This window comes from Novosphingobium guangzhouense (assembly GCF_002896965.1).
Taxonomy (GTDB): domain Bacteria; phylum Pseudomonadota; class Alphaproteobacteria; order Sphingomonadales; family Sphingomonadaceae; genus Novosphingobium; species Novosphingobium guangzhouense.
The window spans coordinates 111,623-169,293 of sequence record NZ_LYMM01000040.1 but is presented as its reverse complement, the minus strand read 5'-3'; the positions used below and the strand labels follow the sequence as shown (position 1 = coordinate 169,293).

45 protein-coding genes and 9 pseudogenes (2 of these 54 running past the window's edge) are annotated in these 57,671 nt (G+C 63.0%); 33 read left to right on the top strand and 21 right to left on the bottom strand.

Translation table 11 applies throughout. The annotated features are described in order from the left end of the window. The 7 genes from A8V01_RS15180 to A8V01_RS15150 form a co-directional block, all read left to right on the top strand. Positions 1-673, top strand: the 3' portion of a protein-coding gene (locus A8V01_RS15180; protein WP_103096665.1) for a polysaccharide pyruvyl transferase family protein. It extends 578 nt beyond the left edge of the window; 673 of the gene's 1,251 nt are visible here — the last part of the coding sequence; its start codon lies beyond the left edge, outside the window; it ends in the stop codon at positions 671-673. After that, positions 663-1,997 carry an oligosaccharide flippase family protein gene (locus A8V01_RS15175; protein WP_103096664.1) on the top strand — a complete coding sequence of 445 codons (1,335 nt, stop codon included), beginning with the start codon at positions 663-665 and terminating at the stop codon, positions 1,995-1,997. Before A8V01_RS15180 ends, A8V01_RS15175 begins: the two co-directional genes overlap by 11 nt. After that, positions 1,987-3,168: a hypothetical protein gene (locus tag A8V01_RS15170; RefSeq protein WP_103096663.1), complete on the top strand. Its 1,182-nt coding sequence runs from the start codon at positions 1,987-1,989 to the stop codon at positions 3,166-3,168. The genes A8V01_RS15175 and A8V01_RS15170 overlap by 11 nt, the downstream gene beginning before the upstream one ends. A 142-nt stretch (positions 3,169-3,310) precedes the next feature. After that, positions 3,311-4,504: a glycosyltransferase family 4 protein gene (locus A8V01_RS15165; RefSeq protein WP_170065944.1), complete on the top strand. Its 1,194-nt coding sequence runs from the start codon at positions 3,311-3,313 to the stop codon at positions 4,502-4,504. 56 nt (positions 4,505-4,560) lie between these two features. Then, positions 4,561-5,823: a hypothetical protein gene (locus A8V01_RS15160; protein ID WP_103096661.1), complete on the top strand. Its 1,263-nt coding sequence runs from the start codon at positions 4,561-4,563 to the stop codon at positions 5,821-5,823. 85 nt (positions 5,824-5,908) lie between these two features. Continuing rightward, complete coding sequence (locus A8V01_RS15155) at positions 5,909-7,024, top strand: glycosyltransferase (RefSeq protein ID WP_103096660.1); 1,116 nt, start codon at positions 5,909-5,911, stop codon at positions 7,022-7,024. Between the two features lie 177 nt (positions 7,025-7,201). Beyond that, complete coding sequence (locus A8V01_RS15150) at positions 7,202-8,092, top strand: M48 family metalloprotease (protein WP_170065943.1); 891 nt, start codon at positions 7,202-7,204, stop codon at positions 8,090-8,092. A gap of 10 nt (positions 8,093-8,102) precedes the next feature. Here A8V01_RS15150 and otsA read toward each other — a convergent pair whose 3' ends face one another. The 3 genes from otsA to otsB all read right to left on the bottom strand — a co-directional run bounded on the left by otsA (position 8,103) and on the right by otsB (position 12,277). Continuing rightward, positions 8,103-9,521, bottom strand: coding sequence for an alpha,alpha-trehalose-phosphate synthase (UDP-forming) (gene otsA, locus A8V01_RS15145; protein ID WP_103096761.1), 1,419 nt, complete (start codon positions 9,519-9,521; stop codon positions 8,103-8,105). 120 nt (positions 9,522-9,641) lie between these two features. Next, positions 9,642-11,456 (bottom strand): glycoside hydrolase family 15 protein, encoded by a 1,815-nt coding sequence (locus A8V01_RS15140; protein ID WP_103096658.1) that lies wholly within the window; start codon positions 11,454-11,456, stop codon positions 9,642-9,644. Next, positions 11,453-12,277: a trehalose-phosphatase gene (otsB, locus tag A8V01_RS15135; RefSeq protein ID WP_103096657.1), complete on the bottom strand. Its 825-nt coding sequence runs from the start codon at positions 12,275-12,277 to the stop codon at positions 11,453-11,455. The genes A8V01_RS15140 and otsB overlap by 4 nt, the downstream gene beginning before the upstream one ends. 222 nt (positions 12,278-12,499) lie before the next feature. Here otsB and A8V01_RS15130 point away from each other — a divergent pair, with 222 nt between their 5' ends. The 7 genes from A8V01_RS15130 (at position 12,500) to A8V01_RS29785 (ending at position 17,232) form a co-directional block, all read left to right on the top strand. Further along, positions 12,500-13,546, top strand: a complete 1,047-nt coding sequence (locus A8V01_RS15130; protein ID WP_103096656.1) for a mannose-1-phosphate guanylyltransferase — start codon at positions 12,500-12,502, stop codon at positions 13,544-13,546. 162 nt (positions 13,547-13,708) lie between these two features. Next, complete coding sequence (locus A8V01_RS15125; protein WP_103096655.1) at positions 13,709-14,461, top strand: HAD-IIB family hydrolase; 753 nt, start codon at positions 13,709-13,711, stop codon at positions 14,459-14,461. Between the two features lie 72 nt (positions 14,462-14,533). Further along, positions 14,534-15,091, top strand: coding sequence for a hypothetical protein (locus tag A8V01_RS15120; RefSeq protein ID WP_103096654.1), 558 nt, complete (start codon positions 14,534-14,536; stop codon positions 15,089-15,091). A gap of 87 nt (positions 15,092-15,178) precedes the next feature. Beyond that, complete coding sequence (locus A8V01_RS15115; protein ID WP_103096653.1) at positions 15,179-15,637, top strand: Dps family protein; 459 nt, start codon at positions 15,179-15,181, stop codon at positions 15,635-15,637. A gap of 56 nt (positions 15,638-15,693) precedes the next feature. Beyond that, the gene (locus A8V01_RS15110) at positions 15,694-16,311 is read left to right on the top strand and encodes a 6-phosphogluconolactonase (protein ID WP_103096652.1); all 618 of its coding nucleotides are present in this window, start codon (positions 15,694-15,696) and stop codon (positions 16,309-16,311) included. A 50-nt stretch (positions 16,312-16,361) separates the two neighbouring features. After that, positions 16,362-16,772, top strand: a complete 411-nt coding sequence (locus tag A8V01_RS15105) for an NUDIX domain-containing protein (protein ID WP_245892570.1) — start codon at positions 16,362-16,364, stop codon at positions 16,770-16,772. Continuing rightward, on the top strand, positions 16,705-17,232 hold the full coding sequence (locus A8V01_RS29785; protein ID WP_425437337.1) for a transposase: 528 nt from the start codon (positions 16,705-16,707) through the stop codon (positions 17,230-17,232). Before A8V01_RS15105 ends, A8V01_RS29785 begins: the two co-directional genes overlap by 68 nt. A gap of 50 nt (positions 17,233-17,282) precedes the next feature. Here the strand turns inward: A8V01_RS29785 and A8V01_RS15095 are convergent. After that, positions 17,283-17,567 (bottom strand): annotated as a pseudogene (locus A8V01_RS15095) (integrase core domain-containing protein); the annotation flags it as partial. An 82-nt stretch (positions 17,568-17,649) separates the two neighbouring features. On the opposite strand from A8V01_RS15095, the pseudogene A8V01_RS15090 reads away from it, so the two are divergent. Beyond that, a pseudogene (locus A8V01_RS15090) lies at positions 17,650-18,943 on the top strand (IS110 family RNA-guided transposase). Positions 18,944-19,134: 191 nt separating this feature from the next. Here A8V01_RS15090 and A8V01_RS15085 read toward each other — a convergent pair. Beyond that, positions 19,135-20,165, bottom strand: a pseudogene (locus A8V01_RS15085) (DDE-type integrase/transposase/recombinase); the annotation flags it as partial. An 86-nt stretch (positions 20,166-20,251) separates the two neighbouring features. On the opposite strand from A8V01_RS15085, the pseudogene A8V01_RS15080 reads away from it, so the two are divergent. The 6 genes and pseudogenes from A8V01_RS15080 to A8V01_RS15060 form a co-directional block, all read left to right on the top strand. Beyond that, positions 20,252-20,590 (top strand): annotated as a pseudogene (locus A8V01_RS15080) (transposase); the annotation flags it as partial. A gap of 382 nt (positions 20,591-20,972) precedes the next feature. Next, a pseudogene (locus tag A8V01_RS29780) lies at positions 20,973-21,575 on the top strand (Rossmann-fold NAD(P)-binding domain-containing protein); the annotation flags it as partial. Positions 21,576-21,635: 60 nt separating this feature from the next. Next, positions 21,636-21,842: pseudogene (locus A8V01_RS29775) on the top strand (UDP-glucose 6-dehydrogenase); the annotation flags it as partial. An 87-nt stretch (positions 21,843-21,929) separates the two neighbouring features. After that, entirely contained in the window at positions 21,930-22,943 is a 1,014-nt protein-coding gene (locus A8V01_RS15070) for an SDR family NAD(P)-dependent oxidoreductase (protein WP_103096650.1), read from the top strand. Positions 22,944-23,023: 80 nt separating this feature from the next. Continuing rightward, positions 23,024-23,356, top strand: a complete 333-nt coding sequence (locus tag A8V01_RS15065; protein WP_425437334.1) for a recombinase family protein — start codon at positions 23,024-23,026, stop codon at positions 23,354-23,356. Positions 23,357-23,508: 152 nt separating this feature from the next. Further along, a complete protein-coding gene (locus A8V01_RS15060; protein WP_425437333.1) occupies positions 23,509-23,673 on the top strand; it encodes a hypothetical protein in 165 nt (54 codons plus the stop codon). 44 nt (positions 23,674-23,717) lie between these two features. Here the strand turns inward: A8V01_RS15060 and A8V01_RS15055 are convergent, their stop codons facing one another. After that, a complete protein-coding gene (locus A8V01_RS15055; RefSeq protein WP_103096649.1) occupies positions 23,718-24,941 on the bottom strand; it encodes an IS256 family transposase in 1,224 nt (407 codons plus the stop codon). Positions 24,942-25,005: 64 nt separating this feature from the next. Here A8V01_RS15055 and A8V01_RS15050 point away from each other — a divergent pair. Then, positions 25,006-25,392, top strand: a pseudogene (locus A8V01_RS15050) (IS110 family transposase); the annotation flags it as partial. Continuing rightward, positions 25,392-25,568: pseudogene (locus A8V01_RS15045) on the top strand (IS66 family transposase); the annotation flags it as partial. The pseudogenes A8V01_RS15050 and A8V01_RS15045, both read left to right, overlap by 1 nt. 7 nt (positions 25,569-25,575) lie before the next feature. Here the strand turns inward: A8V01_RS15045 and A8V01_RS15040 are convergent. After that, positions 25,576-26,615, bottom strand: a pseudogene (locus tag A8V01_RS15040) (IS1380 family transposase); the annotation flags it as partial. 515 nt (positions 26,616-27,130) lie between these two features. Between A8V01_RS15040 and A8V01_RS15035 the strand changes: the two are divergent. Further along, positions 27,131-27,394, top strand: a complete 264-nt coding sequence (locus tag A8V01_RS15035; protein ID WP_103096648.1) for a hypothetical protein — start codon at positions 27,131-27,133, stop codon at positions 27,392-27,394. 5 nt (positions 27,395-27,399) lie between these two features. Here the strand turns inward: A8V01_RS15035 and A8V01_RS15030 are convergent, their stop codons facing one another. After that, complete coding sequence (locus A8V01_RS15030; protein WP_146037273.1) at positions 27,400-27,846, bottom strand: hypothetical protein; 447 nt, start codon at positions 27,844-27,846, stop codon at positions 27,400-27,402. A gap of 152 nt (positions 27,847-27,998) precedes the next feature. Between A8V01_RS15030 and A8V01_RS28645 the strand changes: the two genes are divergently transcribed. Continuing rightward, entirely contained in the window at positions 27,999-28,151 is a 153-nt protein-coding gene (locus A8V01_RS28645) for a hypothetical protein (RefSeq protein WP_170065942.1), read from the top strand. A gap of 177 nt (positions 28,152-28,328) precedes the next feature. Here A8V01_RS28645 and acnA read toward each other — a convergent pair whose 3' ends face one another. Both acnA and A8V01_RS15020 read right to left on the bottom strand, forming a co-directional pair. After that, positions 28,329-31,001, bottom strand: a complete 2,673-nt coding sequence (gene acnA, locus A8V01_RS15025; RefSeq protein ID WP_103096646.1) for an aconitate hydratase AcnA — start codon at positions 30,999-31,001, stop codon at positions 28,329-28,331. A 142-nt stretch (positions 31,002-31,143) separates the two neighbouring features. Further along, complete coding sequence (locus A8V01_RS15020; protein ID WP_103096645.1) at positions 31,144-32,043, bottom strand: DMT family transporter; 900 nt, start codon at positions 32,041-32,043, stop codon at positions 31,144-31,146. A gap of 177 nt (positions 32,044-32,220) precedes the next feature. Here A8V01_RS15020 and A8V01_RS15015 point away from each other — a divergent pair, with 177 nt between their 5' ends. Both A8V01_RS15015 and A8V01_RS15010 read left to right on the top strand, forming a co-directional pair. Beyond that, positions 32,221-33,693, top strand: a complete 1,473-nt coding sequence (locus A8V01_RS15015; RefSeq protein WP_103096644.1) for a L,D-transpeptidase family protein — start codon at positions 32,221-32,223, stop codon at positions 33,691-33,693. A gap of 236 nt (positions 33,694-33,929) precedes the next feature. Beyond that, positions 33,930-34,220, top strand: coding sequence for a hypothetical protein (locus A8V01_RS15010; protein WP_103096643.1), 291 nt, complete (start codon positions 33,930-33,932; stop codon positions 34,218-34,220). A gap of 7 nt (positions 34,221-34,227) precedes the next feature. Here A8V01_RS15010 and recQ read toward each other — a convergent pair whose 3' ends face one another. Continuing rightward, complete coding sequence (recQ, locus tag A8V01_RS15005) at positions 34,228-36,111, bottom strand: DNA helicase RecQ (RefSeq protein WP_211295023.1); 1,884 nt, start codon at positions 36,109-36,111, stop codon at positions 34,228-34,230. A 194-nt stretch (positions 36,112-36,305) separates the two neighbouring features. Between recQ and A8V01_RS15000 the strand changes: the two genes are divergently transcribed. Continuing rightward, a complete protein-coding gene (locus tag A8V01_RS15000; protein WP_103096642.1) occupies positions 36,306-36,560 on the top strand; it encodes a hypothetical protein in 255 nt (84 codons plus the stop codon). A gap of 52 nt (positions 36,561-36,612) precedes the next feature. Here the strand turns inward: A8V01_RS15000 and metH are convergent, their stop codons facing one another. Genes metH through A8V01_RS14975 form a run of 5 tightly spaced genes read right to left on the bottom strand, consistent with a single transcriptional unit; the run spans position 36,613 to position 42,723 of the window. Then, the gene (gene metH / locus A8V01_RS14995; RefSeq protein ID WP_103096641.1) at positions 36,613-39,237 is read right to left on the bottom strand and encodes a methionine synthase; all 2,625 of its coding nucleotides are present in this window, start codon (positions 39,235-39,237) and stop codon (positions 36,613-36,615) included. Between the two features lie 21 nt (positions 39,238-39,258). Continuing rightward, a complete protein-coding gene (locus A8V01_RS14990) occupies positions 39,259-39,777 on the bottom strand; it encodes a GNAT family N-acetyltransferase (protein WP_103096640.1) in 519 nt (172 codons plus the stop codon). Then, on the bottom strand, positions 39,777-40,835 hold the full coding sequence (locus A8V01_RS14985) for a homocysteine S-methyltransferase family protein (RefSeq protein ID WP_103096639.1): 1,059 nt from the start codon (positions 40,833-40,835) through the stop codon (positions 39,777-39,779). Before A8V01_RS14985 ends, A8V01_RS14990 begins: the two co-directional genes overlap by 1 nt. Then, complete coding sequence (gene metF, locus A8V01_RS14980; RefSeq protein WP_103096638.1) at positions 40,832-41,740, bottom strand: methylenetetrahydrofolate reductase [NAD(P)H]; 909 nt, start codon at positions 41,738-41,740, stop codon at positions 40,832-40,834. Before metF ends, A8V01_RS14985 begins: the two co-directional genes overlap by 4 nt. Further along, positions 41,740-42,723: an ArsR/SmtB family transcription factor gene (locus A8V01_RS14975; protein ID WP_103096637.1), complete on the bottom strand. Its 984-nt coding sequence runs from the start codon at positions 42,721-42,723 to the stop codon at positions 41,740-41,742. Before A8V01_RS14975 ends, metF begins: the two co-directional genes overlap by 1 nt. Before the next feature lie 168 nt (positions 42,724-42,891). Here A8V01_RS14975 and A8V01_RS28640 point away from each other — a divergent pair, with 168 nt between their 5' ends. After that, on the top strand, positions 42,892-43,065 hold the full coding sequence (locus tag A8V01_RS28640) for a hypothetical protein (RefSeq protein ID WP_170065941.1): 174 nt from the start codon (positions 42,892-42,894) through the stop codon (positions 43,063-43,065). Positions 43,066-43,299: 234 nt separating this feature from the next. Beyond that, positions 43,300-44,955, top strand: coding sequence for an NAD+ synthase (locus A8V01_RS14970; RefSeq protein WP_103096636.1), 1,656 nt, complete (start codon positions 43,300-43,302; stop codon positions 44,953-44,955). Positions 44,956-44,971: 16 nt separating this feature from the next. Here the strand turns inward: A8V01_RS14970 and A8V01_RS14965 are convergent, their stop codons facing one another. Both A8V01_RS14965 and mqo read right to left on the bottom strand, forming a co-directional pair. Next, positions 44,972-47,125 carry a TonB-dependent siderophore receptor gene (locus A8V01_RS14965; protein WP_103096635.1) on the bottom strand — a complete coding sequence of 718 codons (2,154 nt, stop codon included), beginning with the start codon at positions 47,123-47,125 and terminating at the stop codon, positions 44,972-44,974. Between the two features lie 165 nt (positions 47,126-47,290). Next, complete coding sequence (gene mqo, locus A8V01_RS14960) at positions 47,291-48,979, bottom strand: malate dehydrogenase (quinone) (protein ID WP_103096634.1); 1,689 nt, start codon at positions 48,977-48,979, stop codon at positions 47,291-47,293. Positions 48,980-49,303: 324 nt separating this feature from the next. Between mqo and A8V01_RS14955 the strand changes: the two genes are divergently transcribed. From A8V01_RS14955 to A8V01_RS14945, 3 genes are all read left to right on the top strand, one after another. Further along, on the top strand, positions 49,304-50,488 hold the full coding sequence (locus tag A8V01_RS14955; protein ID WP_103096633.1) for a benzoate/H(+) symporter BenE family transporter: 1,185 nt from the start codon (positions 49,304-49,306) through the stop codon (positions 50,486-50,488). A gap of 46 nt (positions 50,489-50,534) precedes the next feature. Next, a complete protein-coding gene (gene gltX, locus A8V01_RS14950) occupies positions 50,535-51,866 on the top strand; it encodes a glutamate--tRNA ligase (RefSeq protein ID WP_103096632.1) in 1,332 nt (443 codons plus the stop codon). Positions 51,867-52,154: 288 nt separating this feature from the next. Next, complete coding sequence (locus tag A8V01_RS14945; RefSeq protein ID WP_103096631.1) at positions 52,155-53,195, top strand: aspartate-semialdehyde dehydrogenase; 1,041 nt, start codon at positions 52,155-52,157, stop codon at positions 53,193-53,195. A 70-nt stretch (positions 53,196-53,265) separates the two neighbouring features. On the opposite strand, the gene A8V01_RS14940 is transcribed toward A8V01_RS14945, so the two are convergent. The 3 genes from A8V01_RS14940 to A8V01_RS14930 form a co-directional block, all read right to left on the bottom strand. Beyond that, positions 53,266-54,045, bottom strand: coding sequence for a 3-hydroxybutyrate dehydrogenase (locus A8V01_RS14940; protein ID WP_103096630.1), 780 nt, complete (start codon positions 54,043-54,045; stop codon positions 53,266-53,268). Further along, a complete protein-coding gene (locus A8V01_RS14935; protein ID WP_245892568.1) occupies positions 54,042-55,211 on the bottom strand; it encodes a DUF3734 domain-containing protein in 1,170 nt (389 codons plus the stop codon). The genes A8V01_RS14940 and A8V01_RS14935 overlap by 4 nt, the downstream gene beginning before the upstream one ends. Positions 55,212-55,331: 120 nt before the next feature. Further along, positions 55,332-57,671, bottom strand: the 3' portion of a protein-coding gene (locus A8V01_RS14930; protein ID WP_103096628.1) for a [protein-PII] uridylyltransferase. Its footprint extends 411 nt past the window's final position; the window shows 2,340 of its 2,751 coding nt (coding positions 412-2,751); the start codon falls outside the window, past its right edge — the gene reads right to left on this strand; the stop codon is at positions 55,332-55,334.

Sequence of the window (57,671 nt, the reverse complement as noted above, 5' to 3'; positions counted from 1 at the left end):
GCCGCGGCAGGATCTTGGCGTAGCCGTCACGGCCGATCCGGCATTCTGGTCGGCGGATGCCTTTGGGGTCACTCGCCCGGCGGCGCGTGCGAACAGGATCGGCATCTGCATTACCCATCCGGGGGCGCTGCAGAAGCATTCTGCGGCTTCGGACAGGTTCGAAGATGCCGATGTGTTCGATTTCTTCGTGAACACGATCGAGCGACTGGCGGCCGATGGAAAGCATCTGGTATTATTCACGAACGGCGATCCGCCGGACGAACGTTTTCTGGACAGCGTTGTGTCGAGTCCGCGACTGGCGCAGTTCGGGGATTTTCTGAAGCGCGAACGGTGCGGCAGCCCTGATGCATTGGTGCGCCTGATCGCGGGCTTCGATGTGGTGATCGCGCATCGGCTTCATGCGAATATCATCGCGTTTTCGTTGGGTGTACCTAGCATCGGGTTGATCTGGGACGCCAAGGTCCGCGATTTCGCCAAGCTCAGCGGTCGTGCGAACATGTATATCGAGCCTGGCGACCAACGTTCCGTGGGGCCGGTTCTTGATCGGTTGAAGCATGCCCTGACGGAGGAAGTCGACCTTTCTGCGCTGGCGCGCCTCAAGGAATTGGCACTTCGCGATATCGAAGCTGCGGTATCGCCTTTCGCAAGCGTCCGGGACTCCCATGTCCAGTAAGCTGGATGCGCAAGTTCTCAAGAACATCGTGCGCACGCTCGTTCGAATGGCGCTTGCCACCCTTGTCGGGCTGGGGACTTCGGTTATCGTGGCGCGGCAACTCGGACCGGGGGGCAATGGCCTTTATGCTCTGGCGACCTTACTGCCGGTAACGCTGGGCACGTTGACCAACGGCGGTGTTATCTATTCAAACGTGTTTTTCCTGGCCAATGGAAAGACAGGACTGCGGCAGGCCCTGCCGATGAACTTTATTCTGTGGGCTATCCTTTCGGTCCTTGGGGTGGCGGGATTCTTTGGATATCAGGAGATATTCGGCGAGGAGATCAAGGATTCGGCGGTTGCTCTGGCGGGCATCTGTTCCTTTCCGCCATACTTGCTGCAGTTGTTCCTATCGAGCCTCATTCAGGGGCGTCAGGATTTTCGTTACCACAGCTACGCAACTCTGGCGCCTGTCGTGTTGTGCTTTGTCTTCCTGCTCATATCCTACTCGGCAGGGTACCGCAGCGCTGCCTATGCCGTCGCGTGCTATGGCGCATCGATGGCGGTTGCATCGGTTTTGACCTTTTATTTCCTGATCAAGCTTCTGCGCGCAGAACCGAGCGAAAAGCGGGAATTGGACGAATTCTTCACGAAGTATTTCCGGTACGGCGTATTCTCTTATATCGGGAATATCTTTGCACTCGTCCATCAAAGGATAAACTATTATTTTGTCACGATATTTCTTGGGCTGACCGGGGTTGGGGTATTTGCGATAGCGACGCAAATCGCGGAGCGTCTTCTGGTGCTGACAACTGCGGTTACTACCGTCGCCTTGCCGCGCCTTGCGAGCGACTACGGGGAGAGCAACGGAGCACAGTTGACCGCGCAGTTGTGCCGGCTCACCTTCCAGCTTTCCGTTGTCGCCGCATTCGTTCTGGCGGTGCTGGCGCAGATTTTCCTGCATGAGATTTTCGGCGCCAATTTCGCAGGTGCGCTGCTGCCGCTGCAGATACTGCTGGCGGGCAGCGCGTTCGTGGCGGTAACCCGAATATTGGCCAATGATTTCACCGCGCGCGGTCGTCCGCAGTTGAATGTGTCTACGGCATTCATTCCTGTCCTGGTGAACATTGCCGCATGCCTGCTGCTTATCCCGAAATTCGGACTGAACGGCGCCGCATGGGCGACATTCATTTCGTCGACGGCGAATCTTGCGGTTAAGATGCGGATATTCTCGAAGATTTCGGATGTACCGTACTGGAATACCCTGTGGCCCAAGCTTGAGGATTTTCGCATGTACATGGGGCTGCTTCGTCGCTTCTTTCCGAGAGGGATCAATGCTTATTAAGTGCCTTGGACCGGTTGCCCGGCTTTCGTTCGGTGCTGCCACTGCGGCGACCGCTCTGGTTTCGACGCAGGCTCGTGCGGAGTTCGGCGTGCAACTGCCAACCAAGCAGTTCGACGACCGCTCCCTAGATCTCGCATCGGATGCAGGGTTCTCGTTCATCCGACAGGGGTTCTATTGGAACACGACGGAGGTCAAACCCGGTGTCTACGACTGGAGCTTCTACGACACTGTTGTCGACAAGCTGAGATCGCGCGGGATGCATGCCTACTTCACCGTCTACGGCGGCAACAACCTGTATGACGGTGGTGGCTTGCCGACGGGCGGCGCATCGCAGAAGGCATTCCTGCGCTGGCTGGCCGCAGCTGCAGAACACTTTAAGGGGCGTGGCGTAGTCTGGGAGATCTGGAACGAACCCAACGTCCCTAGATTCTGGGGCGGTCGCCCGGATGCGGTCAAGTTTGCTGAATTCTCAGCACGGGCTTGCAAGTCCATTCGCGATGTCGATAGCGGCGCCGAGGTCATCGGCGGCGCCCTGGCTACGCGAAACCAGGCCACGTTTCTGCGTCCGCTGGCGGCTACCGGGTGCTTCTCGCGTATCGCCATTCACCCTTATCGCGGCAGCGCGCCGGGAACATTTCTTGGCGATCTGCCTAAGCTGCGCAAGGCATATCCGGGCGTGGATTTCGTGCTGGGCGAATGGGGCTATCCCTCAGGAGGTCCGCGAAGCGTGACCAGGGATGTTCAGAGTGTCTATGCCGCGCAGATGATGGCCGTCGGCCTTGTCAGCGGCAGCAAGGCAACGGTCTGGTACAGCCTGATGGACAGGGATGCGAATGCGCAGGACCGCGAAAGCAACTTTGGTCTGGTGGATCACGCGTACCGGCCCAAGGCGGGCTACGCGGAAATTTCGGATTTCCTGCATAGCGTGAAGGGCTGGTCGGTTGCTGGCACTTGTTCGGGTGTCGGCCCCGGGGCCCATGCCTACCTGCTGAGGAATGGCAACGCGAAGTTCGCGGTCCTGGCGTGGTCGGATGGACCACCCCGGCCACTTCGCCTGTCGCTTGCGTCGCCGAAGGGGGCTGCTGCAGTCTCGATCAATGCGACGGTCAAGCCTGTGATCAAGCCGGTGGAGGCAGGCGCCGTGACGGCGTGCGCGGCGTGGGGGAACTAGCTCACAGAAAAGGGGCTTGGCGGGCAGGTTCGACCCATGCCTGACGCTCTTGGGTGTGGCTGTCGTAGCGAGTTTATATCTACCGACATAATGCTCCGTGAGAGTCTTATGTCGGTAGGTTCACGTAATTATGGAGCGTATAATGAGGCTTTACGTAGTTCGGGATAGTGATTTCACGTTACAGGATTCAAAGCCCGCTTCGTACATTCTAGGGTATGATGCATACGCAGCCCGTTTTCTTAGCACGTTTGAAGACGTTACTTTGGTCGGACGTCTTTTTGACCGGGAAGATCCTACCGCGCAGCCCGCAGTTGGCCCTCGCGTCGACTTTCTCAGCATGCCCGGCTACCATGGACCGGTCGGTTTCGTTACGCGCTTCCCCAAGATTGTGGCCACGATCTGGAAAAGTCTGGATCGGAGGAATGCGTATGTTTTACGCATCCCTGCCACGATCCCTTCGCTTTACGCCTTCATGCTCTGGCTAAAGCGGATCCCGTTTGCAGTCGAAGTCGCTGCCGACCCCTATGATGGATACAGCAGCGAGGCTTTGGGCAAGAACAAGCTTTCCTTCCTCTTTCGCGCGCTCTTCGTATGGATGACCAAGTGGCAATGCCGGCATGCCGTTGCTTCGGCCTACGTGACCCGTGAGGCGCTGCAGAAGCGCTATCCGCCGCGTGACCGGGCATCGTCGTTTTCATTCACGTCGATCGACCTGAAGGATGAAGCGTTCGCAACCGCCCCACGCGCCGCTGGCTCATTCCCGGAAGGAACGCTGCATCTCGTGATGATCGGGAACATGCAGAAGAACCTCAAGGGGCATGACACCATGATCGACGCGATCGCGATGCTGAAGCGGCGCGGAATAACGGTGACGGCGGATTTCGTGGGCTTTGGCGAGAACCTTGCCAACTTCAAGGCGAAAGCTGATGCGGAGGGCGTCGGCGAGCTGATCAACTTCTGTGGCAAGCTGCCGAACGGCAAACCGGTGCGCGATGTCCTGGACCGCGGCGATCTGTTCATCCTCCCGTCGCGGCAGGAGGGACTTCCTCGTGCAATGCTGGAAGCGATGGCTCGTGCGCTTCCGGCTATCGCTACGCGGGTTGGCGGAACGCCTGAACTCGTGCAGGAAGATTGCCTGTTTGAACCTGGCGATGCAGATCGGCTTGCGGACATGATCGGCAACCTGGTCGATCGGCGGGACGAACTGGCCGCGATATCCGAACGTAACCTCACGGTAGCCAGAGAGTACCATGCCGATGCAATCAAGAAGAAGCGGGATGCCTTCTACGCATTCCTGAAAAGCAAGTCGGGCCTGAAAAGCAAAACAGGCCGCTGACAGGCTAATGCGGGCGTGGCTCCGCAATTGCATGATTTGGTGTTAAGGTTTTCGATATGAGATTTCTGCTTCTGCCCTCGGGCCCCTTGTGGGCAGCGCTGCTGATACTGGGTGCGGCAGCGGGAATCTCGTTGTCCGGCGCCACAGCCTATTCAGGGCTGTTTCTGCTGGCGCTGGTTGGCTGCGCCTTCTTTGCGGTGCAGCGCCTAGCGTTTGCCGCGATATGCGTTCCGATCGGCGCCATGGGTTGCATTCTGTTTTTCAATGCGGTTCCGCGACAGGTCGATTCAATTTATTATGAGCACCTGCTGCAGTACCCTTACATTGATATTTTCGAGCTTATTTACAGCTCTTATAAACAGAACCTGCTTGGCGATCAGGAAGCCAACTTCGCTAAGGGCTCGTTTCTTCTTTTGGCGCAGCCTTTCGTCAACAGAAATCTCAGCTATGACGAGATGGCCTATCTCGTTCCAAACTTTGCAGTGTCATTGGTTATCGCAAGTTTGATTAGCGAATTGTCGATGGAGTTCTGTAAGAATCATAAAATAAGTTCCCAGAAGATAGTGCGCACAATCCGTTCGCTTTCAGCCGGATTTTTCCTTATTTCTCCGTCTGTTATGTTCTTTTCATCCGATTTTATGAAAGATTTGTACGCAATTCTGTTTGGACTGCTGACTGCGATACTGTTTGTGAGGCGTCAATGGGCGTGGCTTGCTCTTGCGGTGATCATATCGTTCGTCATCAGGCGCTATAATCCGCTGATGTCGTTCTGCTTGGTCATGGCGGTGAAGGGCAAAGGGCGTTGGGATTATGCCATGTTCGCAGGGTATGCCGTCTTGATGCTTGGCATCATCAAGCTGAACATCGCAGCGATGGCCAATATGCTTTTGTCGATCGTCTACATTTACATGAACCCGCTTCCGTTCCGGCTTGAAAACTGGGAGTTCCCGACAGGCTTGTTGACGTTCCAGGGGCTTGTATTCGCCGCTCTCCCGGTTTTCGCGGTCTATCAGGTTCTTGATCGGCGCATGCGGGCGCAAGGTTTTGATCGAATTGCGATTTCGATCGCGTTGTTTGGCTTCCTTGTGATTGCGGTTGGCTACAACAACATGGTCAACCTCAGGGGTGAATCGATGGAAATCGGGCGAGGCGGCGATAACATGACCCGCAAGGCCTTCCCGGCGCTGCCGCTGATCGACATCCAGTTCGCGTTCGTGCTGGCATGGGTGGGCACGTTCCTCGCTTCGCGCAGGAAGGAGGTGACGGTGGAGATGCCTGATGCTTCACTTCGCAATGTTCCGCCCGTGCAGACGCTTTAGCGGGGCTCTGGCGGGCATCCGCCATTCTTGGCGCGAACTGCGCGTATCACATCAATCTGGGTAAACTGTGGCAGGAATTTGAACGATGACGAGTGGCCGGATCCTTCATGTCATTGCGAATTTGCGCCATGGAGGCGTTCAGACCTGGGTGATGAACCTGGCCCGGCAGGCCCGGCGCGATGGTGTTGCGATGGATATCCTGACATATTCCGATCAGGAATGGCCGTTGAGTGCGGAACTTGCGGAGATCGGCGTAAGGGTGCTGGCATGCTCCCGGCATCGCAACCCGATCAAGCTGTACGAAGCCTTGAAGTCCGCCAACCAGAAGTTCGGACCGTACGACGCAATTCATGCGCATGAGATGTACCAGAACGGCGCCATATTGCTGGCCGCGCAGATGGCCGGCTACAAGGTCCGTGTCAGCCACGCGCACAATTCCGCGCAAGCCGTGCGCAATACCTTCCTGCGCCGCGCCTACAACCGGGTGATGAAGACATTCATTTCGCGTTCGGCAACCCATATGCTGGCCGTGAGCGAGCTTGCGGGCAAGACGCTGTACGGAGGGGAATGGGGCGGCGATGCCCGCACCGGCATCGCGCATTGCGGGCTTGATTTCGCTCCCTACGCGCAGGACTTTGACCCTGCCGTCCGGGCGGAACTGGGCATACCGGCCAATGCCAGGGTGATCGGCCATGCCGGGCGCTTCGTGGGGCAGAAGAACCATGCCCTGCTGGTGGATGTCGCGGCTGCCGTCATGAAGTCGGACCCCGACGTCTGGCTGGTGCTTGTAGGCGACGGCGGGACAAGGGCGGAGATGGAGCGAAAGGCCGGGGAACTGGGCATAGCCGAGCGTACCGTGTTCACCGGTGCGCGATCTGATGTGCCCCGGCTGATCGTCAGCACGTTCGATATGCTGCTGCTGCCTTCGCTGTTCGAAGGGCTGGGGCTGATCGTTCTTGAGGCGCTGGCTGCAGGAAAGCCGTGCGTGATTTCCGATGTTGTGCCACTGGAGGCGGACGTCGTGCCCGAGCTTGTCACCCGTGTTTCGCTTGCCGTAGGGGGCGAGACGTGGGCGCAGGCGGTGGCGCAGGCCCTTTACCGCAAGACGGACGCTCGGATCGCCTTCCAGACCGTTAATGAGAGCAAGTTCGCCATCGCATCGTCCTATCGCCAGATGTCGGGTGTCTACACGTCCAGGTGATCGCGGGCGCTTGCGGCGTGGAGCGGGCGGCATGTCGCAGGGCTCGTTGTAATGCAACGCAATGGCGGCCATGGTGTCACCATCGCTGACGAAGTATCGATAAAGCCGGGGTTTATGCGCGTGTTAGATCGAAAAGACCTGCTGCGCTCCGCTTGCCTTGCCGTTGCAGGCGCAGCGATGATGGTAACGGGAATGCCGGGTGTGCCCGCATCGGCGGCACCGTCTTCCGAACCCTGGCCGGTGACTTTGCGTGCACAGATGGCGCGGCTGACAACCATAGGATTCAGGCTGAACCATGCTGCGGTGGAGCAATGCCCCAGAACGTCGGCGGCCATAGGGCTGACGCTTGATCATATCGGCGCCTATCCGCAAGGGGATCGTCCCGCGGTTGCGCAATTGCTGGGAATGGATGACGCGCCGCAGGTCGCCGGCGTCGCTACAGGCGGCCCTGCTGACGTCGCCGGGGTCAAGGTTGGGGATGATCTGATCTCCATCGACGGCAGGAAGGTCAGCGATATCGTGGCTGCCATGCCGAAAGGCGCACTGGTGTCCGACGAACTGGAGCAACGCCTCGCGCAGTTGCCTGCAACGGCGCCTATCCGGCTTGGGCTGCGCCGCGGGGGCGATGATATTGCCGTGGCCGTCCAGCCTTTGCAGGCCTGCGCGGCCCGGTATGTGATCAAGACCGATGGCGGCATCGATGCATTCTCCGATGCGGAGAATGTGGCGATATCAAGCAAACTGATCGCGTTTACCGCGAATGACGATGAACTTGCCCTGATCGCCGGGCATGAACTTGGCCACATCGCCCACCAGGATGGAGATGCAGGCAGTATCACGCAAAGGCGTGCGATGGAGGACCGCGCGGACATCACCGGCCTGCATTTTGCCGCTTGCGCGGGCTTCGATCCTGAGGCTGGCCTGCAGTTCTGGCTCCGTCGCGAACGGCAGGACATGCTTCGCTGGTTCCGCGATCCCACTCATCGTTCGCGCACGGAACGGGTTAAGCTGATGCGTGAGGAAATCCCGAAGGTCCATTGCCCTTTCAGCCAGCCTGCGTCCGGCTGAAAGGTTGATTTCAGGCAGCCTTTTCCTGCGTCTGCGGGACGCCTGCATCCTTGTCGTTGCCTGCAAGCGCGCGCACGAACTGTTCGCGCCAGTGCTGCACGTCTTCGTCACGCACAGAGGCCAGCAGTCTGGCGTGGCGCCACTTGCGTTCGGCAAGGGGCATGTCCAGCGCCTGCTTTATGGTCTCTGCGACGTGTTCCACCGAGTGTGGATTGACCAGAAGCGCATCCTTGAGCTGCAGGGCAGACCCTGCGAATTGTGAAAGGATCAGCACGCCAGGATCCTCGGGATCTTGCGCGGCGACATATTCCTTCGCGACAAGGTTCATTCCGTCGCGCAGCGGCGTTACAACGCCGACGTTGGCGGCGCGATAGAATCCGGCAAGCTGTTCGCGTGGATATCCGCGGTTGACGTAGCGGATCGGCACGAAGTCCACTTCGGCGTGGGCGCCGTTGATATGCCCGGTCTTGCGTTCAAGGTCTTCGCGGATCTGCTGATAGCTGGCGACGTCACCCCGGCTGGGCGGAGCGATCTGCAGCAGCACCGCGCTTCCCGCCATGTGCGGATGTTCGCCGAGGAACCGGCTGAAGCTTTCGAAGCGCTCACCCAGTCCCTTCGAATAGTCGAGCCGGTCGACGCCGATCAGGATCTTGCGGCCGCGCACGCTGGATTTGAGGCGCTGATAGGCTTCGCGCGCTTCTTCGCCGTTGGCGGCTTCGGTGAATTCGGTAAAGTCAATGCCGATCGGGAAGGCCCGTGCGACGACGCGGCGGCCTTTGTAATCGATCGAATTGTCGAGATTGACCTTCAGGCCCATTTCCTTCTGCACATAATGCAGGAAGCTTTCCAGCCATTCGGTAGTCTGGAACCCGAGCACATCGTATTCGAGCATCGAGGCGACCAGCCGCTCGTGGAAGGGCAGCGAGGCCAGCAGGCGGGTGGGCGGCCAGGGCGTGTGCAGGAACAGGCCCATCCGGTTTTTCACGCCCTTGTCGCGAAGGATCGAGCCCAGAGGCAGCAGATGATAGTCATGAACCCATACAAGATCGTCCGGCTCGATCAGCGGCAGTACGGAATCGGCAAAGCGCTCGTTCACCCGTTCATAGCCTTCGCCGAAGTTGCGATCATATTCGGTCAGGTCGATGCGATAGTGGAACAATGGCCATAACGTTCGGTTGGCGTAGCCGTTGTAGTATTCATCGACGTCCTGCGCCTCCAGGTCGATGGTGGCGGTCGTCACGCCGTCGTTGCGTTGCATGTCGAGGTGGCCGGTGAATTCCGCGGTCTCCTGCCCCGACCAGCCGAACCAGATGCCGCGATGTTCGCGAAGAGCCGAATTAAGCGCCACCGCAAGTCCGCCTTGCGCCCCGGCAGCGCCCGCTGCCTTGGGAAGGCTGACCCGGTTTGAGATGACGATCAATCGACTCATTTTTGCAATCCCCTGTTGCACCATTTGGGCCGGCAGGCCGTAGTGGCTGTCAACCATATGGGCGCATAAGCGCGATGCGTGCTGCATTCGGCACGCGAAACGGCGGAAAATGCGGCGCCGTCAGCGCCAATCCCGCCAGGACCGGGACAGTTGCCCGGCACAATTGATGATTCCTACCAGCGAATAGGTCTGCGGAAAGTTCCCCCATAGCTCGCCGGTTTCAAAGTCCATGTCTTCCGACAGTAGCCCCGACCGGGTACGATGGGCCAGCATGGCTTCGAAAAGCCGGCGGGCCTCGTCGTCCTCGCCGCTGCGGTGAAGGGCTTCGATCAGCCAGAAAGTGCAGATGTTGAAGGCGGTTTCGGGAAGGCCGAAGTCGTCCTCGCTGTCATAGCGCAGCATGTGTTCACCGCGACGCAGCGCCTTTTGGACTGCCTTGAGAGTGGCACGGAAGCGCGGATCTTCGGGCGGCAGGTAGCGCAGTTCCACCATCTGCAGCAGGCTGGCATCCAGCTGAGACCCGCCGAAACTGGCGGCATAATGCCCGCACGCATCATGCCCTTCAACTTCGTGCCAGGCTCCCGCATCGATATTAGCACGCACGGTATCGGCGCGATCCCGCCAGAAATCGGCGCGATCTGACAGGCCAAGGTAATGCGCGGCATTGGCAAGGCGGTCGCAGGCGGCCCAGCTCATGACGCTGGAATACGTATGGACGGCAGTGCGGGTGCGCAGTTCCCACAGGCCCGCATCGGGCATGTTGTGCGTTTTCCATGCCATTTCGCCGACTTGCTCCAGGCTCCGGAAGTCGTCTTCGTTGGCGATGCGCAGCAGGCGCTGGTCAAGGAATCCCTGGATCGAGGGCAGGACGATCTGGCCATAGCAGTCGTTCTGGACCTGATAGTAGGCCGCGTTGCCGACGCGCACGGGGCCGGTATTGCGATAGCCGGGAAGGTCGGCCGCCTCCCATTCGATGATCTCTTTCGCCCCGCTTACCGCGTAGAGCGGCTGGACGACGCCGTCTGGCGCATCGGCCACAATATTGCGCAAGTAGGCGAGGTATTTCTCCAGCACGTCCAGCGCGCCGAGGTGGTTGAGCGCTTGGACGGTGTAGTAGGCATCGCGGATCCAGCAGTAGCGATAATCCCAGTTCCGCTGGCTGCCGGGCGCCTCTGGGATCGAGGTGGTCAGCGCTGCGACGATCGCGCCTGTTTCCTCATGCTGGCACAGCTTGAGCGTAATCGCCGCGCGGATCACCGCGTCCTGCCAGTCGAGAGGCGTGGCAAGGCCGCGCACCCACAACCGCCAGTAGTCGCCCGTGCGCTGCAGCATCGTGTCCAGATCATGCTCGACGTTGCCGGCGAAGGGTTCGTCCGGGCCGAGGAAGAAGTGCAGCGGCTTTTCCAACCGGAACCAGCGCTCGTCGAGCACATAGCCTACCGGCGCGTCGGTGGTCAGGCGCAAGGTGTTGCGCTCAACCAGATAACGCACATGGTTCGAACCCTGCGTGGTCGATGCCAGCTTGGCGCCGTAGCCGCTCATCGGGGTAAGAATGGTGCGGATGCGCGGCGCTCCGGCAACCGGCCTGACGATGCGCGCGAAGGCGACCGGACGATACATGCGGCCCGAACGCTCGAAGCGGGGGGCGAAATCGTAGATCTCTACTGCGCCGCCGGTTGCATCCTCCAGCCGGGTTACAAGGATCGGCGTGTTGCGCAGGTAATGCTGTTGGACCGAAACCTGGTTTTCCAGCTCGAAGCGCCAGGTGCCGGCGTCCTGTCCTCCGTCCCCGCGCAGCAGCGCGCAGAACGTGGGGTCGCCGTCAACGCGGGGAACGCATCCCCAGACGATAGCGCCCGCCTCGTTGATCAGTGCGCTGACCTGGCAATTGCCGATGGGCCAAAGTTCCAGTGAAGTCGGTACGGGCGACGTCATGCTTGGAAATCTCCCTTCTGAAACGTGCGGAGGGCAGCATGCAGCCAGTGGTGGACTTGCGCTACCCCTTCAAAGCGGAAGGCGGCGGCGGTTGGCCGCTGCGCGCCTACCAGTATGCCGTGGCCGCCGAGGCGGTCCACTGCGATGAACGCATCTTCGTCGGTCACGTCGTCGCCCAGGAACACGGGCGTGGTGCCACGGAACGCGGGCAGAGCCATGAACCGCGATACGGCAGTGCCCTTGTCCGATCCCGGCATGGTCAGTTCGATCACCTGCTTGCCGTGCTTGATGCCCAGGCCGAATTCGGCGGCGAGCTGCCGCGCGCAGTCCAGCAGATTGTCCCGCGCTTCGGGATGGTGGCGGTAATGGACTGCGGCGCTGAACGGCTTGGGTTCCACCAGAAGTCCGCCGTTTTCGTGGGCAACCTCATGAAGGCGGGCGACCACGGCATCGGGCAGCGCGGAGGCCAGCGGTTCGACGGCAGCCTTGGCCGCAGGCCGAAATTCGCCGCCGTGCGACCCCGCGATTGCCAGTTCGGCAGGCCCCAGCAAGGCTTCGAGCGCGGCGATGGAGCGGCCGGTAATAACAGCCAGGCGGCCATCGAGCGCATCGGAAAGGCGTTCGAGAAGCGGGCGCAGGTCGGGCGCCACGATGACGGCGTCGGGGTGGTCGGCGATATCCACTAGCGTTCCGTCGAAATCGAGGAACAGCGCGGTCGCCGAAGATGCCCGCAGTGCAGGTGGCGGACCAAGATTAATAGAGTTACTGAAATCGGAAGCTCGATCCGCCGCCAGCGACGGGCCTTCGCTTGAATTGGTCATTTATATGTCAGCCTTGCACCAAGATGTCGCCCTCGATCGGGGGCGCGGATGGCTCAATCACATGCTGCGCCGTAATTGGTCCGGGATAAACGATTGAACCGCCGATCTGTTCCGGTGCGAAATGACGTAAGGGGCGCTATTTTTCCTTATCCTGTTGCATCGCAGCAAGCGCTGGCTATTACCAAGGCCCCAGATGCCTGTATCCATGAGTGACTTGCACCCATGTCCACTGTAGTACCTGTCATTCTGTGCGGCGGCAGCGGCACGCGTTTGTGGCCGCGCAGCCGTGCGGCGATGCCCAAGCCTTTCCTGCCGCTGGTGGGAGAGAGCACCCTTTTCGAAGCCGCTCTGGCGCGCTGCCCCGGTTCTGCGGGTTTTGCCGGGCCGGTGGTGGTCACGGGCCACAAGCATCTTGCCCATGTCGAGGCGCAGCTTGGGCCGGTCGATGGCGCGCAGGTCATCGTCGAGCCTTCGGCCCGCAACACTGCGGCCGCCATCGCGCTGGCCGCGTACCGGCTGCCCGAAGATGCAGTGATGCTCGTGTGCCCAAGCGACCATCACATCGGCAATGTCGAGGCTTTCGCGGTTGCGGTGGCGGCTGCTGCGCAATTGGCGCAGCAGGGCTGGCTGGTCTCCTTCGGGATCGAAGCGACGCGGCCGGAAACAGGCTTCGGTTACCTCAAGCGCGGAGAACCGATCCCCGAACACGGCGGCTTTCGCACCGCGCAGTTCGTCGAAAAGCCCGATCTGGCCCGCGCGCAGGCGTTCCTGGCAGAGGGTATCTATGCCTGGAACGGGGGCATCTTCGCATTCCGGGTCAAGGATTTCATTGCCGAACTGGAACAGCATCGCCCGGATGTGGCCGCCAGCGTGGCCGAAGCCGTGGCGAAGGGCGCGGAGGACGGGCAGCGCTTCCACCCCGACGCCGATCTCTTCGCACAAGTGCCCAGCGTATCGGTGGACTATGCGGTGATGGAGAACACCACCCGCGCGGCGATGGTCCCGGCGGACATGGACTGGTCCGACATCGGCAACTGGCACGCGCTGCACGAAGCGCTCGACCGCGATGCCGACGGCAATTCGGTACGCGGTCCGGGCGCGGTCGAGATGGTGGACTGCCGCAACGTGCTGGTCGACAGTGATGGCCCGCGCGTATCGGTGATCGGCCTTGAAGACGTCATCGTCGTCGTCGACGGTGACGACATCATGATTACCACGGTTGCAGGCGTCCAGAAGGTCGGCAAGCTGGCGGGCGCCGCCAACCAGTAGGCGTCCGGCGCAAGGTGCTTGTGCGTTGCGCAAATCTTTTCCAATGGCCGCCCATGCGAGCGGGCGGCTGACGGGTCATCACAAAGTCGGATTTCGCGACCAGACCAGAGCCGATGGACGGTTTTGCCGGTCGCGGACTTTTCGCCAGTTGAAGGACATGGAATGAAGAAAATCGTTGCGTTCGATCTCGACGGCACGCTGGCGCTGAGCAAGCAGCCGCTGACGGAAGAGATGGCGGAACTTCTGGCGCAGCTGCTCACCGTTGCCCAGGTGGCGGTGATTTCAGGCGGTGACTGGCCGCAGTTCGACAAGCAGGTGGCCAGCCGCCTGCCCGCCCATGCGGACCTGTCGCGCCTGTGGATGATGCCGACGAGCGGCGCGAAGCTTTATCTGCACAGGGAAGGCGCTTGGTCGCCGGTCTATGTAGAGCTGTTCACCGATGCGCAGAAGCAGGAAATCCTCGACGCGTTCGACGCTTCGCTGGCCGCAACCGGCTTCACGCCCGAGGAGACCTGGGGCGAACGCATTGAGGATCGCGGCAGCCAGATCACGTTTTCCGCGCTGGGCCAGCAGGCTCCGCTGGAAGCCAAGGAGCACTGGGATCCCGATTTTGCTAAGCGCAAGGTGATCCAGGCGGACCTCGTCAAGCGGTTGCCGGGTGTGTCGATCAACCTTGGCGGCGCCACTTCGGTGGACGTGACGCAGCCCGGAGTGGACAAGGCCTGGGGCCTGAAGCGGCTTGCCGAACGCAGCGGCGTGGCCGAGGCGGACATGCTGTTCATCGGCGACGCCATCTTCCCGGGCGGCAACGATTATCCCGCCAAGGCGATGGGGCTCGACACCGTCTGCGTGCGCGATCCGGCCGACACCGCCAACGTGATCACCGCCATCGTGGCCTGTCAGAAGGCAGGTTAAGCGGGTACACAACGGCACCTAAAGGCACCCTAAACGCACCTCAGCGTACCAAGGCGGGCGTAAAGGATACCCATGCCCGCTTTCTATCTGACCTTCATCGCCGCAATGCTTGCCGGGATCGGTGCCCGCGATCAGATCACGATCGCGGGCCTTGCGCTGGCGCAGGGACGCCGCCCCGCAGTGCTGATCGTTGCCATCGTGACAGGGGTGCTGAGCGCGGCCTTCGCGGGTTGGGCGGCGCACTGGATGCTTGGCCAGTTGCCGCCGCCTGCGCGATCGATCTTCGCAGGTCTGGCGCTTGCGCTGGCAGGTATCGAATCGATGGTACTTGCCCCCCGGCGCGGTCTGCGCGAGCCGACCAATTCGCTCGGCGCGCTGGCGCTGGTGTTGCTGGCGCATCAGGCGACTGACGCGGTGCGCTTCGTTGTCTTCGGGCTGGGGGTGGGCCTGGCCGGTCCCTGGCCTGCGGGTGTTGGCGGAGCGCTGGGCAGCGCCGTGCTGGTAACCTTCGCGTGGGGGCAGCCCGGCTTTTTCGAGAAGCCCGCGTTGCGCCTGATCCGCCGGGTGACGGGGGCGGCGTTGCTTTTGGCGGCGGCGGTGATCGTGTTTCGGCAATTCGGCATTCTGTGATCGAATTTTGCAATCGAACCTATGCTTTCCAACCGCGTTCCTTGTGCTTAGTTCTGTTCACAACACGACAAACCGAGGGAAACCGAAATGACTTCCAAGGACAACTCGCAGGCCGCGCTCATCGACAGCCTCAACGGGCTTCTGGCGGACACTTTCGCGCTCTATGTGAAGACCAAGAATTTCCACTGGCATGTGCGCGGCCCGCAGTTCCATGACCTGCACCTGCTGTTCGACGCGCAGGCGGCCGAGATCTTCGGCCTGACCGACCTGATCGCAGAGCGCGTGCGCAAGCTGGGCGGCAAGACGCTGACCTCCATCGGCGCGATCGGCGCCAAGACGACAATCAAGGACGAGGACGACACCAGCCTCGATGCGATGGCGATGGTCAAGGAACTGTTCCAGGACAACACCGCTTATGTCGCGACGCTGAAGGCGACCAAGGAACTGGCCGGAGAGGCTGGCGACAACGCCACCGACGGTGTGATCGACGACTGGACCGATCAGGCCGAACAGCGGGCATGGTTCCTGCGCGAGATAATCGCGTAAGGGCGCTGTCCCTAAGCAATTTACGAAGACGGCTGGAGAGTGTTAGAGGGCTCCCCATGCCCAATATCGAAATGATCGAAGGCGCCGACGACGCCGCCATCGCCACCTGGTTCGCCGCGCGGCTGCGCGCCGCGCTGGCCACTTGCCCCGATATCGCGGTCACCGTGCCCGGCGGCTCTACCCCGTTCCCGATCTTCGACCGGCTGGCGCAGGAAGACCTGCCATGGCCGCGCATCGCCGTGTGGCCAGGGGACGATCGCATCGTGGCTGAGGATCACCCCGCCAGCAACGTCGGAAAGATCCGCGCGCGGCTTGAGCCGGTGGGCGCGAAGATCGTGCCGCTGGCGCAGGACGCGGTGCCGCCGCGCTTTGCCATCGCCTGGCTGGGCATGGGACGCGACGGGCATGTCGCCTCGTTGTTTCCCAACACCGACCCGCAAGTGGATGATGCGCTGGCCGTGCGCCGCCTGACCCCCTATCCGCTGCCGCCTGAAGCACCGTTCGACCGGCTGAGTCTGACGATCCCGTCGCTGCTCGACAGTGCCGAGATCATGTTCGTCATTCGCGGCGCGGACAAGCGCGCGGTGTTCGACAGCGCGGTTTGCGGCGATCACGACCTGCCCGTCGCCCGGTTGCTGCGTGCGGCCAGCGCAAAGGTCACCTGCTTCTGCTGAATCCATTGCCGGCGGCGCTGCATCGGGCGCTTTATCGGATTACCCATGCGGTGTGGCTGCGCGTCTGGCGGGTGCGGCGCAGGCAGTTGGACGGCGTGCGGGTGGTGGCGCTAGACCGGAATGGGCGGGTGCTGCTGGTGCGCCATTCCTATGGTTCGGACAACTGGATGCCGCCCGGCGGTGGCCTGAAGCCGGGCGAGGATCCAGTGGCCGCCGCTGCCCGTGAGGTGCAGGAGGAAACCGCCTGCACCCTTACCGGTGCGCGCCTGCTTTCGGTCGATATCGAAGGCCTGCACGGCAACAGCAACCGCGTGGGCGTTGTCGTTGGCCGGATTGAGGGAGAACCACAGGTCGACGGGCGCGAGATTGTTGAGGCCTGGTGCTTCCCGCTTGATGCCTTGCCTAAGGAAATTTCCGGGGCGCTGGCGGGCAAATTGCGCGACTGGGCGGCGGAAATCTAGCAATCGGGGATTCGATCAGCACCGCGCCGTCGGCACCGATGGCGTGCACCTGAAACACATTCTTCGCCAGATCCAATCCGACGGTGACAACCTCCTGCTCCATGGAACGACTGCTAGACGTGGACCTACAACGACCACATCATCGCACAGCTACGCTGGTGCGGAGGTCGTCTATCACATCACGTCAGCGGCGAACCGGGGGCGCGGTCGTCACCCGGAGCATAACCGATCGATCATCAATGGGATACTTTGGTGGCTCCGCTGCGGGACGCCGTGGCGCGATGTTCCGCCCAAGTACGGCAATTGGAATACGATCTACCGTCGGTTTCGGCGCTGGACCGAGGCCGGTGTCTGGTACGCGGTGTCGGTTACGCTGGCCGAGAAATGCTGTCCGTCGTCGGGACATTTGGCACAGATCGGGGCGTGGATTAGCGGAGAGCGAGCCTCGTCTGGGGGTTGATGTTAGGCCGCGAGCTTGCGGTGAAGCAAGCGGCGATGTTCGATGGTCTTTCACTTAATGGTTTCGCGGCGCTTGATGATGGCGGGAGCCCTGCCGAAGTAGGCATCAGCCGGGTCACGTTGTTCAGGCTCTCGTGGTAGCGCTGGTGATTGTAGTGCTCCACGAACGCCTCGATCTGGGCCTCGAGATCGCCGGGCAGGAAGCAATTTTCTTGGCTGATGCGGTTCTTCAAGGTCTGGTGCCCGCGCTCGATCTTGCCCTGAGTTTGCGGATGCAACGGGGCTCCGGACGTGGCTCATCTGCTGGGCCTGGATGTAGACGGCAAGTTCGCCCGCCGGCTTCATCAAGGCGATCATGACCGGCCAGCGGGTCTCTAGAGTGAAGTTGTCGACTCAACACTTTGGAGACGGACCGACCATGACCAAGCGCACATCTACTCCCGCCGACGCCGTGCTGGTAGCCATCGATATGTCCAAGCATCGCCAAGAGGTGCTGATCGAGCGCCCCGAAGGCGGGCGCCGACGGCGGATGACGGTGATGGCGACCAAGGCGGACTATGTATCGCCTCGCAACCGATCTTGGCGATATCAGGCGCCCTATCGTCGTCGGCTTCGAGGCTACCGGCAACTACCACCGCACCCTGGCGCACCGTCTTCTCGCTGCGGGCTTCGAGTTGCGCCTGATTTCTTCCGTCGCATTGGCCCGGACCCGAGAGGCGCTGCACAATGGTTGGGACAAGAACGATAGCGAGGATGCGCAGGTGATCCTGCACATCCTTCCGATCGGCGCGGCCCAGCGCTACGTCGATCCGCTTGCCGCCGGCACCAATGATCTGCAGGAGATGTCGAAGACGCACGAGGCGATCTCCAAGGCCAAGACCCAGACTTGGCATCGACTCCTGACGCACTATCTGCCGCTCTATTTTCCGAAGATCGAACGCTTCGCCGGCAATAGCCGCTCCGATTGGTTCCTTGCCTTGCTTGAGCGGTTCCCCACCCCGGCCAGCATGACCGCGCTTGGCCAGGAGGCATTCACTCGCGAGGCTTGGGACTTGGTTGATCGTAACGTGTCCAAGGCCCGACTGCTCAACGATATCTATGCGGCCGCCAGCGCCTCCATAGCGCTCCCGGTCGAGGAAGATTCCATATCGATCGCCATGTTCCGCATGGTCATCGCGCAGGCGCGCAGCCTGATCCGGCAACGCGACGAGGTTGAACGGACCGCGCATGCCATGCTGGCCGAGAACCGCGACTACCAGCTGCTGCGCATGATCCCACGGATCGGACCTATCAACGCGCTGACTATCCTCGCCGAAGCTGGCGATCTGCGCCGGTTCGGCCATCACCGCCAGTTCCTCAAGTTCTGCGGGCTTGATCTCGCCACTTGCCAGTCGGGCACTTTCCGCGGCCGGACCAAGCTCGCGAAGTACGGCAACGCCAGGCTGCGCCGAACCTTCTGGATGACCACCCAGGTATCCGACAGCGCGACAACAGCTTCCGTGACAAGCTGGGGCGCTATGTAGCCGGACACGGCAACGATCCTGATCGCCGCCGCAAGGCGATGACCGCACTCACCGCCAAGATGGAGCGCGTCGCGCATGCCGTCATCAAGACGGGAACCGAGCACCGTCCGTTCGTCGAACGGGCGGACACCAGTTGGAAGGCCCCCTCTCTGTGGAGCCGTGAGGGCGCTTCTGCGACCCTGTAGATAATGTTCGGGCCTTCCATCCGGCACCTGCATCTCATTTTAAGGACGGTTAGGACCATGACCGAAGCGGTCGCTGGATCCTGTGTTTGCTATGGCCGAGAGCGCTTTCCTTGACGATGGAAGCCATCTGGATCAGAATGACATCAGCGCTGATCGTGATTGGCGCAATGAGACCTGCTGGCCGTTTGCCGCCGCTGCTTCCCAACCTAGGGCGTTGTCCGATAGCAGCCGGGGCTTGTGCAGCACGGTGGCACTATCGCAGCCCGATGCCTTGAGGGCCAGGTCCAGCGTGTCCGTCACGTCTTCGGCCCGCATGTTGGTGCACAGTTTCCAGGCGATGATGTAGCGCGAGTAGTCGTCGAGCACGGTCGAGAGGTACATCCAGCCCCACCCGATGATCTTGAAGTAGGTGAAGTCTGTCTGCCACATCTCGTTCGGCCGGGTGGTCTTCGTGTGGAACTGGTCGGCGGCCTTGATCACGGTGTAGGCTGGCTGGTGATCAGGTCATGGGCCTTCAAGAGGTGGTCAACCGTGGCTTCCGACACGAAGTAGCGCTTTTCATCGGTGAAGCGCACCGCCAGTTCGCGAAGGGAAAGCTCGGTCGCCTCCAGCGCCATCTCGATGATCTGCGCGCGGATATCCTCGGTGATGCGGTTCCACACCCGGCTCGGCGCCGAGGGGCGATCCTCCAGGGTTTCAAGACCGCCCTCGAGCAAGCGGTCATACCAGCGGTAGAACGTCCGGCGGGCAATGCCGAGCTTGTCCAATGTGTGCTTGGCGGGCAGGTGTGACTGCTCGACGATCCTGATGATCTCGAGCTTTTCTGCGGCGGGGTACCTCATTCGTCGTCGCCCCCATCCGCGATCATACATTTTTTTTAGCAGGCGGTTTTCCAACGTCAGGTCGGCAACGCATTCCTTCAGGGCACGGGCTTCACGGCGCAGATCCTGAATCTCGCCCGTGGTCGCCGCACGAGCGGTGTCGCCCGCGAGCCGGCGCTTGCCGGTCTCCATGAATTTCTTCGACTAGGTGTAGTAGAGGCTTTGGGCGATGCCTTCACGCCGGCACAGCTCGGCAATGCTGTCCTCGCCGCGCAATCCGTCGAGCACGATGCGGATCTTGTCCTCTGCCGAGAAATGCCGCCGCGTCTGTCGGCGAATGTCTTTCACCACGGCTTCGGCAGCGGCCTTCGCTGGCGATTTTCGCAAGGAGGGTTTGGGCTTCATCTTCGTTCCTTCGCCACTACGACGAAGCCCAAACCCTCCTTAAATCTCAACCCCCAAACTGTGCCATGGACGCTGACGCCGGACACATTGTTACCGTCGGCGATGACGGTGCCTATGACATCAGGCTGCCACGCAGCGATCAATGCGCGCGGTGCCGAGCCGCTGATCTCTGTTCCCCGCAACGGCAAGGCCTGGACAGAGGACGGCCCCGGCGTCGAGGCCCGCAACGAGACGCTTCGTGCGATGAAACGACTGGGCAGGACAATATGGAAGAAATGGAGTGGCTACCACCGACGCAGCTTGGTTGAGACCAAAATGCACTGCTTTAAGCTGCTCGGCCCGCTCGTTGCCGCGCGCATCTTGGAGCGTCAGATACCGAAATCAAGGTCCGTGCTGCAATCGTCAACTGCTTCTCGCAATTCTGATTTCCGAATATCGTGCGAATCTAATAATAATTATAAGCAATAATATCCTTATGTACATCATTCGTTATGCAAATAAGCTCTGTGAATGACAAGAATATCAATATAATATAATATAATTTCTCATTTACTGCTAATTTAGCATATAGGGTTCTGAGATTGATGGCTGCTATTTGTAGGATATTGAAAGAAAATACGTACCGTCATCAGTGAGGCGCACTTTTTCACGCCACGCATTGGCCCTCTCGGTGACAGGCGGCAGTGCATATTGTAACGTAGCAAGAATGCGCTAGACCATGCATAAGTAACTGTTCATAGTTCAGGGAATGCCACACGTGACCGATCAAGGGATTGTCCAAGGCCAGCGAACTCTTGCCGCTTCCGGATGCCCGGACGATCACGTGGACTCCAATGTCACGAAACTGGTCTTTTCAAGTCAACGGATGAAGAAGTCTTGAAAGTTGTCATCTTCGGGCTTGGTTATGTCGGCTGCACAGCAGTGGGGTGCATCACAAGCCAAGGGCATCATGTCGTCGGCGTGGATGTCAGCGCCGCAAAAGTGGAAGCGCTGAACGCCGGGAACTCTCCCATTTGCGAACCGGGCTTCGGCGAACTTATCGCCAAGGCAAAGACCGACGGGCTGCTCTCGGCCACCGTGGAGGTGGGTGACGAACTGGAGGATGCCGATATCGCCATCGTTTGCGTCGGCGCGCCCAGCGGCGTCGATGGTGCGCACAACATGAGTTATATCGCGCAGGTCTCGCGTTCGACCGCGGCGGCAGTAAAGTCGGGCCGGGCCAAGCCCTTGACGGTGGCCTATCGCTCTACCATGCGCCCGGGCACCATCGAAATGATGATCGCACCGATCTTCCGGGCCACGCTTGGCGATGCTTTCGAAGCCGCGATCGAACTCGTCGATAATCTCGAAGTCTTGCGCGAAGCGACCGCGATCGATGACTATTTCAACCCGCCCAAGATCGTCGTTGGCACGAAGGACGGTGGCCCCAGCGCCAACATGGACGCCTTGCACGAGGGGATCGACGCGCCGGGGTCGGAAAATTTCCGGCAGTCCTCGATCCAGGGCATCATGAAGCGGGTCAAGGCCAAGGGCATTGAAGTGGTGATCTACGAGCCGGCCATGGCAGAGGACAGCTTCTCCGGCTCAAAGGTGATCCGGAATATCAATGCCTTCAAGCAGGAGTGCAACGTGATCGTCGCCAACCGCATGACCGACGCCATCGCCGATGTCGCATAAAAGGTCTTTACACGCGACCTGTTCGGATCGGACTGACGCTCTCTTCACCCTCACAGCACCTACTGCCCAGCGCACAAAAAGGACAAGATGATGACTCAGGACAACACGGTGCTGGTAACAGGCGCGGCCGGCTTCATCGGCGCCGCCCTTACCCGAACGCTGATCGCGCGAGGTCAGCGCGTCGTCGGCATCGATAACCTGAACGATTATTACCCGGTCTCGCTCAAGCACGCCCGCCTCGCCAAGATCGCCGAAAGCGCGGGCGACGCCTTCCGCTTCATCGAACTGGATTTCTCCGACAAGACGGTGCTCGATGCGGCGCTTTCAGGCGTAGAATTCAGCTCGATCGTGCATCTGGGCGCGCAGGCGGGAGTGCGCTATTCGCTCCAGAATCCCCAAGCCTATGTTGCCTCCAACCTTGCCGGCCACGTCAACATGCTGGAGCTTGCCCGTGAACGGCAGGTTGGCCACATGGTCTATGCCAGCTCCAGCTCGGTCTACGGCGGCAATGACAAGCTGCCCTTCGCGGTCGAGGACCGGGTCGATCATCCCGTCTCGCTCTATGCCGCGACCAAACGCGCCGACGAACTTATGAGCGAGACGTACGCGCACCTATTTCGCATCCCGCTTACGGGCTTGCGCTTCTTCACCGTCTACGGTCCTTGGGGACGCCCGGACATGGCGATGTGGCTGTTCGCCGACCGTATGTTCACCGGCCGCCCCATCGACGTGTTCAACAACGGTAAAATGCAACGCGATTTCACGTATGTCGACGACATCATCGGCGGCGTGGTCGCCTGCCTCGACCAACCGCCCGCCGACGACGGCGCGGCCAAGGCCGGCGGTAGCACCGAGCCCCATGCTCTCTATAACATCGGCAATAACAAGTCCGAGCAGCTGATGCGCCTAATCGAGGTGCTGGAAGACGCCTGCGGGGTCAAGGCAAACGTCAACATGATGCCGATGCAGCCTGGCGATGTGCCTGCCACGTATGCCGATATTGCTGCTCTCACCCGCGATATCGGCTATGCCCCCACAACGCCGATCGAGGTGGGTGTGCCGCGATTCGTCGACTGGTACCGCGAATACCACGGCCTTTAAGAGACCAGCGCGCCGCTTCAGCCCCGGGAGCGGCCGCTTCGCTCCCGTACGTGGCAGGCAACGGAAACGATTGCGGAACTGTGCAGTCCCTCACCAAAAGGGCCATCCGGATCGAGTTCGTGAAGGAAAGCCTGACCTTCTCGGGCGAGGATTCCCCGATGGCTAATCTGATGCTCTCGGTGATGGGCGCATTCGCGGAATTCGAGCGCGCCCTAATCCGGGAACGGCAACGAGAAGGCATTGCCATCGCTAGGCAACGCGGCGCCTATTGTGGGCGGAAATGCCCTCTCTCCGATGAAATGATCGCTGAGCTGCATCGCCGCATCGCCGCCGGTGCGCGGAAGGCCGCCATCGCACGCGACCTGGGGATCAACCGCGAAACTCGCTACCAGTATCTGCGTGCAGCCGTATGAGGCCGACAGCCTTGCCCTTTCATATCCCGGGTGAAGCTGAGCGCCATTTTGATAGCGCAACCTTCATTTTGGAGACCCTACATCGCAACGGAGCCGCCAAAAAGAAGGCTTTCCCGTGGTCGTGTCCCATTGCGTGGTGTAGGATCGAGGGCGTGGCCAAGCCGATCCTCATCGCAGGAAGACGAGCCGTGGAACATTCTACAGGAGTTTTCGTCGGAATCGATGTGGCAAAGGCCCGGAACGCGATTGCGATCGCGGACAGTACACGCTGCGGCGAGGTGCGTTATCTGGGTGAATTTGACGCCAGTGAACCTTGACGAGGGACTGTCAGGAATTTCGCGTGCGGCGAGGCGGTTGACCATCACGCCGTCATGGCCCTGATGAAACGTTCGCCGAAGAGCACGGCAAATTGCGCCTTCGCCATGTTCCATTCGCGCGGCGACATTTTCCACTCTTTCTCTGATCGGTTCAAGATCAGATAGAGCGGCTTGGTGGCCGCCTCGTCATTGGGGAAATGACCCCGCGCACGAACAGCGCGACGAAGCTTGGAGTTCAAGGCCTCGATGGCATTGGTGGTGTAGACGATCCGCCTGACCTCATCAGGAAAAGCGAAAAATGGGATGACCTCGGGCCATGCCCGGCGCCAACTCTGGCCGATAGCGGGATAGCGCTGGCCCCAGAAGCTGGCCTCGAAGGCCGTCAGCGCCTCCTCGGCGGCCGCGGCATCGACGGCACGGTAGATGGCCTTCAGGGCCGTTCCGAGCGCCCTACGGTCTTTCCACGCCACAAAATCCATCGAGTTGCGCAGCAGATGGACAATGCACGACTGAACCATCGCTTCGGGGAAGACCGCAGTGATGGCGTCGGGAAAGCCCTTGAGGCCGTCGACGACGGCCAGCATGATGTTCTCGACGCCGCAGTTGCGCAGTTCATTCATGACGCGCAGCCAGAATTTGGCGCCTTCATTCTGTTCCAGCCATAGCCCCAAGACCACCTTGGTGCCGTCGGCCATGACGCCTAGGGCAATATGGATCGCCTTGTTACGGACCATGCCTTCGTCGCGGATCTTGACCCGGATCGCATCGAAGAAAACCAGCGGATAGGCTGGGTCCAGCGGCCGTTGCTGCCAGGCCGTGACTTCCTCCAGCACAGCGTCCGTGATCGTGCTGATCAGGTCGGGTGAGGCCTCGGTGCCGTACAGTTCGCGCAGATGCCCGGTGATCTCACGGGTACTCATGCCGCGCGCGTACATCGAGATGATCTCGTCATCAAAACCGGGGAAACGGCGCTGATATTTTGCGATAAGCTGCGGATCAAAACTGCCGGCCCGATCACGCGGTACCTCGATCTCGATCCGTCCCCCGTCGGTCGTCACTGTCTTGCGGCCATAGCCGTTCCGGCTGTTGGTCCCTTGCTCCTCCTGGCCAAGATGGTGATCCATCTCCGCGTTGAGCGCCCGTTCGGCAAATGCCTTCTTCAATGTATCGAGCAAGCCGCTCTGGTTGAGCGCTGCTGCTGCGTCAGTGCCGGCCAGCAGTTGGTCGAGAATGTCGTTCGGTATCGAGGGTGCTTTCCGTCGTGACATATTGGGTCTCCTTGTTACCCATTATGCCTCGCCGCACACGAAATTCCTGACAGTCCCTGAAGTATCGATGCGCCGTGTCGTGAAAAGGCTCGCGACCCAGCATGATTGCGTCCATTACTGCTATGAGGCGGGGCCAACCGGCTACGGTCTGTACCGCCTGATCCGTTCGATGGGATACGAGTGCACAGTCATGGCCCCGTCTCTGATTCCCCGACGACCCGGCGACCAGGTGAAGACGAACCGTCGCGACGCGATCGGCTTCGCAAAACTGCTGCGCGCCGGCGAGCTCACGGCGGTCTGGGTTCCTGACGAGGGCCATGAGGCGATGCGGGATCTCGTTCAAGCACGCACCGCGGCGGTGGAGACGCTGCGGGTTCATCGCCAGCACATCAATTCTCTCATGCTCAAGCATGGCCGGACTTACCGGCGCAAGATGCATTGGACGATGCGCTAACCGAGCAGCTTCACATCGAAGTGAAGGCCACGGCCCTGCAGAATGCACGCGCCAAAGATGCATGCCGCAATTGTGACCGCACCGAGATCGCCACGCCGATGGTCATTGCGCCGATGCCCGCACAGTCGTTGCCGGGCAGCATCGCCACGGCCTCGGCGCTGGCCTTTGCCCTTGGTCGGTCAGCGACGTGTCGACGTAGCGGATATCCATGCCCAGCGTGCTGGCCTCGATCCGCGCGGCGACACGGCGCTGGCAGTTCCAGCTCTTCGCGCCTTAGCGGGTATCGGCATAGCTGCGCAGGACCACACGGCTTTCTTCAGCGCGGCGGACCGCACAGACGTCGGCGGCAGTGACGATGACCAGATCGGCTCGTAGCGCGGCGTTGGTCGGCAGGCCGAACACGTAATCGACGTGGGCCGCTTCGCAGAAGGCCATCACCTCGGGGCGGCCATAATGCCCGTCGCCGCAGACGGTGATGCGCGTATTCGGCCAGTACCGACGGATATGGCGCACCAGACGCCGGATATGGCCCGCCGCCTCCTTGCCCGAAGGCGTCTTGCCGGTGCGCAGCAATACCGCCACCGGTCGGCCCGTTGCCGTGTCGTAGACATAGATTGGCAGGAAGCAGCGCTCCCCATAATGGCCGTTCCAGAATGAGAGCTGCTGGTAGCCGTGTACGACGTCGCAGGTGTCATTGATATCCAGCGTCACGGCTGCTGGAGCGGCGGCATAGCTGGCGCAGTAGACGCCGATCATCTCGGCCATCATCCTGGCCAGCTCACGCGTGGTTGGAGCATTCTCCCAGCGGCTCATCGTCGGTTGGCTGGCAGGCCCCACGCCCGATCCCGGCAACTTGCCCAGCGCCAGGCGGAAGCCCGGTTCGTCGCGCAGGGAGTCGATATCCTCAGCATCCTCGTAACCGCACGTGATCGCGAACACCCGGGCACGCAGAATGTCATCGAGGCGATGGATCACCCGCATCGGGTCACGCGGATCATGTCGGCCAGGCTGTGGGTGATGCGGTCGGGCGCGCTCGGATCCTTGATGCAGGTAGCAAGCCGCCTGCAGAGCCCTATCGCGCGCTTGCGCAAGCAGCAGAACGCCGCCGTCCGAGGTCAGTCGACCACCGTCAAACGCGGCTGTGATCTTCTTCCCGCCGCCCGCTGGGAATCGGAATGAGGTTGCGATTCGTCGTTCATGGCAGGTGTGTCCTGTGGCACTTTCTGCCCTGCGACAGGTTCGGCTTAGACACCCAGTTCCTAATTCAGATCAGAGGCTTATGCCACTCCCGCCAACCCTTCACGCTACCACCGGTGAATAAGAGCGCCTAGGCCGCAAACATTCATTCTTCGGCCATCTTATTGATCGGGCGTTGCACATGGTTTGTCGGGAACGGCGCGGGGACCGGCACGTGCCTGAATAGTGTCGATATTACCTGATTCGGCCGTCCGACTAGCACGCACCGCTTTCGGGACGAGTGGTTTAAAGCCAATGTTGACAAAGTTATTTTCCTCTGAGGCGGTCATTCTTGGCTGCAATCCTCAACGACTGGGCGCTAGAGGGCAACGGTTCGTCCCGTGGCACTTGAGGTAAGATAGGTATTTCTACACCCATTTGTGCACTGCAGCGAAAAGTGCCTGATCCTCCCGGCCACCTAGCATGTATCTGCTGCAGGTCACTTCGGTGAAACAGGGCGGTAGTGGGGGTCCCTTTCTCGACGTCGAAAGGATCATGTATGATCAAGAAGACCCTGCTCTCTTTGAGCGTTGCGGCCATGGTTGCCGCTCCCGTGGCGGCTCAGGCCGGCACTACGGCTTCCGCTTCGGTTGGCAAGATTTCCAACCTCAGCGGCATTGGCGCGCGCCAGACGGCCGTCGTCAAGAAGAAGAACAAGGCCGAATCCGGCACCATCATCCTCGCAGCTGTCGGCGTTGCCGCAGTTGGCGTTGGGATCTACGCGATCGCCGACGACGATGATGACCAGTCGAACGGGTCCTAATCTCTTCAGGCAGTGTGATTGATATGGGATGGCCGGGGCGGCATGTCGTCCCGGCCATTCTTTTTGGCGTTGATGCGGCGGCGCAATAGCTGCGCAAGCGCGCGGGAAAGCTGCGGGGTGCGGCTCTCGAACAGCTGCCCGAATGCATAGGCGGGCACGGCGCTGATCGCCGTCATCGCCAGACCCAGCGCCAGCACCTTGCCCGGATCGGTGATGCAGGTGGCCGGTAGCAGGCCGATGCGCACCAGCAGCGCGGCCATGTCCGCCATCAGTTGCCGGTGGATCGCGTAAAGCGAGAATGAGAACGCAGCCAGCCGTTCGTCGAGGGGGCGGAACAGGCGGGTTTCTCCCTGCCTTCCGGCGGCAAGGAAGACCACGCCTACAAGGCCGCGCGGTGTCGCCCAGCGCGCCGCCTTGCCAGGGCAGGGCGTAGACGGGGTTGGCGGCGTCAAGCAGGTAGACGGCGCCATAAACCTGCACGGTCAGCACCAGCGCGGGCACCAGGACGGCGTAAATGCGCGCGAAGCGGGCGTTGGCGTAGCTGCGCCAGTCGAAGGCATCGGCATTGCGCTGCACGGCGCCGCCGACAAGATAGCCCGACAGGATGAAAAACACGACAACCGCGCCTTCGCGCATGTCGGCGATCACGGTAATCCACCCTGCACCTGTCGTCTCGCTGTTCACGATCGCCAGTGCATGGTCCAGCGCCACCACCAGCGCGGCAACTCAGCGCACCCTGTCCAGAAACCCGCGATAGTCCAATGCCGGTGCCTCAGTCCCCTGCGCCTGCCGCGCTGCGGGGCGATGCCGCCTTATGACAAGCGCGCGATAACGTATGGTTACCGCTGCGGGCCGTGGGGAGGGCAGGCGAAGAAAAACCCCGCCCGGTTCGCACCGGACGGGGTTTTTTTCATTCACAACCTGACGGGCGGGATCAGCCCGCGGCGAGGTTGCGCAGCACGTACTGCAGGATGCCGCCGTTGTTGAAGTATTCGACTTCGTTGGCGGTATCGATGCGGCACAGCGCGGTGAAGGTGAAGGTAGTGCCGTCGGGACGGGTCACCTCAACCTCTACGTCCTGACGCGGCTTCAGGCTGGCGACACCCTTGATGGTGAAGCTGCAGTCGCCGTTCAGCGCCAGCGAGGTGCGGCTGTCGCCGTCCTTGAACTGGAGCGGCAGCACGCCCATGCCGACCAGGTTCGAACGGTGGATACGCTCGAAGCTTTCGACGATGACGGCGCGCACGCCCAGCAGGTTGGTGCCCTTGGCCGCCCAGTCACGCGAGGAGCCGGTGCCGTATTCCTTGCCCGCGATGACGACCATCGGCGTGCCGTTGGCCTTGTGCTTTTCAGCGACGTCGTAGACCGCGCCGACTTCTTCACCGAAGCGGCTCATGCCGCCTTCGATGCCGGGGACCATCTCGTTCTTGATGCGGATGTTGGCGAAGGTGCCGCGCATCATGACTTCGTGGTGGCCACGGCGCGAGCCGTAGGAGTTGAAGTCCGCCTTGGCGACCTGGTGCTCCATCAGCCACTGGCCGGCGGGGCTGTCTGCCTTGATGGAACCGGCCGGCGAGATGTGGTCGGTGGTGATCGAATCACCCAGGATCAGGAGCGGCTTGGCTTCGATGATGTCGGTCACCGGAGCCGGGGTCATCTCCATGCCCTCGAAGTAGGGCGGGTTGGCGACGTAGGTCGAACCGGCGCGCCACGAATAGGTTTCCGAACCGACGACGTTGATCGCCTGCCAGTGCTTGTCGCCCTTGTAGACGTCAGCGTAGCGGGCCTGGAACATCGGACGGTCCATGCACGAATTCATGGTGTCGTTGACTTCGAGGTTGGTCGGCCAGATGTCCTTGAGGAAGACGTCGTTACCGTCCTTGCTCACGCCGATCGGGGTGGTGGTGAAGTCTTCCACCACCGTGCCCTTGAGGGCGTAGGCGACGACCAGCGGCGGCGAGGCCAGGAAGTTCGCGCGCACGTCCGGCGAGACGCGGCCCTCGAAGTTGCGGTTGCCCGAGATGACGGCGCTGGCGACGAGGCCGTTCTCGTTGATCGCCTTCGAGATCGGTTCCGCAAGCGGGCCGGAGTTGCCGATGCAGGTGGTGCAGCCGTAACCGACGAGGTTGAAGCCGATGTTGTCGAGGTGCGACTGCAGGCCAGCCTTGTTCAGATAGTCGGTGACGACCTGCGAACCGGGGGCGAGCGAGGTCTTGACCCAGGGCTTGGGCTTCAGGCCCAGTTCGTCGGCCTTTTTGGCGACGAGGCCGGCGGCGACCAGCACGCTCGGGTTCGAGGTGTTGGTGCAGCTGGTGATGGCCGCGATCATGACGTCGCCGTCACCGATGTCGAAGTCCTTGCCTTCGACGGGGACGCGAGCCGGGGCCTTCTTGTAGGTGTTCGCCATGTCGGCGTTGAACACATCGTCGACCTCGGGAAGCGAAACCCAATCCTGCGGGCGCTTCGGACCGGCGAGCGAGGGCACGACGGTCGACATGTCGAGTTCGAGGGTGCTCGAGAAGATCGGCTCGACCGAGGGGTCGATCCAGAAGCCCTGCTCCTTGGCGTAGGCTTCGACGAGGGCGATCTGGTCTTCCTCGCGGCCCGTCAGGCGCAGGTAGTCGAGCGTCTTGTCGTCGATGCCGAAGAAGCCGCAGGTCGCGCCGTATTCCGGAGCCATGTTGGCCAGCGTCGCGCGGTCGGCCAGCGACAGCGAGGCAAGGCCGGGGCCGAAGTATTCGACGAAGCGGCCGACGACGCCGTGCTTGCGCAGCATCGAGGTGCAGGTGAGCACGAGGTCGGTGGCGGTGACGCCTTCCTGCAGTTCGCCGGTCAGCTTGAAGCCGACGACTTCGGGGATGAGCATCGAGACGGGCTGGCCGAGCATCGCGGCTTCAGCCTCGATGCCGCCAACGCCCCAGCCCAGCACGCCCAGGCCGTTGACCATGGTGGTGTGGCTGTCGGTGCCGACGCAGGTGTCGGGATAGGCGACCAGCTGGCCGTTCTGGTCTTCGCTCGACCACACGGCCTTCGCGATGTTTTCCAGATTGACCTGGTGGCAGATGCCGGTGCCCGGGGGAACTGCGTAGAAGTTGGCGAGCGACTTGGAACCCCACTTGAGGAAGTCGTAACGCTCCATGTTGCGCTGGTATTCGATCTCGACGTTCTCTTCGAACGCCTTGGGGTGACCGAATTCGTCGACCATGACCGAGTGGTCGATGACGAGGTTGACGGGGACCAGCGGGTTGATCTTGCTGGTGTCGCCGCCAAGCTTGGCGATCGCGTCACGCATTGCGGCAAGGTCGACCACGCAGGGAACGCCGGTGAAGTCCTGAAGCAGAACGCGCGCCGGGCGGTACTGGATTTCCTCGCCGGTGACGGGGTTCTTCTGCCAGTCGACGACAGCCTGAATGTGATCGGTGGCGACGGTGAAACCGCCGTCCTCGAAGCGCAGCAGGTTTTCGAGCAGGACCTTCATCGAGAAAGGCAGGCGGGAAATGTCGCCCAGCTTTTCGGAAGCCTTCTTGAGCGAGTAGTAGGCGACGTCCTTGCCGCCGACGGTCATGGTGCTGCGAGTGCCGAGCGAGTCCTGTCCGACCTGAGTCATCTGGGCTTTATCCCCTTCTGTGTAATGCCTCTCGCAGGCTGCCTCGCGGCGCTCCTTTACCGTGCTGCAGTGCGACAGGCGGATTCGTCGCGCCGCCGATGCGCGCTTGCAGGCCCGCCGTCAAGGGGGGGAGGGGCCAGACTTAGGTGTCGTTTTGTGTCGGACGCGTGCCGATATAGCAACCGACCACGATCAAGGCGGCGCCCGCGACGACCCCGATGCCAAGCGACTCGCCGAACACCAGCCAGCCCATCAGTGCGGCCCAGAGAAAGCCGGTGTACTCCACCGGCACCAGCACTTGTGCTTCCGCGCGGGCATAGCCCCAGGACAGGAACAGCAGCGCGATCGTGGCCAGCGCCGCGCCCAGCACCGTCCACGTCACGCTGACCGCATCGGGCGCGGTCCAGTAGAACGGCGCAAACAGGGCGAACAGCAGCGCGACGTTGAGGTTCTGGAACAGCGCGATCTCGACCGGCCCGGCCAGCAGCGCCTGCTTGCGCTGCATGACAAGGTTGAGCGCGTAGAACACCGCAGACAGCACGATGGCCAGCGTGCCCTTGATAGCTTCGACCCCGTATTCGCCGGCTCCGAAGCGGTCGGCACCGATCACCACCATGCCGACAAGGCCCAGCACGGCGGCCACGATCGCGCGGGGGCGGATCGTCTCGCCCAGCAGCAGCGCCGCGAAATAGAGCGCGATGATGGGGGCGAAGAACGATATCGCCATGCCTTCAGCCATCGGAATGCGGACAAGGCCGTAGAAGAACAGCGCCGCCATCACCGACGTCACGCAGGAACGCTGGAAATGGAACAGCGCCACGTTGCGGCTGGGTGTGGGTCGGCCCTTCGCCAGCCACAGCGGCACCGTCAGCAGCGTTCCGAACACGTTGCGCAGCAGCAGTGCGGTGCCGACCCCCAGCGTCAGCGAGGCTGCCTTCATCGTCGCATCCATCACGCTGAACGCCGCGATCCCGGCGACCACGGCAAGCACCGGCAGCAAGGTGGCAGCACGGCCGGAGGAGGAAGCAAGCGGGTGGGGCATCGTGGGCGCCTGTCGCCCGGCGCAAGGTTGTGCGCAAGCAATTCATGCTGGGCTCAGGTCGCATCCTTGAAGAAGGCCGTGTAAAAGGGCACATCATATGGCGTGCGGCGGCAACCTGAGGGGGCTTCCGTGCGTCATCCCCCCAAGGTTTCCAGTTCGGGCAGGTTTCAAGGCAATATGGCGAGTTTCAAGCGGTTCGGTTCCAGCGTCGTTTCGGCGCTGACGCTCATGGCGGTGGGCGTACAGCCGGTGCAGGCGCAGAAGATCAAGGCTGAGAAGCTGCCCGAAGATCTGCTTCCCCCATCCGTTTCGACGCCTGCGCCTTCCTCAACGCCGACCGCGGCGCCTTCTTCGGGGGCAAGAACGGGCGCGGCACGAACGGCAACCCAGGCTCCGGCAACCGCGCCCACTTCTGCGCCCGTGCCCGTGCAGGCGCCAGTGATCTCGGCTCCGGTCGTACAGGAAGTCACGCTGACCGAGCCGGTGATGCCGTGGTCGCTGGCCGATGCTCAGGCGCTGCTCAGCACCATTGGCTATATCGGCAAGGAAGGTCTGATCCCGGCGGATTACCAGCCTGCCGCGCTCAAGGCCGCGATTGCGAAGGGCGAGGGCGACCAGCTTGACGCCCTCGCCAGCCGCGTCTTCGCCTGGCTGATCGAGGATTTGCGCGATGGTCGCACGCCGATGCCCGACCGTGTGCAGTGGTTCGCGGTCGACCCCGATCAGGACGCGATGCCGACCGAGCAGATCATGGCACAGGCGCTTTCCGATCATGACGTGGCGGGCGTCGTCGCCAAGCTGGCGCCGACCAATCCTGATTACGCCGCGCTCAAGGATGCGCTGAACGCCACGCCGATGGCGCAGAAGGAACGCCGCGCGCTGATCCAGGCCAACATGGACCGCTGGCGCTGGCTCGCCCGCGATCTGGGCACCGTGTACCTGATGACCAACGTGCCCGAATTCCAGCTGCGTCTGGTGGTCAAGAACAAGATTCTGCGCACCTACAAGACCGTGGTGGGCAAGCCCGGCCGCACCGCCACGCCGCAGCTGGCCGAAACGGTCAGCGCGGTTGTCTTCAACCCGACCTGGACGGTTCCGCAGTCCATCGTCAAGGGCGAAGGGCTGGGCGCGAAGGTGCTCAACAACCCCAAGTGGGCGGCGAACAACGGCTACAAGGGCTACAAGAACGAGAACGGCACGATCACCGTCGTCCAGCAGCCGGGGCCGAACAACGCGCTGGGCCTGATGAAGATCGACATGCCCAACCCGCACGCGATCTATCTGCATGACACGCCCTCCAAGTCTTACTTCAACACCGACGTGCGCGCGTACAGCCATGGCTGCATCCGCACCGAACGTGCGGTGGAACTGGGCATGACGATGGCGATTCTGGGCGCAGGGATGACCAGCACTGACGCGGCCGAACTGTCGCGCGCGGGCGATTACAAGAAGGTCCAGATGACCCGGACCTTCCCGGTCTACCTCACCTATTTCACCTTCGCCCGTTCGATCGACGGAACGCTGCAGCCGTTCAACGATATCTACGGCCGCGATGCGCCGGTGCTGGCCAGCTTCAAGGCCGCGCGTCAGCTCAAGACCACCCAGCGCGCCAGCGACGAGGCGATCATCCAGCTGGACAACCCGCTGTAAGAGTCTCTCTGGAAATCCGCCGCAGGCGGATTTCACGGCACCGGTCCACGCCCCCACCCTGCCACCCAACCATGGTATCCTGCGGATGGCAGGGTGGAGGCTTGGGCCGGTGCCGCAAGAAGACGCCCAGATGGGCATTTCCCCGATGAACCCAACCGCCGCGGCGATCAGGAGGCGCGCTTGCTTGTCGGGCGCGTCGCCTTGCTTCTAAGCCTTGTCGGGCAAGGAGAGCCGCGATGACTGACCCGACCGCCGACCGTATCGATGCGGCGACCAACCGCATCGTCGATCTCGAAGCCGAACTCGAAGCTTCCGGCACCACCACGCGCGATGCAGAGGCATTGGAGCGGGTCCGCGCGGTGCTTCACGAATGGGTGGACACGGTTTCGGCCGTGGTGGCGACGCCGGGGGTCGGGCGCGTCGTGCTGATCCACGAAAACGGCGCTGAATCGCGCATCGCATCGCCGCAGCTGCCGTTCCTGCTGGCAGAGCCGGTGACTTTCGGCGGGGGGGAGGCCCCGGAATAACCCGGCCTCAGTGCTGCCGGATCACCTGCAGGAAAGCATCTCCGTAGGCTTCCAGCTTGCGCGTGCCGACGCCGCCGATGGAGCCCAGATCATCGAGCGAGGCAGGCCGCGCCGTCGCCATTTCGCGCAAGGTGGAATCGTGGAAGATGACGTAAGGCGGCACGCCTGCCTCCTTCGCCAGTTCGCGGCGCAGTTCGCGTAATGCTTCGAACAGCGGATCGCCCACCGGGTTGGCCGCTGTATCCCCGCCTCTGGAGGAACGGCGCTTGCGCTCCTGCTTGGGCGGCACGACGATGGCCACCGCCGCTTCCCCTTTGAGGATCGCGCGCGCGTCTCCGCCCAGCGCAAGGCCGCCGTGCTCGGTCGCGATCAGGCTGCCGCGCGCCTGCAGTGCCCGCGCCAGCGCCTTGAGCAGCGGCTTTTCATCGTCGGTCAGGATGCCGAAGACCGATAGCTGGTCATGCCCGCGCTGCAGCACGCGGTCGTCCGACTGGCCGGTCAGCACCTTTTCCAGATGGCCCAGCCCATAGGATTGCCCGGTGCGGTAGACGGCCGATAGCAGCTTGCGCGCCACATCCGTCACATCGATCACGCCCACCGGCTGCAGGCAATTGTCGCAGTTGCTGCAAGTCTGCGCGGGCGTTTCGCCGAAGTGGCGCAGCAGCACGGCGCGGCGGCATTCGGCGGTTTCGACCAGCCCGGCCAGTGAATCGAGGCGCTGGCGTTCGCTCTGCTGGCGGTGCGGCTCGATCTCGGCAAGGCGCTGGCGGGCGCGGGCGAAATCGTCCGCCCCCCAGAACATGACCGCCACCGACGGGTCGCCGTCACGCCCGGCACGGCCGGTTTCCTGATAATACGCCTCGATCGACTTGGGGATGCCCGCGTGGGCGACGAAGCGCACGTCGGGCTTGTCGATGCCCATGCCGAAGGCGACGGTGGCGACCATCACCATATCCTCGCTGGCGACGAAGGCGGCCTGATTGCGGGCGCGGATCTCCGGGTCGAGGCCGGCGTGGTACGGCAGCACGCGCCGCCCGGTTTCGCGCGCCAGCGTTTCGGCCAGCTGTTCCACGCGCGCGCGGGTGGGCGCGTAGACGATGCCGGGGCCGGGGTTTTCCTCCACCACGGCCTTCAACTGGCGCATCGCGTTTTCGCGCGGGCGGATGGTGTAGCGGATATTGGGCCGGTCGAACCCGGCAACGATCAGCCCTTCGTCGGGGATGCCGAGCTGGGCCAGGATATCGCTGCGGGTATGATGGTCCGCCGTTGCCGTCAGCGCCAGACGCGGAACCTGTGGGAAGGCGTCGAGCAGCGGGCGCAGCAGCCGGTAGTCGGGCCGGAAATCATGCCCCCACTCGGAAACGCAATGCGCTTCGTCGATGGCGAACAGGCCGACACGGGCCGTTTGCAGCAGTTCGCGGAAATGCGGCTGGCTGGCGCGTTCCGGCGCGATGTAGAGCAGGTCCAGCTGCCCGGCGCGGAAGGCGTCCATGGTGGCCCCGCGATCGGTATCGGCGCTGGTCAGCGTGGCGGCGCGGATGCCGTTGGCGCGGGCCGAGCGCAGCTGATCGTGCATCAGCGCGATCAGGGGAGAGACGACCACGCAAGTGCCCTGCAACAGCACGGCGGGCAGCTGGTACGTCAGCGACTTTCCCGCGCCGGTCGGCATCACCGCCAGCGTCGAGCGGCCGTTGATCACGCGGTCGACGACCTGATCCTGCACCCCGCGAAAGCCGGAAAAGCCGAATACGTCGTGGAGCGCCTTTGACACCGCATCGCCGGACGGCGGCGGAGCCGGGGTCCAGTCCACTTCCGGCGCGTGAATATCCAGCATCCCGGCGTCGGGTTCGCCGTAGAAGGTCGTCTCGAAAGGCCAGTCGTCGTCGTTCACGCCGCGCTTTATGGCAGAGGCGGTCCACGGGCGGAACCCGCCGCAAACATGGTTTCCTCCGCTTTCGCATCTTCTCCGTCGATGCCCGGAGCGCGCGTTTCAGCCGGAATTGGGGAGCGCGGTGATACCCCATGCTTCTGCCCGCCGCCGGATCACGGGGATCTGCAAGGCGCGGCACTCGGGATGGAAAGCTTATGGGTCTTTACGCACATGACGGGTTCGTCGGGCGCGGCGAAAGCCAGTGGCAGCGGATGAACGAACTGGAATACGCCGAGAAGGCGCAGGTTCTCAAAGCACTGGCCCGCGAACTGGGGCAGGAGACCGGCCCCGCGATCGACGAACTGGCGCGCCATGGGCTGGAGGCCGCGCTGGCGGTGCTGGCGCTGGCGACGGGCGCCGGTGTTGGCGAAGACTACAAGCGTTGCCGCGCGGCGGTGCGGGTGAGCTGAAGCTCGCGTTTCCGCGTCATCCCTGTCGATACCGGGATGACGCGGTTGGCGATCAGTCCAGATTGGGGCGCAGCCAGCGTTCGGCGGTGGCAAGGTCCACGCCGCGACGGCCTGCGTAGTCTTCCAGCTGGTCGCGGCCGATGCGCGCGACGCCGAAGTACTGGCTTTCGGGGTGGGCGAAGTAGAAGCCGGAAACCGCCGCCGTCGGCAGCATGGCCTGGCTTTCGGTCAGTACGATGCCCGCGTTGTGCTGCGCCTTCAGCAGATCGAACAGGATCGGCTTCAACGAATGGTCCGGGCAGGCCGGGTAGCCGGGGGCCGGGCGGATGCCGCGATATTCCTCGCGGATCAGGGCTTCGTTGGTGAGCTGTTCATCGGGCGCGTAGCCCCACAGGGTAGTGCGCACGTGGCTGTGCAGGCGCTCTGCAAAGGCTTCGGCGAAGCGGTCGGCGAGGGCCTTGAGCAGAATGTCCGAGTAGTCGTCGTGCGCGGCCTTGAAGCGTTCCAGATGCGGTTCGATGCCGTGGATGCCCACCGCGAACCCGCCGAGCCAGTCGTCCTGCGGCGCGACAAAGTCCGACAGGCAGAAGTTTGCGCGCCCGCGCGACTTCTTGAACTGCTGGCGCAGGAACGGCAGACGCGTTCCGTCTCCCAGAAGGATATCATCGCCCTCGGAATGCGCCGGCCAGAAGGCGCAGACGCCGCGTGCGGTCAGCCACTTTTCGTCGATGATTTTCGCCAGCATCGCCTGCGCATCGGCGAAGAGGCTGGTGGCGCTTTCACCGACCACGTCGTCGGTCAGGATTGCCGGGTACGTTCCCGCCAGTTCCCATGCACGGAAGAACGGTGTCCAGTCGAACGTCTCGACCAGATCCTTCAAGTCCCAGTCCTCGAACACATGCAGGCCCGGCTGTGCGGGCGCCGCGGGCTTGTGCGCGAAGTCCGAGGGGAAGGCGTTGGCGCGCGCATCGGCCAGCGGCAGCAGGTCGCTCTGCCCCTTGCCCGCGCGGGCTTCCCGGACCTTCTCGTAATCGATCGCGACCGAGGACTTGAAGCCTTCCGCCTGCGTGTCGGACAAAAGCTGCGATGCCACGCCCACCGCGCGGCTGGCGTCGAGCACGTGGACCACGGTGCCGGTATAGGCCGGATCGATGCGCAGCGCGGTGTGGACCTTGGAAGTGGTCGCGCCGCCGATGAGCAGCGGGATGTTCATTTCCGCGCGCTGCATTTCCTCGGCCACGGTCACCATCTCGTCGAGCGAGGGGGTGATGAGGCCCGAAAGACCGATGATATCGGCCTGATTTTCGTTCGCCGATTCGAGGATCTTCGACCACGGCACCATGACGCCAAGGTCGATCACTTCGTAGCCGTTGCACTGGAGCACGACGCCGACAATGTTCTTGCCGATATCGTGGACGTCGCCCTTGACGGTGGCCATGATGATGCGGCCCTTCGCCTTGGTCTTGGCGTCCTTTTCCGCTTCGATGAAGGGTATCAGGTGGGCGACGGCCTTCTTCATCACGCGCGCCGATTTCACGACTTGCGGCAGGAACATCTTGCCCGAACCGAACAGGTCGCCAACCACGTTCATTCCGCCCATCAGCGGGCCTTCGATGACTTCGATCGGACGCCCACCGGCAGCGGCGATGGCGGCGCGGGCTTCTTCGGTGTCTTCCACCACATAGGCGTCGATGCCGCGCACCAGCGCGTGTTCGATGCGCTTGACCACGTCCCAGCCGCGCCATTCCTCGGCGGCCTTTTCCTCGGCCTTGTTGACGCCCTTGTAGCTTTCGGCCAGTTCGATCAGGCGTTCGGTGGCGGTCTTGCCGTCCTCACCCACGCCGGGGCGGCGCATCATGATCACGTCTTCGCAGGCTTCGCGGAGGGCCGGGTCGATCTGGTCGTAAACGTCGAGCTGCCCGGCGTTGACGATCGCCATGTCGAGCCCTGCGGGAATCGCGTGGTACAGGAACACCGAATGCATCGCGCGGCGCACCGTCTCGTTACCGCGGAAGCTGAAAGAGAGATTGGAAAGGCCGCCCGAGAAGTGGACGTGCGGGCAGCGCGCCCTGATTTCCACAACCGCCTCGATGAAGTCCAGACCATAGCGGTCATGCTCCTCGATGCCGGTGGCGACGGCGAAGACGTTGGGGTCGAAGATGATATCCTCGGGCGGGAAGTCGATGCCGACGAGCAGCTTGTAGGCGCGCTCGCAGATCTCGATCTTGCGCTCCTTGGTGTCGGCCTGGCCCGTCTCATCGAAGGCCATGACGACCACGGCGGCGCCATAGGCCATGCACTTGCGTGCGTGATCGAGGAACTGTTCCTCGCCTTCCTTCATCGAGATCGAATTGACGATCGGCTTGCCCGAAACGCACTTCAGGCCCGCTTCGATCACCTCCCACTTGGAACTGTCGACCATCACCGGCACGCGCGCGATATCGGGCTCTGCGGCGATCAGCTTGAGGTAGGTGGTCATCGCCTCCACCGCGTCGAGCAGGCCCTCGTCCATGTTGACGTCGATGACCTGCGCGCCGTTCTCCACCTGCTGGCGGGCGACCTCGATGGCGGCCGGGTAATCGCCGGCCATGATCAACTTCTTGAACTTGGCCGAACCGGTGACGTTGGTGCGCTCACCGATGTTGACGAAACGGGAGCCGGAAGATGTGGCGGTCATGGGTATGGTTCTCGTCAAGTTCTAAAGCGCGCGCGCGAGCACGAAGTCGTTGTAGGTCTTGCCGCCGACATCGAACTGGCGGGTGCCGATCGTTTCGAAGCCGTGCTTGGCATAGAAGGAGAAGGCGCGGTGGTTATCGTCCTTCACGCCCAGCAGCAGCCGCGAACGGCCCGCAGACGCAGCGACGACCGCCTGCATCAGCGCGGGGGCAATGGTCGATCCCTGAAAACGCGACAGGATGTAGATGCGCTTCAGTTCGATGTCGCCGTCCCCGGCGTGTTCGATCTCGGGCTCGCACAGCAGGGCATAGGCCACCGGCGCGCCGCCGGGCTCGATCTCGGCCAGCCACGCCTTCGCGCCTTTGGCGAAATAGGCGTGGTACGTCTCGGCAGAATGCTGCCGCGCGCAGTGCGCGACGAGGCCCGCGCCGTCGATCACCCCGGCAAAGCTTTCAAGGAAGGTCGCCGCGCCCACAAGAGCCAGCGCGTCGGCATCGTCAGGACCCGCGGGGCGCAGACGCCAGATCGGCAGCGAATCCATCACGCCACCGCAGAGGAAAGCATGGTGAAAGGCTCAAGGCCCGCAAGCCGCGTTACCGGCTCCAGTTCGGGCAGATGGCGCGGCTCCATGCCCGCAACCTTGCCGGCGATCGCCTTGATATGTGCAGGGGTGGAACCGCAGCAGCCACCCAGCACGTTGACCTGCCCCGCCACGGCCCATTCGCCGACAAAGCCCGCCGTCGTTTCCGGCATCTCGTCATAGGCGCCCAGCTCGTTGGGAAGCCCTGCGTTGGGATAGATCATGATCAGGGTGTCAGCGATCTCCGACAGCGTCTTCACGTGCGGGCGCAGCTGGGTGGCACCGAACGAACAGTTGAGGCCGATGGTGACCGGCTTTGCATGGCGCACGGCATGCCAGAACGCCTCGACCGTGTGGCCGGACAGGTTGCGGCCCGAGAGGTCGGTCAGCGTCATCGACAGCATGATCGGCACTTCGCGGCCGAGTTCCGCCTCAAGCTGGCGCACGGCCATGACGCCCGCCTTGGCATTCAGGGTATCGAACACCGTCTCGATCAGGATAAAGTCCGCGCCGCCTTCGACAAGGGCTGCGGCCTGTTCCTTGTAGACGTCGACCAGCGTGTCCCAGTCGATCTCGCGATAGCCCGGATCGTTGACGTCGGGGCTGAGCGAGAGCGTCTTGTTCGTCGGCCCGATCGCGCCCGCCACGAAGCGGGGGCGCCCATCCTTTGCCTGATATTCATCGGCCAGCTTGCGCGCCAGCTTTGCCGATTCGACGTTGATCTCGCGCACCAGATGCTCCGCACCGTAGTCGGCCTGGCTGATGCGGTTGGCGGAGAAGGTGTTTGTCTCGGCAATGTCCGCACCCGCTTCGAAGTAGGCACGGTGGATCGCCTCGGGCACTTCGGGCTTGGTCAGCGCCAGGATATCGTTGTTGCCCTTCTGCTCATGCGAAAGGCCAAGCGTACCGGCATAGTCGGCTTCCGACAGCTTCCAGTTCTGGATCTCGGTGCCGAATGCGCCGTCCGTGATCAGGATGCGCTTGGCCGCTTCGGCAAGGAAAGTTTCACGCACGGTCATGCGACAAGCTCCTTGGCAGGGCGCAGGCCGAGAAGCTGGCAGATCGCGTAAGCCTGCTCGGCGCGGTTGAGGGTATAGAAATGGAAATCGCGCACGCCGCCTTCGTACAGGCGCTTGCACAAGTCCGCTGCAGCAACAGCAGCGACGAGGGCGCGCGGGCCGGGGCGGTCGTCGAGCCCGTCGAACATCGTTTCCAGCCAGCCGGGGATTTCGGTGTTGCCGCTCATCCGGCGAATCGCGGTGAAGCTGGTGACGGGCATGATGCCCGGCAGGATCGGCGCGGTGATGCCCGCGGCCAGCACCTTGTCCATGAAGCGGAAATAGGCGTCGGTCGAAAAGAAGAACTGCGTGATCGCGCGGGTCGCGCCCGCATCGATCTTGCGCTTGAGGTTATCCAGGTCGACTTGCGCGCTGACGGCCTCGGGGTGGACTTCGGGATAGGCGGCGACCGAAATCTCGAAGTCGTGGCGCTTCTTCAGCCCCACGACGAGTTCGGCGGCGCTGGCGTAACCTTCGGGGTGGGGCACGAAGCGGCCACCGTCGGACGGCGGCGGATCGCCGCGCAGGGCAACGATGTGACGCACGCCCGCTTCCCAGTACTGGTCGACCACTTCGTCGATTTCCGCCTTGCTCGCCGCTACACAGGTAAGGTGCGCGGCGGGAACCAGCGAAGTTTCCTTCACGATGCGCGATACCGTGGCATGGGTACGCTCACGCGTGGAGCCGCCCGCGCCATACGTTACCGAAACGAACGCGGGATCGAGCGGGGCCAGCTGGGTGATCGCGTCCCACAGCTGCTCCTCCATCTTCTCCGACTTGGGCGGGAAGAATTCGAAGGAAACGGAAATGTCGCCGGGCAGCCCTGCGAAAAGGGGCGATTCTGCGGCGCGATGGGAAGCGGTCATCAAACGGTCTCTCGATATACGGCGGGGGCGGTTACACCATCGCGCCGCGCAGTCCAGATTTTAACGGTAAGCGGATCACCCGGAAGTGCGACGGGCGCCGCCGGAGTGAGGCCCGCAGAGGCCAGATGGGCGAGCATCTGCTCGTCCGAAAAGCCGAGGCGGGCGTGGGCATGGCGTTCGCGCAGTTCCTCGCGCTCGTGCGCGGCAAGGTCGACCACGGCGATGCGGCCGCCGGGGCGAAGCACGCGGGCAGCCTCGCCCAGCACCACGGACGGGTCTTGCGCATAGTGCAGCACCTGATGGAACAGCACGGTGTCGAACATGTCCTGCGCGAAGGGCAGGGCGGTGAAATCGCCCTGCACCAGATCGACCTTGTCCGCAGGCAGGTCCTGCAGGCGGGCGCGGGCGATGCGCAGCATTTCGGGGCTCTTGTCCAGCGCGGTCACGCGCCCCGCGCGCGTGGAAAGTAGCTGCGCCATGCGGCCGGTGCCGGTGCCCACGTCAAGCAGGCCGCCGATCGCTTCGCCGTCCAGCGCGGAAAGAAGCGCGGCTTCGACCGGCTCGTCGGCGCCATGAAGGCGACGCAGCGTGTCCCATTCTGCGGCGTGGCGGGCGAAGTAGGCCTCGGCGCTGGCTTCGCGACCGGCGCGGATGGCGGCAAGGTGGCGGCGATCCTCGTCGCAGCGGGCGGCGAACAGGGTGTCATCACGCTCGGCGAGGGACAGCAGCGTCGCGGCGGCGGTGCCCAGCGAAGAGGCGCCCGTTTCGCTGACGGCGATTCTCAGGAACACCCAGCTGCCTTCCTTGCGCCGTTCGGCAAGGCCGGCATCGCACAGGATCTTGATATGCCGGGAAACGCGCGGCTGGCTTTGCCCGAGCACTTGCGCAAGCTCTCCTACGGCAAGTTCCATATGCGCCAGCAGGCGCATGATGCGCAGGCGCGTCGGCTCCGAAAGAGCGCGCAGAAGAGGGTCGATCCGCATGCCGGATCATATAAAGATATCTTTATATGTGCGCAACCCCTAGGGAATCCGCGGATTTCCGCCCATCGCATTCCTATTTGCGTTGCACCATTGTCTCGTCTAAAGAATGCCACTGCAGGCTTGCCTGCAAGCGTTGGCCTATGCGCCAAACAATGCAAGGGGATTCGCATGAAGAAGATTGCTTTCGCCGCGTTCGCGTCGGTTGCCGCACTGTCGCTCGCTGCTTGCGGTGGTGAGCCCGCCGCTGAAGCTACCACGGATTCGGTTGAAACCGCTCCGGAAGAGCTGATGACCGGTGACGCCACCGACGTTCCGACCGAGGCTGCGTCCGAGGCGATGTAATCGGCTCGGGGGCCTGGCCGCCTTCGGGTTGCCAGCCCCCGCCGCTTTCCGTTTGCCGGTTCACGCCGGTTATACGGAAAGTCCGTTTCACGACGGACAGAAGCCCTCTCCCACGGGAGGGTTTTTTGTTTCTGTAACGCGTATTTATACGTATGCAGAACGGCAAGACCCGCCCATCTCGTATGGGCGGGTTTTTGTTTGCACTGCCTTCGGGAGCGGGGCATCAACCGGGCCATGCCCGATACGCTGAAGATCACGCTCGCGCAGCTCAACCAGTCGGTCGGGGATATTCCCGGCAACGCCGCCGGTATTCTGGCAGCGCGTGCGGCGGCCGGACGCAGCGACCTTCTCGTCTTTCCCGAACTCCACCTGATCGGCTACCCGCCCGAGGATCTGATCCTCAAGCCTGCGCTGATCGAGCGCGCGGCGGCGCAGCTCCAGCAGCTTGCCGAGGCGACCGCGCAGGATGGCACCGCGATGCTGGTCGGGTCGGCCTTCGTTCTTGATGGTGCGCTGCACAACGGGGTTGCCCTGCTCGATCAGGGCAAAGTGGCTGCAGTGCGCCTGAAGCACGAACTTCCCAACTATGGTACTTTCGACGAGATGCGCCTGTTCCAGCCCGGCCCACTGCCGGAACCGGTGATCCTGCGCGGCACGATGATCGGCGTTCCCGTGGGCGAGGATATCTGGCGCTACGAAGTCTGCCGCCATCTGGCCGATTTCGGTGCGGAAATCCTCATTTCCATCAACGGAAGCCCTTACGAGATCAACAAGGAGGCCCTGCGCATAGAGGGCGTGGCGAAGAGGCGCGCGGTGGATACCGGACTGCCGCTGGCCTACCTCAACCGCGTTGGCGGACAGGACGAACTGGTGTTCGACGGGGCGAGCTTCGCGGTGAACGGCGACGGAGCGCTGGCGGTGCAATTGCGTGACTGGGAAGAGCAGATCGTGGAGACCCGCTGGACCAAGACCGTCAAGGGCTGGCGCTGCGATCGCGGCGGCATGGAGCCGCTGGCCGACCATCCGCAGGACATCTATAGCGCCATGGTGCTGGCGCTGCGCGACTATGTGCGGCGCAACGGATTTCCCGGCGTGGTCCTTGGTCTTTCGGGGGGCATCGATTCGGCCACTTGCGCGGCGATCGCCGTAGATGCGCTGGGGGCGGAGCGGGTCTGGGGCGTCATGATGCCTTCGCGCTTCACCAGCGGGCAGAGCCTTGACGATGCGGCGGCCTGTGCGCGGATGCTGGGTATCCGTTATACCGAAATGCCGATCGGCGCGGCGGTGGACGGCTTCGACGCCATGCTGGGCGAGGCGTTCGAGGGAACGGCGCGCGATCTTGCGGAAGAAAACCTGCAGTCGCGCGTGCGCGGCGCGGCGCTGATGGCGCTTTCCAACAAGTTCGGCCCGATGCTGCTGGCCACCGCGAACAAGAGCGAACTGAGCGTCGGCTATGCGACGATCTATGGCGACATGGCGGGCGGCTTCAATCCGCTGAAGGATGCCTACAAGAGCACGGTCTATGCGCTGGCCCGCTGGCGCAACGGCCATGTCCCGCGCATCGGGCTTGGCCCGTCAGGCCCGGTCATTCCCGAAGCGGTGCTGATGCGCGACCCCAGCGCCGAACTGCACGATGGCCAGCGCGACAGCGACAGCCTGCCCCCTTACGACGTGCTCGACCCGATCCTTGTCGGCCTTGTCGAGCATGACAAGAGCGTGGAGCAGTTGGCCAACGAAGGCTTCGATCTTGCAACCGTGCGCCATGTCGAATGCCTGCTGCACCGCGCCGAATACAAGCGCCGCCAGGCCCCGCCCGGCGTCAAGCTGACCGCCCGCAATTTCGGGCGTGACCGGCGCTACCCGGTCACGCACGCCTTCAGGAGCGGCTGAGATGGCATGCCCGGCGTCAGTACTCGACGCTGAGTGTCACCACCGCGCTGCGAGGGGCGCCGTAGAACGCCTGACCCCACTTGAGGCTGTTGAGGTACTTGGCGCCGGTCACGTTGCGCACGTTGACGCTGGCGCGGACGTGATCGACCACCCGCATGCCTGCCATCAGGTCAAGGATCGCATAGCCTTTCTGGCGCAGGGTGACGTCGCCGTCGACGATGCCGTAGCTGGCAACATCGCTCAGCACTGCGGTCGTCGCGTTTTGCACGCGCAGCTGCGCTCCCAGCTTGAGGTCGTTGAGTTCGGGCACCGCATAAGTCGTCGCCAGCTTGAGCGAGCGGGTGGGGATCCATGTGCGGGTATCCTCGCCATCGGCGTTCTCGATATCGAGGTACGTGAAACCGCCCGAGAGGGTCCAGCTATCGGTCACCTGCCCTGAAAGCTCAAGTTCGAAGCCGGTGGAGGTGGTGTCCTGTGGGTCGTAGTAGCTGCCGCCCGCCTTGCCGGCGCATAGCGTATCCTCGACACCGACAGCGCAGCCGTTCTCGTCGAAGTAGCCCGCGTATTCGGCAAGCCCCTTCTGCTTGGCCTTGAACACCGCGGCGGTGGCGTAGAGCCTGCCGCCGAACCACGTGCTCTTGATGCCGCCTTCCAGGCTGGTGCCCTTGGCAGGATCGAGCCGCACGCCATCGATGCCGACTTCGACCTGCGGGTTATAGATGTCGGTATAGCTGGCATAGAACGACACATTGGGCGTCAGGTCGTAGATCGCGCCGACATAGGGGCTGACCTTGCTGTCCCGGCGGCCCTGATCGGCGCCGTAGGAAAAGCCGGTCGACTTGATCCACATCGCGCTGGCCCCGACGACCGCCTTGAGCTGGTCGGTCAGGTTCAGGTGCGCCGCGCCGTACACGCGGGTCAGGCGGTCGCTATAGTCGGCGGCAAGATAGCTGCCGGGGTAGCTGGGTTCGGGAATGGCCGTTTCGCCCCATTCCGAAGGACCGGGATAGACCACGGTGTCTTCCGAGAAATTCTCGTATTCCTTGGCGTCCGACTTCGAGACGGAGACGCCGAATGCCAGCTTGTGTTCGCGGCCCAGCAGCTGGAACGGGCCGGAAACGTAGACGTCACCAAGGTACTGCTTGTAGTCGGACGGGTAGATCCCGGCCATGCCGTAGACGCCTTCGCCGGTATCGCGATCGGGGTAGCCGTAGGCATAGAGCAGCTTGGCGTTCTCCTGGAACCGGCGATAGGTGGCGATGCCGGTGGCCGACCAGCCGCCGCCGAAATCGTAGACGAGTTCGCCGAACAGGCTCTGGTCCTTGGTGTTCCAGTACGTCCAGTCCGCAGAAGTGGTGGCCGAACGCTTGAGGTCGATGCGGGTGCCGTCGGTGTAGACCAGCGGGATTGCGCCCCACAGCACGCCGTCCGCATCGTTCTCCTGCCGGGTGTAGCCGATCGTGGCGCGCAGCGAAGGCGTTGCCTGCCAGCGCAGGATGGCGCCGTAGACGTCGCGGTTGACGTGGTTGTAGGAAAGGTAGCCGTCGCGGTCCTCGTGCGCATAGATCGCGCGCACGGCCAGCGTGTCGGTTAGCGGCACGTTGGCATCGCCTTCCACGCGCCAGTAATCGCGGGTGCCCAGCTGCGCCGAGCCGGTGAACTTGAGTTCGTCGGTCGGCCGCTTGCGCACGTAATTGACGGTGGCGGACGGGTTGCCGATGCCGGTCATGATCGCGTTGGCGCCGCGCACGATCTCCACGTTCTGGAACAGCGCGGTGTCGAGATCGCCGAACTGGATGCCCCAGGCCAGCGGCAGTCCGATCCCGTCGACCTGGAAGTTCGATACGTCGAACCCGCGCGATGAGAAGTAGGTGCGGTCAGTCTCCACCCGTTCGACGTTCACGCCTACGGCCTGTTCCAGCAGGTCGTTGACGTTGGTGATCGCGAAGTCCTCGATGCGCTTGCGGTCGATGATCGTGACCGACTGCGGGGTGTCCTTGACGGGCAGCGCCAGCGCGGTGGCGGAACTGGATTGCTCAAGCCCGGCTGTGACGATGATCGTATCGGCATCCGGCGCGGCGGCTGCCTCATCGGCATGGGCCGTGCCGCAGAGCGCGGGGGCGAACAGGAGCGTGCTGGCGAGCAGGGAATGCCGGGCGGACTGGCGCATTGAGACCCTCATTATTATTGCTGAACTGTTGCGCCGCCTAAGTCGTGCGCAAATGCGAGTCAATCGCAATAATGTAGCGTCAATGTTGCAGCCGGGTGTCCGGAGCAGATACGAAAAGGGCGACCGGATCGCTCCGGCCGCCCATTCCTTTGCAGGTTCAGATGCTTAGAGCGCCTGTTCCTCGGTATTGAGGTTTTGGCCAGCCTTTGCCTTCGGAGCCGGGGCTGCAGCCGGTGCCTTGGCAGCAGGCGTCAGATCGGCGGGCACTTCCAGATAAGGAAGGTGCAGCGCCTGGCTGGTCATGCGGCGAATCTCGTTGGTCAGCGCGGGGCTGTCGTTGATCTTGCGGCCGACCGAGGGAACCATGGTACGGATCTTGTCCGCCCAGATGCCCTTGGTCTGCTGCGGGAAGGCCTTGTCCAGCACCTTGAGCATGATGCCCGGCGAGGTCGATGCCCCCGGCGACGCGCCGAGCAGGGCGGCGATCGTGCCGTCCTTGTCGGACACGATCTCGGTGCCGAACTGCAGGACTGCGCCCTTCTTGGGATCACGCTTGATGATCTGGACGCGCTGGCCGGCGGTGATCAGCTTCCAGTCGCTGCGCTTGGCCTGCGGGAAATACTTCACCAGCTGCGCCTGCCGGTCTGCGTCGGTCAGCGAAGCCTGCTGGGCAAGGTACTTCACGAGGTCGAGGTTCTCGATACCCACCTTGGTCATCGGGATGACGTTGGTGTCGTAGACCGAATTGAACAGGTCGGTCCACGAACCGTTCTTGAGGAACTTGGTGCTCTGCAGCGCGAAGGGGCCGAACAGCGTCACCGCCTTGCCGTCAAGCTTGCGCGCGTCAAGGTGCGGCACCGACATTGGCGGCGCGCCGGTTTCGGCCAGGCCATAGACCTTGACGTGGTGCTTGTCGGCGACGGCCGGGGTCTGGAAGGCCAGGAACTGGCCACCGACCGGGAAGCCAGCATAGTTCTTCGCCTCGGGGATGCCCGAAAGCTGCAGCAGCTTGAGGGATGCGCCGCCCGCGCCGATGAAGACGAAGCGGGTCTTGATCGTGCGGTCCTTGTTCGCCTTCAGGTCGTGGACGGTGACGTTCCAGGTCTTGTCGGCGTTCTGGTGAAGCCCGCGCACTTCGGTAGACAGGCCAAGGTGGAAGTTGGCGTTGCGCTGCAGCGACTTGGTCAGGCTGCGGGTGATCACGCCGAAGTTCACGTCGGTGCCTAGAGGCATGTACGTGGCGGCGACTTTCTGCGCGGGATCGCGGCCCTGCATCACCAGCGGCGCCCACTTGGCGATCTGCGCGTGGTCGGTGGTGTACTGCATGCCGTAGAACATCGGGTTCTTCACAAGCGCGTCGCGGCGATTCTTGAGGTAGGCGATGTTGTCATCACCCCACACGAAGCTCATGTGCGGCGTCGGGTTGATGAACTCCGAAGGCTGGGGAAGACGGCCCATCGAAACTTCATGAGCCCAGAACTGGCGCGAGATTTCAAAGCTCTCGACGATGTCGACGGCTTTTTCGGTTTCGATCCGGCCGTTCTTTTCGGGCGTATAGTTCATTTCGGCATAGCCGGAGTGGCCGGTGCCGGCATTGTTCCAGCCGTTGGAGCTTTCCTCCGCCACGTTATCCATGCGTTCGTAGAGGTGGACGTTCCAGTTCGGCTCCAGCTCCTGCAGGTACGTGGCCAGCGTCACGCTCATGATGCCGCCGCCGATGAGGACGACGTCGACCGGCTTTTCATTCTCGGCCTCGGGAGAGCCGCCCCAGCTGACCGGGCGGAACAGGAAGGCGAGGCCGGCGACGGCCAGCACCAGAACGGCGATGCCGATGATCTTCAGCGTCTTCTTCATGACGACGCCTCGCTTGCGACAGCGAAGGGGTAGCTTGGATGCATGGGGTTTCGCTTCTCGTATTCTTGAATTGTGTCCGGGAGAAACCGGCCGGTCGCCGGGCCCGCGCGGGCGGGACTATCTTCGTGGAGACGAGGCGCGTCAAATTGTCCCAATCCGATTATTTGTTATTTTAAAACAATAACTTGATTATCGTAAATCGTGACTGATGTGCCGATTTATGCGCACCGCAATTTCGATATGTGCCGAAAATTGCACATATATGCGGCCGGACATGGGCTCTTGCGGGTTTCCCTTCGGCGCAAACCTGCCCATAGGGCGGCCATGTCTTCTCGCTCTTCGCACTCCGCCCTGCCGCCGCTTTCCGCCTGGACCTCTGCCTTCATCGCTGCGCTTGTCGGGTTCGGGGGGACGGTGGCGCTTGTCGTGCAGGCGATGCGCGGGCTGGGCGCAGACGCGTCGCAGGTCGGCTCGGCGGTGACGGCGCTGTGCCTGGGCATTGCCCTTGGCGGAGCCTTGCTGTCGCTGCGCATGCGCATCCCGGTGGTGCTGGCCTGGTCGACGCCCGGCGCGGCGCTGCTGGTGGCAAGCGCGGGCGCGGTGCCGTGGCCGGTCGCGGTCGGCGCCTTCCTTGCCGCCGCTGCGATGATGTGCATCCTTGCAGTCGTTCCCGCGCTGGAGCGGGCGGCGCGGCGGATCCCGGCCTCGGTTGCCTCGGCGATGTTGGCGGGGGTGCTGTTGCCGTTCTGCCTGCAACTGTTCCGTACGCTGGAAAGCGATGCGCTGCTGGTCTGCGTGTTGCTGGCGGTCTTCGTCATCGCCCGCCAGCGCCTGCCGCTCTATGCACTGCTGATGGTACTGGCGGCGGGCATCGCGGTGCTTCTCATGCGTGGCGACCTTGCGCCGCATCACGGCGGAGCGCTGCTGGGCGGTCTCCAGCCGGTGGCGCCCGCGTTCGACTGGCGCGCGGTGACCAGCATCGGCGTGCCGCTGTTTCTGGTGACGCTGGTGTCGCAGAACCTGCCCGGCCTCGTCGTGCTGCGCTCGGCCGGGTATGCGCCCGCGCCGCGCCCGCTGCTGCTGGGCACCGGCCTTGCCACACTGGTGCTGGCGCCTTTCGGAGCGCACGGGGTAAACCTTGCCGCGATCACGGCGGCGATCTGCACGGGGTCGGATGCGCATCCCGATGCCGCAGGCCGGTGGAGCGTGGGCATGATCTATGCGGGCTTCTACCTGCTGCTGGCGCTGTTCTCGACCCCGCTGGTGCTGTTCTTCCTGGCGATGCCAGCCTCAGCCATTGCCGCGCTGACCGGGATTGCGCTGATAGCCCCGCTTTCGGGCGCGGTGGAGCAGATGCTGGTCGAGAAGACCGAGCGTGATGCGGCGATCCTGACGTTCGCGGCTACGGCTTCCGGCGTGTCGCTGCTGGGGGTGGGCTCTGCGTTCTGGGGCCTGCTGGCGGGCTTTGCTGCGTTGGCGGCGAAGTGGGCGTTTGCCTCGCGCGGTTGACGGCCGGGTTTGACCAGAGGCGCGCCGCCCCGTAATCGCGGGCGCCATGACCGTCACCCGCTTTGCTCCTTCGCCCACCGGGCACCTTCATGTCGGCAATATCCGCACGGCGCTGCACAACTTCTTGCTGGCAAAGCAGGCCGGTGGCCGCTTCGTCCTGCGCATCGACGATACCGACCCGGCGCGCTCCAAAGAGGAATACGTCGAGGCGATCCACGCCGACCTGGCGTGGCTGGGGCTGCACCCCGAGGGTGAGGAGCGCCAGTCCGCCCGCTTTGCGATCTACGAGCAAGCGTTTGCGAAGCTGGAGGCCGCAGGCCGTGTCTACCCTTGCTGGGAAAGCCCGCAGGAACTGGATTTGCGCCGCAAGGTACTGCTGGGACGCGGACTTCCGCCGATCTACGACCGCGCCGCGCTGAAGCTGACGGCCGAGGAAAAGGCCGCGAAGATCGCCACCGGTGACCTGCCGCACTGGCGCTTCCTGCTCGATCACGCAGAGCCGATCGGCTGGGAAGACGGTGTGCGCGGGGCGCAGAAGTTCGATGCTGCGCAGATGAGCGACCCGGTGGTGCGCCGCGCCGATGGTTCGTGGCTCTACATGCTGCCTTCGGTGATCGACGATATCGCCATGGGTGTGACCAGTATCCTGCGCGGGGAAGACCACGTTTCCAACACGGCGGCGCAAGTGCAGATGTTCACCGCGCTGGGCGCTCCGGTGCCCGCTTTCGCGCATGAAGCGCTGCTGGTGGGGACGGAGGGCAAGCTGTCCAAGCGGCTTGGTTCGCTGGGTGCAGCGCATTTCCGCGAGGCGGGAATCGAGCCGCAGGCGCTGGTGGCGCTGCTTGGGCGGCTGGGCACCAGCGACCCGGTGGACCCGGCGCTGGGGCTGCAAGAACTGGCGCAAGCCTTTGATCTTTCGCACTTCGGCCGTGCGCCCGCGCGGTTCGACGAGGCGGAGCTGGAGCGCGTCAACGCGGCCGTCGTTCACGCGCTGGGCTTCGATGCGGTTGCGGCGCGTCTGCCTGCGGGCATGGACGCGGCGGCGTGGGAGGCGATTCGCCCGAACCTTGCAAAAGTGGCCGAGGCGGCCGACTGGTGGGCGGTGGTGACCGGCCCGGTGGCGGCTGCCGATCTGTCCGAGGAAGACCGCGCCTACTGTGCACAGGCCGCAGAAGTGCTTGCCGGGCTAGAGTGGGGCGAGGGGATCTGGAAGGCGCTGACAAGCGCGCTCAAGGATGCCACGCAGCGCAAGGGAAAGGCGCTTTTTCTGCCTCTGCGACAGGCACTTACGGGCATGGAGCATGGGCCTGACATGGGGGCGCTGCTGCCGCTGATCGGGCGCGATGCGGCGCTGGAGCGGCTGCGGGCGGTTGTGTAACGGCGCAGCAGGGCTTCTACATGCTGATTCTGTTGAAGCCCTGCTGCAAGCGCAAGATAAATTCCGTTTACACCGCCCGCGCTTGCCGCTAGTGGCGCTGGCATGTTCGTAAAGCCGATCATTATTACCACCCCGAAACCGACCGCGTCCGCGCGGTGGGCGTCGGCGTGCATGTACTGAACGGCACACAACGACACTCACCCCGCACCAAACGGCACGCGGGGCTCTCTTCAGGAAGACAACAGACCCTCGCGCTGCTCCACTAATGAAGTAGGAGACGCATAGGTCATGGCAGCCAAGTTCACCGGCAAGTTTGCCCCCGGTCAGAAGCTCAACGTCGGCGTCGTCGGCGCGACCGGACTCGTCGGTTCGATGATCCGCGAAATCCTTGCCGAGCGTAATTTCCCCGTCGCCCAGCTTCGCCTGTTCGCCTCGGCCCGTTCGGCGGGCAATGAGATCGACGGCGTTGTGGTCGAAGATGCGGCGACCGCCGATTTCGCCGGGCTGGACGTGGTGCTGTTCTCGGCCGGTGGCTCCACCGCGAAGGAACTGGCGCCCAAGGCCGCTGCGGCCGGCGCGATCGTGATCGACAATTCCTCGGCGTTCCGTTCGGACCCGGAAGTGCCGCTGGTCGTTGCCGAAGTTAACCCGCATGCGCTGGCGAACCTGCCCAAGGGTATCGTCGCCAACCCCAATTGCACCACCATGGCCGCAATGCCGGTGCTGCGTCCGCTGCATGACGAGGCGGGGCTCAAGCGCCTGATCGTGTCGACCTATCAGGCGGTGTCGGGTGGTGGCCTTGAAGGCATCGAGGTGCTGGCCAGCCAGATCGAACACGTCGGCGACCGTACCCGCGAACTGGCGGCCGGCGACACTGCGCCGCTGCTGCCCGAAGCGAAGAAGTGGGCCGTGCCGATGGCGCACAACGTCGTGCCGCTGAACTACGTCTACGCCGAGGACGGCTACACCGAGGAAGAGATCAAGCTGCGCGATGAAAGCCGCAAGATCCTGGAAATCCCCGGCCTGCCGGTTTCGGGTACGTGCGTGCGCGTCCCGGTGTTCACCGGCCACTCGCTGTCGATCAACGCGGAGTTCGAGCGTCCTCTCAGCGTCGAGCGCGCACTGGAACTGCTGGGCGCGGCGCCCGGCGTGGTGGTGACCGAAGTGCCCAACCCGCTGGAAGCCACGGGCAAGGACCCGGTCTTCGTGGGCCGCGTGCGCAAGGATCCGGGCGTGGAGAACGGTCTGGCGCTGTTCCTGTCGAACGACAACCTGCGCAAGGGCGCGGCGCTCAACGCGGTGCAGATCGCCGAAGCGCTGATCGGCTGATATGAAAAAAGGCGCGCGTCCCGATGGGCGCGCGCCTTTTCTCTTGCCTGTCCGCCAGCGGGGCGGGAACTTATTCCATGAACCAGCCGTGGCTGGCGATCAGCGACTGGCCGGTCAGTGCATTGGTCGGGAAGCTGGCGAAGAACAGCGCCACTTCGGCAATGTCCGCGACCGTTGTGAATTCGCTGTCCACCGTGCCGCCCAGCATTACCCGGCTGATCACTTCGGCTTCCGGGATGTTCAGTTCTTTCGCCTGTTCGGGAATCTGCTTGTCCACCAGCGGGGTGCGCACGAAGCCGGGACAGATCACGTTGGTGCGCACGCCCTTCTTGCCGCCTTCCTTGGCGATCACGCGTGACAGGCCGAGCAATCCGTGCTTGGCGGTGACGTAGGCGCTCTTGAGCGGGCTGGCTTCCTTGGAATGGACCGAGCCCATGAAAATCACTGATCCCGATCCCGCCGCATACATGTGCGGCAGCACCGCCTTCGAGGTGAGGAACGCGCCGTCGAGATGGATCGCCAGCATCTTCTTCCAGTCGGAATAGCTGTAGTTTTCTACGGGGTTGACGATCTGGATGCCCGCATTGGAAACCAGCACGTCGATCCGGCCCCAGGCTTCCACCACGGCGGCGACCCCGGCATTCACCTGTTCCTCGCTGGTCACGTCCATGGCTACGGCCATGGCGGTGCCGCCCGAGGTGGTGATATCGTCAGCGGCCTTTTGCGCGGCATCCAGATTGAGATCGGCGATGACGACTGTGGCGCCTTCACGCGCGTAGATATCGGCGATGGTCTTGCCGATACCGCTGGCAGCCCCGGTTACGATGCAGACCTTGTCCTTGAGCTTCATGCGATTTCTCCCGTGGAATCAGAGGATGCAAGCGGGCGACGCAGCCGGTCGTTCGGCCGGTCGCCGGAAAGATCGAAGGTGACGATCTCGTCCGGGCTGACGTCGCGGTTTATCCAGTTGGGATGAGCCAGCGAATGGCTGGCGTCATGGTGGCCGCAGTGCCAGTGTTCATCGATGGTCATACGAGAGAACTCGTAGTCCTTTGAGTTCGTCTCATAGCCGTGCGCGCGGTTGATCAGGTGCATCACTGCCACCGCGCCCGCCGGGCGGCAATCGAGCAGGCGGGCCAGATCGGGATCGTCCTGAAACTCTTCGGGCAGGCGGCGGGCGAGGCGCTTGGCAGCGGCGCGAAGCTTCTGAAGGGCCTTGGAAGTATCGGTGTTGAGTCGGGTCCGGCTGGAGAAGCGGATGTCCTTTTCACGCTGGGCGATATCGGCCATCGTCGTCGGCACGATTCCGCGCGATGAGAACAGGTCCACCTGATAGACGTTCATTTCCCGCAGCGACCGGTTGTCGAGCACGTATTGCAGCGGGGTGTTGGAAACCAGGCCACCATCCCAGTACCATTCGCCGTCGATCTCCACCGGCGGGAAGCCGGGCGGCAGCGCTCCGCTGGCCATGATGTGTTCGGGGCCGATGGTGCGCTCGGTGTTGTCGAAGTAGGCGAAATTGCCCTTGAGCATGTTCACCGCGCCCACGCTGAAACGCATTTCGGCGTGGTTGAGCCGGTCGAAATCGACAAGATCCAGCAGCGTGCTGCGCAGAGGGGTGGTGTCGTAGTAGCTCAGCTGGGAAAGGTGGTTGGGCCATTCCGGCATGGGCATCGGCCAGCGTGGCGTAAAAAAGCCTGGAAGGCCAAGCGTTGCGGCATATTGCGCGGACGCCTCGTTGAAGGCGCGGCGGGCGAAGCCGATCGGCTCGTCCAGACGGTACTGCAATTCGCGCGATATGCCGTGCCAGAATGCCTTGAGCGCGGGAATGCGATCTTCGGGCGCGTTGCCCGCGATCAGTGCGGCGTTAACTGCGCCGATGGATATGCCCGCGACCCAGTCAGGCGCGATATCGCGCTGGGCCAAAGCTTCATAGACGCCGGCCTGATAAGCGCCAAGCGCTCCACCGCCTTGCAGCACGAGTACGGATTGGGGATCGGGATCAGGTGCATTCACGGCGCTTTCCTGTGTGAGAGGGGCCTGTTGCATTGCAGCATCTGGTCAACATGTGGGGGAAAGCGAGGTTCCTTTCAATGATGCTTTCCCGCCCCATCCGTAATCCGGCAGGTTGGTGCCTTACGCCTCCACTTCCTCAAGGCTGGGCTCGCTGGCGGCTTCCAGCAGGCGGCGTTCGATGGCCTTGATGCGCGGGACGGCGGTGATCTTCTCGCCCAGCAGGTCGGTAACGTAGAAGGTATCCGCCGCGCGTTCTCCATAAGTGGCGATGTGGGCGGAGTGGACCATCAGCTTCGATTCGAACAGGGCATGGGCCAGCCGGTTGAGCAGGGCCGGCCGGTCGCGCGCGTTGATCTCCACCACGGTGAAGCGGTTGGACGCCTTGTTGTCGAACAGGACGCGCGGGCGTACCTCGAAGGCGTCGGCACGGGGCCGTGCGTCGGGCTTGGCGACCAGCTGGGGCAGGATCTTGATGCGGTTGGCCAGCGCGTTCTCGATGGTCAGCTCAAGGCGGCGCAGCTGGGCATATTCCATGAACGGGCGGCCCAGCGGGTCCTGCACCAGAAAGTTGTCGACCGCGCGGCCCGATCGCGTCGTGTGGATGCGCGCGTCGATGATGTTGCCGCCCGCCAGATGGATGCCGCCGGCGATGCGGTAGAACAGGCCGGGGTGGTCGGATGCGATCACCGTCACCAGCGTGGCGCCGCGCGCGGGGTAGTATTCGGTGGAGATCGAAAGCGGTTCGTCCTCCGAAGCGTCGAACTGGACGAGGTTGCGGGCGATCACGTCCTCGGGCTCGGCGATCCAGTAGGCGTCGCCGAACTTGCTGCCGACCTTCTCGATCAGCGCCGCGTATTCCGGCCCGGTGGCCTCGACCGCGGCCTTCTTCGCCTCGACCCGCTTGGGGCGGCCGAACTCGGCATGGCCAAGGCGCAGGCGTTCCTCGGCCGCGCCGTAGAGCGTGGCGATCAGCTGGCGCTTCCACGAATTCCACGTACCCGGCCCGACCGCACGGATATCGACGATGGTGAGCACCGTCAGCTGGCGCAGGCGATCGACCGACTGCACCACCTCCACGAAGTCGGCGATGGTCTTGCCGTCCGACAAGTCGCGCTTCATCGCGGTGGCGGAAAGCAGCAGGTGATGGCGCACCAGCCAGGACACCAGCTCGGTCTCTTCCTCGTCCAGCCCGAAGCGCGGGCACAGCTTCAGCGCGATCTCGGCGCCGAGGATGGAGTGGTCGCCCTTGCGGCCCTTGGCGATATCGTGAAGCAGCACCGAGACGTAAAGCGCGCGGCGCGAACGGACCTTGTGGATCACCTCATGCGCCAGAGGATGATCGTCCTTCAGTTCGCCCTTCTCGATCCGCGAGACGAGGCCGATGGCGCGGATGGTATGCTCGTCCACCGTGTAGTGGTGGTACATGTCGAACTGCATCTGCGCGTTGACGCGGCCGAATTCGGTGACGAAGCGGCCGAACACGCCCGCCTCGTTGAAGCTGCGCAGCGCCACTTCCGGGTTCCGGCGGCTGGTGAGCAGTTCCATGAACAGGTCGTTGGCGCGCTTGTCATTGCGCACGTCGTCCTTGATCAGCGCGGCGTCGCGCGAAATCAGGCGCAGGGTTTCCGGGTGGATTTCCAGCCCCTCGCGCTCGGCCAGCACGAAGATCTCGATCATGCGGACCGGATCGGCCGCAAACCAGTCGTCGGACGGCGCGCGCAGGCGGCCGCCGAACACCTTGTAGCCCTTGAGCACCCGTTCGCGCGCGCGGAAACCGGCCAGCAGCCCGCGCGGCTGGCGCTTGGCGAACTGTTCGTCCAGCTGCGCCAGGAACACGCCGGTCAGGCTGCCCACGACCTTGGCCTGCAGGAAGAACATCTGCATGAACCGTTCCACCGCGCTTTTGCCGGGGCGGTCGGAGAAGTTCATGCGTGCCGCGACCTCGCGCTGGAGGTCGAAAGTCAGGCGGTCCTCGGCGCGGCGGGTAATGGTGTGCAGGTGGCAGCGCACCGCCCAGAAGAAGTTCTCGGCACGGCGGAAGCTGCGGTATTCCTTGGCGGTCAGCAGCCCGACATCGACCAGTTCGGCGGGGGAGCGGACCTTGTGAATATACTTGCCGATCCAGTAGAGCGTGTGGAGATCGCGCAGGGAACCCTTGCCCTCCTTGACGTTGGGCTCGACGACATAGCGGCTGTCGCCCATGCGCTTGTGCCGTTCCTCGCGCTCGGCCAGCTTCTCGACCACGAACTGGCGCTCGGTGCCGGACACGACATCCTTGAAGAAGCGGGCGCGCGCTTCCTCGTACAGATCCTGATCGCCCCAGACATAGCGGCCTTCGAGCATCGCGGTGCGGATCGTCAGGTCGGATTTCGACATGCGCACCATGTCGTCGAGCGAGCGGCTGGAATGGCCGATTTTCAGCGACAGATCCCACATGAAGTAGAGCATCGCCTCGATCAC

Bases quoted from the DNA above. Each gene is read 5' to 3' on its own strand.
- A8V01_RS14965 (WP_103096635.1), bottom strand. From the start codon at position 47,125: ATGCGCCAGTCCGCCCGGCATTCCCTGCTCGCCAGCACGCTCCTGTTC.
- gltX (WP_103096632.1), top strand. From the start codon at position 50,535: ATGACCGTCACCCGCTTTGCTCCTTCGCCCACCGGGCACCTTCATGTC.
- A8V01_RS29785 (WP_425437337.1), top strand. From the start codon at position 16,705: ATGCCTTGCCTAAGGAAATTTCCGGGGCGCTGGCGGGCAAATTGCGCG.
- A8V01_RS15055 (WP_103096649.1), bottom strand. From the start codon at position 24,941: ATGTCACGACGGAAAGCACCCTCGATACCGAACGACATTCTCGACCAA.
- A8V01_RS14940 (WP_103096630.1), bottom strand. From the start codon at position 54,045: ATGAAGCTCAAGGACAAGGTCTGCATCGTAACCGGGGCTGCCAGCGGT.
- otsA (WP_103096761.1), bottom strand. From the start codon at position 9,521: ATGAGTCGATTGATCGTCATCTCAAACCGGGTCAGCCTTCCCAAGGCA.
- A8V01_RS15160 (WP_103096661.1), top strand. From the start codon at position 4,561: ATGAGATTTCTGCTTCTGCCCTCGGGCCCCTTGTGGGCAGCGCTGCTG.
- A8V01_RS15170 (WP_103096663.1), top strand. From the start codon at position 1,987: ATGCTTATTAAGTGCCTTGGACCGGTTGCCCGGCTTTCGTTCGGTGCT.
- A8V01_RS15070 (WP_103096650.1), top strand. From the start codon at position 21,930: ATGATGACTCAGGACAACACGGTGCTGGTAACAGGCGCGGCCGGCTTC.
- A8V01_RS15010 (WP_103096643.1), top strand. From the start codon at position 33,930: ATGACTGACCCGACCGCCGACCGTATCGATGCGGCGACCAACCGCATC.
- A8V01_RS14945 (WP_103096631.1), top strand. From the start codon at position 52,155: ATGGCAGCCAAGTTCACCGGCAAGTTTGCCCCCGGTCAGAAGCTCAAC.
- A8V01_RS28645 (WP_170065942.1), top strand. From the start codon at position 27,999: ATGAAAAACACGACAACCGCGCCTTCGCGCATGTCGGCGATCACGGTA.
- A8V01_RS15130 (WP_103096656.1), top strand. From the start codon at position 12,500: ATGTCCACTGTAGTACCTGTCATTCTGTGCGGCGGCAGCGGCACGCGT.
- A8V01_RS15015 (WP_103096644.1), top strand. From the start codon at position 32,221: ATGGCGAGTTTCAAGCGGTTCGGTTCCAGCGTCGTTTCGGCGCTGACG.
- A8V01_RS15115 (WP_103096653.1), top strand. From the start codon at position 15,179: ATGACTTCCAAGGACAACTCGCAGGCCGCGCTCATCGACAGCCTCAAC.
- A8V01_RS14990 (WP_103096640.1), bottom strand. From the start codon at position 39,777: ATGGATTCGCTGCCGATCTGGCGTCTGCGCCCCGCGGGTCCTGACGAT.
- metF (WP_103096638.1), bottom strand. From the start codon at position 41,740: ATGACCGCTTCCCATCGCGCCGCAGAATCGCCCCTTTTCGCAGGGCTG.
- A8V01_RS15120 (WP_103096654.1), top strand. From the start codon at position 14,534: ATGCCCGCTTTCTATCTGACCTTCATCGCCGCAATGCTTGCCGGGATC.
- A8V01_RS15175 (WP_103096664.1), top strand. From the start codon at position 663: ATGTCCAGTAAGCTGGATGCGCAAGTTCTCAAGAACATCGTGCGCACG.
- metH (WP_103096641.1), bottom strand. From the start codon at position 39,237: ATGACCGCCACATCTTCCGGCTCCCGTTTCGTCAACATCGGTGAGCGC.
- A8V01_RS14975 (WP_103096637.1), bottom strand. From the start codon at position 42,723: ATGCGGATCGACCCTCTTCTGCGCGCTCTTTCGGAGCCGACGCGCCTG.
- A8V01_RS15000 (WP_103096642.1), top strand. From the start codon at position 36,306: ATGGGTCTTTACGCACATGACGGGTTCGTCGGGCGCGGCGAAAGCCAG.
- otsB (WP_103096657.1), bottom strand. From the start codon at position 12,277: ATGACCAATTCAAGCGAAGGCCCGTCGCTGGCGGCGGATCGAGCTTCC.
- A8V01_RS14955 (WP_103096633.1), top strand. From the start codon at position 49,304: ATGTCTTCTCGCTCTTCGCACTCCGCCCTGCCGCCGCTTTCCGCCTGG.
- A8V01_RS28640 (WP_170065941.1), top strand. From the start codon at position 42,892: ATGAAGAAGATTGCTTTCGCCGCGTTCGCGTCGGTTGCCGCACTGTCG.
- A8V01_RS15150 (WP_170065943.1), top strand. From the start codon at position 7,202: ATGATGGTAACGGGAATGCCGGGTGTGCCCGCATCGGCGGCACCGTCT.
- A8V01_RS15035 (WP_103096648.1), top strand. From the start codon at position 27,131: ATGATCAAGAAGACCCTGCTCTCTTTGAGCGTTGCGGCCATGGTTGCC.
- A8V01_RS15125 (WP_103096655.1), top strand. From the start codon at position 13,709: ATGAAGAAAATCGTTGCGTTCGATCTCGACGGCACGCTGGCGCTGAGC.
- mqo (WP_103096634.1), bottom strand. From the start codon at position 48,979: ATGAAGAAGACGCTGAAGATCATCGGCATCGCCGTTCTGGTGCTGGCC.
- acnA (WP_103096646.1), bottom strand. From the start codon at position 31,001: ATGACTCAGGTCGGACAGGACTCGCTCGGCACTCGCAGCACCATGACC.
- A8V01_RS14985 (WP_103096639.1), bottom strand. From the start codon at position 40,835: ATGACCGTGCGTGAAACTTTCCTTGCCGAAGCGGCCAAGCGCATCCTG.
- A8V01_RS15165 (WP_170065944.1), top strand. From the start codon at position 3,311: ATGAGGCTTTACGTAGTTCGGGATAGTGATTTCACGTTACAGGATTCA.
- A8V01_RS14970 (WP_103096636.1), top strand. From the start codon at position 43,300: ATGCCCGATACGCTGAAGATCACGCTCGCGCAGCTCAACCAGTCGGTC.
- A8V01_RS15140 (WP_103096658.1), bottom strand. From the start codon at position 11,456: ATGACGTCGCCCGTACCGACTTCACTGGAACTTTGGCCCATCGGCAAT.
- A8V01_RS15020 (WP_103096645.1), bottom strand. From the start codon at position 32,043: ATGCCCCACCCGCTTGCTTCCTCCTCCGGCCGTGCTGCCACCTTGCTG.
- A8V01_RS15155 (WP_103096660.1), top strand. From the start codon at position 5,909: ATGACGAGTGGCCGGATCCTTCATGTCATTGCGAATTTGCGCCATGGA.
- A8V01_RS15110 (WP_103096652.1), top strand. From the start codon at position 15,694: ATGCCCAATATCGAAATGATCGAAGGCGCCGACGACGCCGCCATCGCC.